Annotated in this window: 59 protein-coding genes and 2 pseudogenes (1 of these 61 running past the window's edge); 34 read left to right on the top strand and 27 right to left on the bottom strand. The window is 41.6% G+C overall.

What is annotated here, in order from left to right:
- From DWW81_RS10145 to DWW81_RS10080, 16 genes and pseudogenes are all read left to right on the top strand, one after another.
- A protein-coding gene (locus tag DWW81_RS10145) for a polymorphic toxin-type HINT domain-containing protein (protein ID WP_117945382.1) crosses the window boundary here: on the top strand, nt 1–339 show its 3' end. 771 nt of this gene lie to the left of the window's left edge; 339 of the gene's 1110 nt are visible here — the last part of the coding sequence; its start codon lies beyond the left edge, outside the window; the stop codon is at nt 337–339.
- An 11-nt stretch (nt 340–350) separates the two neighbouring features.
- Nucleotides 351–695, top strand: a complete 345-nt coding sequence (locus DWW81_RS10140) for a hypothetical protein (protein ID WP_117897632.1) — start codon at nt 351–353, stop codon at nt 693–695.
- Nucleotides 696–815: 120 nt separating this feature from the next.
- A pseudogene (locus DWW81_RS13715) lies at nt 816–1610 on the top strand (polymorphic toxin-type HINT domain-containing protein); the annotation flags it as partial.
- A 20-nt stretch (nt 1611–1630) separates the two neighbouring features.
- The gene (locus DWW81_RS13710) at nt 1631–2014 is read left to right on the top strand and encodes an Imm1 family immunity protein (protein WP_117859650.1); all 384 of its coding nucleotides are present in this window, start codon (nt 1631–1633) and stop codon (nt 2012–2014) included.
- Nucleotides 2015–2070: 56 nt separating this feature from the next.
- Nucleotides 2071–2436: a hypothetical protein gene (locus DWW81_RS13705; protein WP_181982721.1), complete on the top strand. Its 366-nt coding sequence runs from the start codon at nt 2071–2073 to the stop codon at nt 2434–2436.
- Between the two features lie 2 nt (nt 2437–2438).
- Nucleotides 2439–2906 (top strand): hypothetical protein, encoded by a 468-nt coding sequence (locus DWW81_RS10120; RefSeq protein ID WP_117897634.1) that lies wholly within the window; start codon nt 2439–2441, stop codon nt 2904–2906.
- A gap of 70 nt (nt 2907–2976) precedes the next feature.
- Nucleotides 2977–3696 (top strand): annotated as a pseudogene (locus DWW81_RS13770) (polymorphic toxin-type HINT domain-containing protein); the annotation flags it as partial.
- Nucleotides 3697–3706: 10 nt separating this feature from the next.
- Nucleotides 3707–4165, top strand: coding sequence for a hypothetical protein (locus tag DWW81_RS10110; RefSeq protein ID WP_117897635.1), 459 nt, complete (start codon nt 3707–3709; stop codon nt 4163–4165).
- Nucleotides 4166–4234: 69 nt separating this feature from the next.
- Nucleotides 4235–4387, top strand: a complete 153-nt coding sequence (locus DWW81_RS13275; protein ID WP_181982720.1) for a hypothetical protein — start codon at nt 4235–4237, stop codon at nt 4385–4387.
- A 283-nt stretch (nt 4388–4670) separates the two neighbouring features.
- Nucleotides 4671–5144, top strand: coding sequence for a hypothetical protein (locus DWW81_RS10105; protein WP_117897636.1), 474 nt, complete (start codon nt 4671–4673; stop codon nt 5142–5144).
- A 114-nt stretch (nt 5145–5258) separates the two neighbouring features.
- Nucleotides 5259–5729 carry a hypothetical protein gene (locus tag DWW81_RS10100; protein WP_147338985.1) on the top strand — a complete coding sequence of 157 codons (471 nt, stop codon included), beginning with the start codon at nt 5259–5261 and terminating at the stop codon, nt 5727–5729.
- Nucleotides 5730–5879: 150 nt separating this feature from the next.
- The gene (locus tag DWW81_RS10095) at nt 5880–6488 is read left to right on the top strand and encodes a hypothetical protein (RefSeq protein ID WP_117897638.1); all 609 of its coding nucleotides are present in this window, start codon (nt 5880–5882) and stop codon (nt 6486–6488) included.
- A gap of 22 nt (nt 6489–6510) precedes the next feature.
- Complete coding sequence (locus tag DWW81_RS10090; protein ID WP_117897639.1) at nt 6511–7392, top strand: leucine-rich repeat domain-containing protein; 882 nt, start codon at nt 6511–6513, stop codon at nt 7390–7392.
- A 131-nt stretch (nt 7393–7523) separates the two neighbouring features.
- On the top strand, nt 7524–8006 hold the full coding sequence (locus DWW81_RS10085; protein WP_046442056.1) for a hypothetical protein: 483 nt from the start codon (nt 7524–7526) through the stop codon (nt 8004–8006).
- A 229-nt stretch (nt 8007–8235) separates the two neighbouring features.
- A complete protein-coding gene (locus tag DWW81_RS13135) occupies nt 8236–8484 on the top strand; it encodes a hypothetical protein (RefSeq protein WP_147338984.1) in 249 nt (82 codons plus the stop codon).
- A 3-nt stretch (nt 8485–8487) separates the two neighbouring features.
- Nucleotides 8488–8889 (top strand): hypothetical protein, encoded by a 402-nt coding sequence (locus DWW81_RS10080; protein ID WP_117897640.1) that lies wholly within the window; start codon nt 8488–8490, stop codon nt 8887–8889.
- A 505-nt stretch (nt 8890–9394) separates the two neighbouring features.
- Here DWW81_RS10080 and DWW81_RS10075 read toward each other — a convergent pair.
- Nucleotides 9395–9589 (bottom strand): hypothetical protein, encoded by a 195-nt coding sequence (locus DWW81_RS10075; RefSeq protein WP_117897641.1) that lies wholly within the window; start codon nt 9587–9589, stop codon nt 9395–9397.
- 195 nt (nt 9590–9784) lie between these two features.
- On the opposite strand from DWW81_RS10075, the gene DWW81_RS10070 reads away from it, so the two are divergent.
- Nucleotides 9785–10363, top strand: a complete 579-nt coding sequence (locus DWW81_RS10070) for a hypothetical protein (RefSeq protein WP_117897642.1) — start codon at nt 9785–9787, stop codon at nt 10361–10363.
- A gap of 384 nt (nt 10364–10747) precedes the next feature.
- Nucleotides 10748–11167: a hypothetical protein gene (locus tag DWW81_RS10065; RefSeq protein ID WP_117897643.1), complete on the top strand. Its 420-nt coding sequence runs from the start codon at nt 10748–10750 to the stop codon at nt 11165–11167.
- Between the two features lie 232 nt (nt 11168–11399).
- On the opposite strand, the gene DWW81_RS10060 is transcribed toward DWW81_RS10065, so the two are convergent.
- Entirely contained in the window at nt 11400–11720 is a 321-nt protein-coding gene (locus tag DWW81_RS10060; RefSeq protein ID WP_147338983.1) for a hypothetical protein, read from the bottom strand.
- An 89-nt stretch (nt 11721–11809) separates the two neighbouring features.
- On the opposite strand from DWW81_RS10060, the gene DWW81_RS10055 reads away from it, so the two are divergent.
- Entirely contained in the window at nt 11810–12685 is an 876-nt protein-coding gene (locus tag DWW81_RS10055; RefSeq protein WP_117897645.1) for a hypothetical protein, read from the top strand.
- 51 nt (nt 12686–12736) lie between these two features.
- Here DWW81_RS10055 and DWW81_RS10050 read toward each other — a convergent pair whose 3' ends face one another.
- From DWW81_RS10050 to DWW81_RS10025, 6 genes are all read right to left on the bottom strand, one after another.
- Nucleotides 12737–13003 carry a DUF1294 domain-containing protein gene (locus DWW81_RS10050; RefSeq protein WP_242988991.1) on the bottom strand — a complete coding sequence of 89 codons (267 nt, stop codon included), beginning with the start codon at nt 13001–13003 and terminating at the stop codon, nt 12737–12739.
- Nucleotides 13004–13058: 55 nt separating this feature from the next.
- Nucleotides 13059–16772, bottom strand: coding sequence for a phosphoribosylformylglycinamidine synthase (locus DWW81_RS10045; protein ID WP_117897646.1), 3714 nt, complete (start codon nt 16770–16772; stop codon nt 13059–13061).
- Between the two features lie 181 nt (nt 16773–16953).
- Nucleotides 16954–18441 (bottom strand): L-fucose/L-arabinose isomerase family protein, encoded by a 1488-nt coding sequence (locus DWW81_RS10040; protein WP_117897647.1) that lies wholly within the window; start codon nt 18439–18441, stop codon nt 16954–16956.
- Between the two features lie 96 nt (nt 18442–18537).
- Nucleotides 18538–19296, bottom strand: a complete 759-nt coding sequence (locus DWW81_RS10035; protein ID WP_117897648.1) for a YdcF family protein — start codon at nt 19294–19296, stop codon at nt 18538–18540.
- A 109-nt stretch (nt 19297–19405) separates the two neighbouring features.
- Complete coding sequence (locus DWW81_RS10030) at nt 19406–19675, bottom strand: HPr family phosphocarrier protein (protein WP_046440140.1); 270 nt, start codon at nt 19673–19675, stop codon at nt 19406–19408.
- Nucleotides 19676–20158: 483 nt separating this feature from the next.
- Entirely contained in the window at nt 20159–20389 is a 231-nt protein-coding gene (locus DWW81_RS10025; RefSeq protein ID WP_022287796.1) for an HPr family phosphocarrier protein, read from the bottom strand.
- 250 nt (nt 20390–20639) lie between these two features.
- Between DWW81_RS10025 and mtaB the strand changes: the two genes are divergently transcribed.
- Nucleotides 20640–21944 (top strand): tRNA (N(6)-L-threonylcarbamoyladenosine(37)-C(2))-methylthiotransferase MtaB, encoded by a 1305-nt coding sequence (gene mtaB, locus DWW81_RS10020; protein ID WP_117897649.1) that lies wholly within the window; start codon nt 20640–20642, stop codon nt 21942–21944.
- A gap of 58 nt (nt 21945–22002) precedes the next feature.
- Here the strand turns inward: mtaB and gatB are convergent, their stop codons facing one another.
- The 14 genes from gatB to DWW81_RS09955 form a co-directional block, all read right to left on the bottom strand.
- On the bottom strand, nt 22003–23439 hold the full coding sequence (gene gatB, locus DWW81_RS10015) for an Asp-tRNA(Asn)/Glu-tRNA(Gln) amidotransferase subunit GatB (RefSeq protein ID WP_022287798.1): 1437 nt from the start codon (nt 23437–23439) through the stop codon (nt 22003–22005).
- 17 nt (nt 23440–23456) lie between these two features.
- Nucleotides 23457–24908, bottom strand: coding sequence for an Asp-tRNA(Asn)/Glu-tRNA(Gln) amidotransferase subunit GatA (gene gatA, locus DWW81_RS10010; protein ID WP_117897650.1), 1452 nt, complete (start codon nt 24906–24908; stop codon nt 23457–23459).
- A 12-nt stretch (nt 24909–24920) separates the two neighbouring features.
- A complete protein-coding gene (gatC, locus tag DWW81_RS10005; RefSeq protein WP_038671471.1) occupies nt 24921–25190 on the bottom strand; it encodes an Asp-tRNA(Asn)/Glu-tRNA(Gln) amidotransferase subunit GatC in 270 nt (89 codons plus the stop codon).
- A gap of 41 nt (nt 25191–25231) precedes the next feature.
- Nucleotides 25232–27208 carry an NAD-dependent DNA ligase LigA gene (ligA, locus tag DWW81_RS10000; RefSeq protein ID WP_117897651.1) on the bottom strand — a complete coding sequence of 659 codons (1977 nt, stop codon included), beginning with the start codon at nt 27206–27208 and terminating at the stop codon, nt 25232–25234.
- Between the two features lie 283 nt (nt 27209–27491).
- Entirely contained in the window at nt 27492–28121 is a 630-nt protein-coding gene (gene yunB / locus DWW81_RS09995; RefSeq protein WP_171028796.1) for a sporulation protein YunB, read from the bottom strand.
- A 55-nt stretch (nt 28122–28176) separates the two neighbouring features.
- Nucleotides 28177–30573 (bottom strand): endonuclease MutS2, encoded by a 2397-nt coding sequence (locus DWW81_RS09990; RefSeq protein ID WP_117897653.1) that lies wholly within the window; start codon nt 30571–30573, stop codon nt 28177–28179.
- A 44-nt stretch (nt 30574–30617) separates the two neighbouring features.
- Nucleotides 30618–31358, bottom strand: coding sequence for a DNA repair protein RecO (gene recO, locus DWW81_RS09985; RefSeq protein ID WP_243004735.1), 741 nt, complete (start codon nt 31356–31358; stop codon nt 30618–30620).
- On the bottom strand, nt 31333–31500 hold the full coding sequence (locus DWW81_RS13405) for a hypothetical protein (protein ID WP_181982954.1): 168 nt from the start codon (nt 31498–31500) through the stop codon (nt 31333–31335). The genes recO and DWW81_RS13405 overlap by 26 nt, the downstream gene beginning before the upstream one ends.
- Before the next feature lie 24 nt (nt 31501–31524).
- Nucleotides 31525–32439 (bottom strand): GTPase Era, encoded by a 915-nt coding sequence (era, locus tag DWW81_RS09980; RefSeq protein WP_117897655.1) that lies wholly within the window; start codon nt 32437–32439, stop codon nt 31525–31527.
- A complete protein-coding gene (locus tag DWW81_RS09975) occupies nt 32436–32939 on the bottom strand; it encodes a diacylglycerol kinase family protein (protein WP_022287807.1) in 504 nt (167 codons plus the stop codon). Before DWW81_RS09975 ends, era begins: the two co-directional genes overlap by 4 nt.
- On the bottom strand, nt 32926–33435 hold the full coding sequence (ybeY, locus tag DWW81_RS09970; protein ID WP_117864595.1) for an rRNA maturation RNase YbeY: 510 nt from the start codon (nt 33433–33435) through the stop codon (nt 32926–32928). The genes DWW81_RS09975 and ybeY overlap by 14 nt, the downstream gene beginning before the upstream one ends.
- 7 nt (nt 33436–33442) lie before the next feature.
- The gene (locus tag DWW81_RS09965) at nt 33443–34402 is read right to left on the bottom strand and encodes a PhoH family protein (protein ID WP_038671482.1); all 960 of its coding nucleotides are present in this window, start codon (nt 34400–34402) and stop codon (nt 33443–33445) included.
- A 130-nt stretch (nt 34403–34532) separates the two neighbouring features.
- Complete coding sequence (locus tag DWW81_RS09960; protein ID WP_181982719.1) at nt 34533–35720, bottom strand: sporulation protein YqfD; 1188 nt, start codon at nt 35718–35720, stop codon at nt 34533–34535.
- Nucleotides 35720–36001: a YabP/YqfC family sporulation protein gene (locus DWW81_RS09955; RefSeq protein WP_022287811.1), complete on the bottom strand. Its 282-nt coding sequence runs from the start codon at nt 35999–36001 to the stop codon at nt 35720–35722. Before DWW81_RS09955 ends, DWW81_RS09960 begins: the two co-directional genes overlap by 1 nt.
- 91 nt (nt 36002–36092) lie before the next feature.
- On the opposite strand from DWW81_RS09955, the gene DWW81_RS09950 reads away from it, so the two are divergent.
- Together DWW81_RS09950 and DWW81_RS09945 are read left to right on the top strand one after the other, a co-directional pair.
- Nucleotides 36093–37175 carry a nucleoside recognition protein gene (locus DWW81_RS09950; RefSeq protein ID WP_117897657.1) on the top strand — a complete coding sequence of 361 codons (1083 nt, stop codon included), beginning with the start codon at nt 36093–36095 and terminating at the stop codon, nt 37173–37175.
- A 56-nt stretch (nt 37176–37231) separates the two neighbouring features.
- Nucleotides 37232–37444 carry a hypothetical protein gene (locus tag DWW81_RS09945; RefSeq protein WP_022287813.1) on the top strand — a complete coding sequence of 71 codons (213 nt, stop codon included), beginning with the start codon at nt 37232–37234 and terminating at the stop codon, nt 37442–37444.
- Nucleotides 37445–37546: 102 nt separating this feature from the next.
- Here the strand turns inward: DWW81_RS09945 and DWW81_RS09940 are convergent, their stop codons facing one another.
- On the bottom strand, nt 37547–39907 hold the full coding sequence (locus DWW81_RS09940) for a UvrD-helicase domain-containing protein (RefSeq protein ID WP_117858954.1): 2361 nt from the start codon (nt 39905–39907) through the stop codon (nt 37547–37549).
- A 159-nt stretch (nt 39908–40066) separates the two neighbouring features.
- Between DWW81_RS09940 and DWW81_RS09935 the strand changes: the two genes are divergently transcribed.
- The 12 genes from DWW81_RS09935 (at nt 40067) to DWW81_RS09880 (ending at nt 55034) form a co-directional block, all read left to right on the top strand.
- Complete coding sequence (locus DWW81_RS09935; RefSeq protein WP_181982718.1) at nt 40067–42217, top strand: sugar phosphate nucleotidyltransferase; 2151 nt, start codon at nt 40067–40069, stop codon at nt 42215–42217.
- 343 nt (nt 42218–42560) lie between these two features.
- Nucleotides 42561–44465, top strand: coding sequence for a ribonuclease J (locus DWW81_RS09930; RefSeq protein ID WP_242989608.1), 1905 nt, complete (start codon nt 42561–42563; stop codon nt 44463–44465).
- 47 nt (nt 44466–44512) lie between these two features.
- Nucleotides 44513–46489 (top strand): DHH family phosphoesterase, encoded by a 1977-nt coding sequence (locus tag DWW81_RS09925; RefSeq protein WP_117864584.1) that lies wholly within the window; start codon nt 44513–44515, stop codon nt 46487–46489.
- Between the two features lie 24 nt (nt 46490–46513).
- Nucleotides 46514–46960: a 50S ribosomal protein L9 gene (gene rplI, locus DWW81_RS09920; protein WP_022287818.1), complete on the top strand. Its 447-nt coding sequence runs from the start codon at nt 46514–46516 to the stop codon at nt 46958–46960.
- Between the two features lie 2 nt (nt 46961–46962).
- Complete coding sequence (gene dnaB, locus DWW81_RS09915) at nt 46963–48324, top strand: replicative DNA helicase (protein ID WP_022287819.1); 1362 nt, start codon at nt 46963–46965, stop codon at nt 48322–48324.
- Nucleotides 48314–49642: a tRNA lysidine(34) synthetase TilS gene (gene tilS, locus DWW81_RS09910; RefSeq protein ID WP_117897659.1), complete on the top strand. Its 1329-nt coding sequence runs from the start codon at nt 48314–48316 to the stop codon at nt 49640–49642. The genes dnaB and tilS overlap by 11 nt, the downstream gene beginning before the upstream one ends.
- Nucleotides 49643–49741: 99 nt before the next feature.
- Nucleotides 49742–50266 carry a hypoxanthine phosphoribosyltransferase gene (hpt, locus tag DWW81_RS09905; protein WP_117897660.1) on the top strand — a complete coding sequence of 175 codons (525 nt, stop codon included), beginning with the start codon at nt 49742–49744 and terminating at the stop codon, nt 50264–50266.
- A 38-nt stretch (nt 50267–50304) separates the two neighbouring features.
- Nucleotides 50305–52245, top strand: coding sequence for an ATP-dependent zinc metalloprotease FtsH (ftsH, locus tag DWW81_RS09900; RefSeq protein WP_117897661.1), 1941 nt, complete (start codon nt 50305–50307; stop codon nt 52243–52245).
- A 118-nt stretch (nt 52246–52363) separates the two neighbouring features.
- On the top strand, nt 52364–53131 hold the full coding sequence (locus DWW81_RS09895; protein ID WP_046440166.1) for a TIGR00282 family metallophosphoesterase: 768 nt from the start codon (nt 52364–52366) through the stop codon (nt 53129–53131).
- A 107-nt stretch (nt 53132–53238) separates the two neighbouring features.
- Nucleotides 53239–53499: a stage V sporulation protein S gene (locus tag DWW81_RS09890; RefSeq protein ID WP_022287824.1), complete on the top strand. Its 261-nt coding sequence runs from the start codon at nt 53239–53241 to the stop codon at nt 53497–53499.
- A 60-nt stretch (nt 53500–53559) separates the two neighbouring features.
- Nucleotides 53560–54258, top strand: a complete 699-nt coding sequence (locus tag DWW81_RS09885) for an ABC transporter ATP-binding protein (protein ID WP_117897662.1) — start codon at nt 53560–53562, stop codon at nt 54256–54258.
- The gene (locus tag DWW81_RS09880; protein ID WP_117897663.1) at nt 54252–55034 is read left to right on the top strand and encodes a hypothetical protein; all 783 of its coding nucleotides are present in this window, start codon (nt 54252–54254) and stop codon (nt 55032–55034) included. Before DWW81_RS09885 ends, DWW81_RS09880 begins: the two co-directional genes overlap by 7 nt.
- A gap of 43 nt (nt 55035–55077) precedes the next feature.
- Here the strand turns inward: DWW81_RS09880 and DWW81_RS09875 are convergent, their stop codons facing one another.
- From DWW81_RS09875 to DWW81_RS09860, 4 genes are read right to left on the bottom strand one after another with little or no spacing between them, the layout of a single operon-like run.
- The gene (locus DWW81_RS09875; RefSeq protein WP_117897664.1) at nt 55078–56226 is read right to left on the bottom strand and encodes a zinc dependent phospholipase C family protein; all 1149 of its coding nucleotides are present in this window, start codon (nt 56224–56226) and stop codon (nt 55078–55080) included.
- 4 nt (nt 56227–56230) lie between these two features.
- The gene (locus DWW81_RS09870) at nt 56231–56836 is read right to left on the bottom strand and encodes a flavin reductase family protein (RefSeq protein ID WP_038671500.1); all 606 of its coding nucleotides are present in this window, start codon (nt 56834–56836) and stop codon (nt 56231–56233) included.
- Nucleotides 56836–57201: a hypothetical protein gene (locus DWW81_RS09865; RefSeq protein ID WP_117897665.1), complete on the bottom strand. Its 366-nt coding sequence runs from the start codon at nt 57199–57201 to the stop codon at nt 56836–56838. Before DWW81_RS09865 ends, DWW81_RS09870 begins: the two co-directional genes overlap by 1 nt.
- An 8-nt stretch (nt 57202–57209) precedes the next feature.
- Nucleotides 57210–57506 carry a hypothetical protein gene (locus tag DWW81_RS09860; RefSeq protein WP_022287830.1) on the bottom strand — a complete coding sequence of 99 codons (297 nt, stop codon included), beginning with the start codon at nt 57504–57506 and terminating at the stop codon, nt 57210–57212.
- Nucleotides 57507–57671 lie beyond the last annotated feature (165 nt).

Raw genomic sequence — 57671 nt, 5'->3', positions numbered from 1 at the left:
AGTGCAAGGCAAAAAAGAATTCAGTATATTGAAGATGATAGATCAATATGCGATTTAGTTTCTGATATGAAAAATAAAGGATGTTCTACAGAAGAAATAGCACATTCAATTTGTGATTATCGTAATCAAACAAGGTTAAATTCCTATCTCGATTTAGATGGAAATATTATAAATGAAAATGGATATAATGCTGCTTTAGAACGTATGCAAACTAGGTCTTATGATGCGTTAATTTCTAGTGGCAAGACACCAGAACAAATTATCAGTTCATCGATGAGAACAAATCCGGCAATGGATGCATGTGTAGGACTTTATGATGAAAATTTTAATAGTTATTAAGGAGTAATCATATGTACAAAATTGAAAAGAAAGAAAACTATGAGATTTATGCTTTTGACGAAATTGATTTAAGGATAAAGATTGTTGATAATAATTTATTAAAGAATGTATATATTAATTATAAAGGTTATAATCCATTATTTACAATGCTTTTAGGTGAGTTTTCTGCGGATTGCGAAATAGATTCAATACATTTTGATGTTAAAAGTGAGAATAGTAGACAAAATAATACCCTTTACGCAATTGTACAAAAAGAAGTTTTAGAGCTTTTTATTAAAGACATATATTTTTTTATAATAGAAAATAAGATAGAGCAAAAGCTTAATGAAAGAGATAAATCAATTTGGTATTTTTAACTAATTGAATGAAGAAATTTACAATTTGCACAGATTAGCATAGCCGGTGTTGCCGTATTTACAGGCGGAATGAATAAAGGCTTTAACAGTGCGGTAAATAAAGCAGGCGTTAAGCCGTCTTGTTTTGTTGCTGGAACTCTTGTCATGGCTGTAGCAGGAATGGTTGCCATAGAAAAGATAAAGTCAGGAGATAAAGTTATTTCAACAGACCCAGAAACATTTGAAACCGCTGAAAAAAGAGTACTTGAAACCTACATAAGAGAAGATTCTAAGCTTATTCATTTGGTGATCAACGGCGAAGAGATCATTACGACTGAAACGCACCCGTTCTATGTAAAAAATCAAGGCTTTATCAAAGCAGGAGAACTAATAGTTGGTGATGAACTTCTTGATGTAAACGGAAATGTTCTTTTAGTTGAAAATTTTGATGTTGAGTTGACAGACGAACCCACTACGGTGTATAATTTTCAGGTGGAGGATTTCCATACTTATCATGTTGGCAAGTGTAGACTGCTTGTACATAATGCAAATTGTAATCAAGAAAAGCCTGTGCTTCCAAAATATGATGGAAAAACAACAGAGGGCGTTATGGTAACTCCAGATGGAAAGCAAATTTCTTTTAAATCAGGAAATAGTTCGACACCTTCATATCCTCAATATAAAGCACAATCAGCAAGTCATGTTGAAGGAAAAGCTGCTTTATACATGAGAGAAAATGGTATAAATGAAGCAACTGTATTTCATAATAACCCTAATGGAACTTGTGGATTCTGCGATAGACAAGTTCCAGCTCTACTTCCAAAAGGCGCTAAATTAACCGTGGTACCTCCAAGTAATTCGGTTGCAAATAATGTTCGTGCTATCCCAGTTCCAAAGACATACATTGGAAATAGCACTGTTCCGAAAATCAAATAAGAAAGGAATAAGGTAATCAAATGAAAATAAAACATTTTGGAGGAATTGAATATGCAAATAATATTTCTGAATTTTCAGAAATATTACAAAAAAAATATGGTGATGGTGTCAACGAGTTTTGGATTACTAATAATACTCAAGAGAATCCTTGCTTAGTGGTATTAGTAAACAAAGAAATGGCGAATCTCACCTATTTTCCAGACGAGGAGTCACTCGGTTTTCAGTCAGTTGGTTGCCAGACAAATCAGAAAAATGACTATTGTATTTTTTATACTAATACGCCTGAAGAAGAGATTGAAATCAGAAGAGATTCAATTATCTCAGTAGATAAAGCTTTCGAGGCAGCCAAAAAATTTTTTTATAAACGTGAAATGCCAGATAATATTGAATGGACTGAAAATTAAAGGTTTATAATTTTGAGGTAGAAGATTTTCATACATATCACGTTAGTGGTTTTAGCGTGTTGGTACATAATGCAAGTAATGAATATAAAACAAAGACTGTCCGTACCGCCAAGGGAGAAGAAAAAATTCCCATTGTTGATAAACCAGGCTCTCCTTCTTGGAAACAAGCAGTTAAAGAATTAAGATCTGCTAGAAAAAAAGGAAACAATTATATTGCTTCAAATAGACAGCAAGCGGAACAACTTATAAATGAAGCAATGCCTGATTTGCCTAAAGCAGAAACATATGCAACAAATGCACCAAAATCTAATTATCAAATTCACCCTATTGATAATGAATATAACATGCCACATATTTGTTATCATGATTGGGCAAAGGGAAAACATAATGGCTCTGCAGGACATATATTTTGGGAGGAATAGATATGGATATAAAAGAATTTAAATATGCTTGGAGATATACAAGCGAAAATTATGCGCTATTCTCTCCAAAGCAGCTATCAGAAATGAATGTTGTTAATGAAAACAAAGCAGTTAAAATTTGGAATAGTATATGCGATAATGAAATACTTCAAAAAAGTTCATATGTTCAAATGATGATTGATCATAAACTGACTGTTTTCATAGGTGACTGTGGTTGGGGCGATGAATCAATGGAGAGAGTAACTCAACAAAAATTAATGAGTTTATTCGAAAAAAGTATTTCAGACAAAGTAACATTGTTATATGATCATACTTCAGCAATAAGCATTACAGCATCTATTTTTTGTGAAAAATGGTCGGATTTTTGTTATCCTTCAGATGTGCTTCTTATTGTAAATAACAATATTGTTCTATTGTATTATGAAGATACATTATACGGACCTTTAGAACCCTTTGAAAATATAATATAATTACTATTTACAGAACATTTTTATCAACGATTTTGCAGGTACACCGATTTGAACTGTAAGTGTACTTGCTTCAACTGAAACGCACCCTTTTTATGTACAAAGTAGAGGGTTTGTTGAGGCTGGTAAGCTACTTGTTGGTGATGAACTCCTTGATGTAAACGGAAATGTTCTTTTAGTTGAAAATTTTGATGTTGATTTGACAGATGAGCCTGTTACGGTGTATAATTTTCAAGTGGAGGCTTTCCACACTTATTATGTTGGTGAGAATGGAGTTTGGGTTCATAATTCGAATTGTAAGCTGATAAAAAATGATGACGGCGCATATGATGCAGAGCTATCATATAAAGAGGATTGGACACCAGGGCAACGAGCAGAAACTGATGCAAAATGTAGAGCTTTATCTGTAGTTGACCCCGTAAAAACTAACATGAAAAATCTTGATGTAGATTTGGACAAATTCCTTAGTGGCAATATGAACTCAAAGGAAAAGAAGAACTTTGATGAAATTCTAAGAAGTATAAATTTTAAAAATGCTGAAGCTGGATTGCCGAATGGCAAGACTAAATCAGTATTAGAGGAAGAATTAGGATATATGTTAACCATTCATGAAGATATAAGCACAAAAAAATGTTATTTTGTTCCTGCTGAAATTCATGCAAACATAAATCATAATGGAGGAATAGCTAATTATAAATTCAATATACAGGGAATTGCCGATAAATTAGGTGATTTATTTAAAAAATCTGGATTTGGAATGCCAAGATTAGTGTATGATATGTCAAAAGGATAGGTGAGTATATTTGTTTATAAATAAGAGAAAGAAAATTATCAATTCTGTTTTTGGAGAATTGGAGTATAGGAATTTAATGTATCATGGTAAAACCCAGATAACATTATGGGATAAAACATTCGATATTAAAGTTTTTCCTGTCACAAATTCGAAATCAAAAGAAATAACGCCAAAACAAGAGCGTGCTTATGAATATTTTTTGAAAAACACCAAAGACATCCAAAAGAAAATAGAAGGATTTCTAAAAAAAATTTGTGAAACCCAAGATACAAATTTGATATTAACAAGATATGAGCCATATGAGTTGATTTTTGATTTAAATGGAGGATTCGGTTTAGAAATAATTGATAATGTTACTGATGATGAATATGATTCGGATCTTGTTATAATTATACTTCCCGATTTAGGAATAGATACAAGCGATCATTATTTAAGCAATGCTATTTGTGATGATTATATTGGTGATTAGCAATTATGGAATTAATAGAAAGTATAGAAAACTATCTATTCCCATAAATAATTTTGTAGGAGAAATATCATGAATGTAGAAGGAATTATTGCTGATTCACATTTTGCATTCATAAACAGCCAAAACAACGAATCTCTTCATTTAGCAAACGAGGCAATTAGGCTTGCTCCAAAAAATCCTTACGCTTATCAATGTGCAGGAGATGCGTATATGTCTTTGTGACAAAAATTACAATGTAATTGTATGCACATTATAATTATACTATTAGGAGTTGTAGTAAAATACAACTGTATAAACTCTGACTATTATTGAGAGCAATGACGATTTTTACGACGAGTACTACTACATGAAGCCCGAATGTGAAAAAAGCCGTTGGGAGAAATTCAAAGACGGCTGCAAAAAGGTCGGCGAGTGGTGCAAGGAGCATTGGTAAGAGATTCTCATCACAGTAACAATTGTAATAGGAGCAGTATTAGCTATAGTTGCTGTTGTTGCCACTGGCGGAATGGCTCTTGTGCCATTATTAACCACTGTGCTTACAACGTTTGGAGTTTCTGCAGGCCTTGCTACAACAATTGCAACGATAACTAGTCTTTCTGTTGCCTCAATAGCGATACTTTCAACTCTTGGTTCAAGTACATTAAATATAATTGACACATGGTGGAATATTGATAATTCAGTTTTTAATACATTTCAAAATATATTAAATTGGACAAGTACAATATCGAATTGTTTTTATTCCATTGGTTCTATTTATAGTAGTGTAAAAGGAATTTCAAATGCTGATTTAAGAAATTATGGAAAGCAATGGACAACTAATCCTCAATTTCGTTCAGCCATAAGCGGTGCAAGTGAATATAATTTCACACTTAAATCTGATTCGTCAACTTTCTGGTCTGGAATTGGAGATGAGGGTATATGTAACGGAGATCAAATAGCGGCAAATTGTGCGGATAAAATGGGAAGATCTACTTTGTAAACAACTCTTTCATCGAAGGGTATTGAACTTCCAAATTGGGATGTTTCCAATCCTTCTACAATAAGCGCATGGAATAGTGCTTCTTCCTCCTACACAATGCATTCTTCAGGGAATGTGGAAGCGTTACTCGGAAATACTATTCGACCAACCAGTGTATGGAATGTCTTTGAACGTACTATTTTAAGAATAAATCCTAATGTAGGAAATATCACAATATATACGCCTACTGCAGTTAATGTGATTACGCATACTACTCAGGTTGGTTCATTAATAAGGAGTTTGTTTATAGGAACTTCTCAAACGGGAATATTATTAAATGATTGGAATAAAAAAATGAAAGAAATTAAAATTACAGGTACGAAATGGTATGTCGATATTGAGTACAAAGAGAATATCGCAAGATTTGGTGGGGAAATGTGCATAGATGGTTTTTATGCAACAGTAAATAGTATATCTTGGATAAAACATCAAGGATATATCGAGAAGAATGAATTGACTGAACTTATCAAAGCGGTGCGAAAGCAAAATAAGAATAGTTCATTCAAAATTGAGTTTGTAAATGATGATGAAAGCGAATGTAAATAATATTTGCTGGATTTTTACCGGGTAAAGGAGTGGTTTATGAGATACAATAATGAAGTATTTGTAAAATATAGAATAGATAAAAATTCTATTGTTTTTTGGGCTTCGGACATTAATGAAAATATTTCCGATGTTGTGACTATTGACTAAAATGTGGCTGATGCTATTGATTTTGCAATTGCTCTAAATGTGCAACATGGTTCTAATTATGAGAATATTGAATTACATTTTGGATTCTCACGAGAAGAGGGAAATCTTTTTAATGGGGAAAATCCTCCAACTGTTGAAGAGTTTAAAAGGAGAGCAAATGAATTGGGTTCGGAGGTTATGAAAGATTTTGTTCATGAGGCATTACAGTATGTTGAATTTAACGATAATTTAGACATTGTGGATTTTGCTAATGGAAGTACAGATAGAATGATATCCTATAGTGGAGATATTATTTCGACAAGGTATGACGATCAGGATTTTTTATCTGATATTGATCCGAATAATATACAGTATAAATTTGAGAACAGTAACAGTAATTTTCTGAAAGTTCAACAGGAATATAATAAGGCTGTAATGGATGGCAGAATCGATCCTAAATCGGAGTTCATATCAAATAATGGTGGTATTGATCAAATTCGCAATAATATAAATTACGATGTTAAATCTACTTTGGGTGCTTATATTGATGGTGAATTTGTAGGAGAAAAAAAGAAGAGAGCCGATAAATATAAACAGCATATTGATGCCTTTATAACATTTTTGCAAGATTAACGTAATGAGGGATTTGTTTATAATGAAACATAAAACTATATTTTCTACGATGATAATTATTACTTGTATTCTTATAATATTTTTTGCTATTGTAATAGGTTTCGGAATATGGTTCTTAAACAGTGATAATGAAACAGAAGCTGATTTACAGTGGAAACGAAAAACCATTAACGACTGTATTAATCAAACAAGTCAGAATTATGATGAGATACGTGAGTTGGTTTGTGATCCGGGTTCTGATGTTGCACTTTTGGGACACGATTATGATTTGCTCAGCAAATTAACGAATCTTGAAACAATTACTATTGTCGGAATCAGTGACGCTTCAGATGCACAGAATTTTTTTGAAGAGTTAACTAAACTAAAAAAATTAACTTCTGTTAATATTGTAGATTCACCTATTGGTTCAATAAGAAAGCTGGCAGATATCAGAAGTCTATCAAGTTTATGCATTAGATCTAATCCTTATGGGGGTGCTCGTTTTAAAATTGACGATATTGACTTGCTCGGAACAGAGGGAAGCTTCAAGAATTTAAAATCGTTGGAATTATACGATGTTCAAATTGAAACCTTACCGGATTTATCCGAATTAACGGAATTGAAATCACTTTCAATTTCAGGAGCTGATTTTACCAAGCTGGATGATGAAAGTGTTAATTGGGAGAATATTGTATCCCTCAATATAAATTCTACGAATATACACTCAATTGATAAAGAAATTATAAATAAACTTTATAATCTAAAAGCTTTAGATGTTTCTTATTGTAATATTACAGACATAAGCTTTGTGTTAAACTTACCAAAATTAGAAGAGTTCTCATATTTAGGCCATGATACTCATGGAATTGATTTGAAATGCTTAAATGAACATCCAAATTATGATGAAGCTTGGATGAAAGATTAAATTTGATATTTTTAGCAGATATTTCAAAACTCTTCGCAATGGTCTTGTGGGTGGATATATAGAAGGTTTTTTTGAGAATATTGGTCAAGGCGGAATTGATGCAATAAAAGATTAAAGGAGTGAACTGTTGATTGAGAACTAAAAACAATTATTTTGAGATTAGACATAATGGATATGTCTTACTGTTTTTAGTAGCCGTACTTTTTTCTTTTGTAATTATACTTGAAATAATTGATTTTGTTGAACACTCTTTTAAAGCAAATTGGTTTATGTATATAGGATTACTTGTTTTTTGTGTTTTGCTTTCTTTTCCTGTATTATTCACTACTCTGAAAATTAAAGTACGAAAAGATGAAATAATGGTTGTTAAAACCTGCGGTATCCGAATAAAAATAACAACTGATGAGATAAAAAAAGTTACTATTATAAAACCGGATACAGTTGATCAAAAAACCAATATTGTTACACGAATAAAAGTATATGCGGGTATACGAAAGTTTTACGTAGACAGCAAAATGAAAAATTATGATAAATTCTTGTATTTCATAACAGAAAATGTTGATGACCAAATAATAGAATATAAGGTTAATTGGATTACAAAATCTAGATCTTAAAAATTGTAATCAGCGTTTGCAATGTTGACGATGTAATTAGTTCTATAAAAGCGTCTACACAGACTCAGGAAAATAAGATCGACGCTCTTGATAATCTCAAAAAAGATGTAAATGAGTTTGTTTCTGATGTTGTGATTATTGACCAAAATGCGGCTGATGTTATTAATAAGAGCAAGAATGACTTTTAGAAAAATATGAATACTTAAAACCGAACTGTGAAAAAAGCTGGTTGGAAGAGAAATGGGATAGTGCTTGTGAGTGGTGCAAGGAGCATTGGAAAGAGATTCTCATCACAGTAACAATTGTAATAGGAGCAGTATTAGCTATAGCAATGGTAACAAGTGTTTCAAAGCTAGCTAATTTTGGAACTAGCAATCAATTATTAATTAACATTCCAAGAACTTTTGAATTTACATCAGGTTTATCAGGCCTATTTTCATTAAATGGAAGCATCATCAATTGGTTAAAGGAGAAGTGATAATTGAAAATGCATATGGAATTTGTAACAGTAGGCAAAGCAAGTAGCGATAAAATTCATGTAAAATATAATGATAAAATAGCAACATTTCATGGAGAAATAGGAATAGATTATTTTTTGGTGCTTGCTAATAAAATAGAGTGGTATCCAAATAAAAAAGCAACAATTAATGAAAAAATAGAATTGATGACTATAGCAAACAAAACCTTTTTGGGTGAGAAACGGTTATATTTTATAGCAGATGATGCAATATGGTTTGATTGGAAAGGTTCTCCATTAATTGTTATAGAAAATAATATTATAAAATCAATAAAAATATCATGTGTTTGTGAAGTACTAGCTGAAGTTGATGAGTTTAACGATATTTCCGATTTTTGTTATCTAAAAAATATATTGCTGAATTAAAAAAAGCAAAGAAACTTTGTAAAAAACACTCCATTAATAAGTATGATGGTTATGGACATAAAAAATTTTATTATAAGTGTACAAAATGTAGAAGTGTTTGGGCTTTAACAGAACCTGACGGCAATTTTAACGGAAGATTGGAAAAACTATAGGTTTATAGCTTTAGACACGATAAAATATATGATCAATTATATTTCCAATCAAAAGTGTGGAATTGAAAAAATAAGCAGTAAAATAGCGGAATATATTTTACGTTTTGATAGTGCTGATAAGAGTAAGTACGTTTTTTTTACGATAAGTATGAATACTTAAAACCGGATATTGAGGATGGAGAATGGCGAGATCATGTATGAGGCTTTCAGAGATGCGACTGACAGAACTGCAGGGTGGTCATTCTCAGATGAGACTTACATAGCAACATTAGACTGGAAGGAGAAACAATAAATTCAAAAAAAAGTTATCAGTTTTAATAATAAATATGAATATATTTTAGAAAATGAATAGATTAAAGGCAAGGAATTAAATAACAAATGAGCAGCGAAATAATCGGAACCAAATTCAAGTACACGGTATTAACATTGACACCTTTTTCTTCACACCATTTATGCACTGTAAGTCCGCTACTTTTCTGTGCCTGGATTTGGGCTGACCATTCGGTCAGGCGAAATTCGTTCTTTACCGTTGCGATCGTTGTTTTCATTATCTTTATCTCCACATCTAATTTGGTCTAAGCAGCTCTATAGACTTTTTTGGGATTGGGTAATTTACTCTATGGAGTTGCTTGAAGTTTATTATACTTCTTTAGTCATCGGTGGGGTAGATGCGGAGGGTTTGACGGTTACATTCAAATTCACGGCGTCAATGATAGATGATATTTTAGAAGATGTCCCCGTGATTGATACAAATAGATATACTTGATGTAAAAATAGAAAATGTTTATTCGTCGTTTGGTGGGAAAGGAAATGTTATGAAATTAGATAAACAAATTACAAATGAAGAGCTGCTTGAACTTACAAAAAAAGCATTTGAAAATAACGAGGTTGCTGAGTTCCTTTGCGGAGAGAAAGGATATGCTTGTCCTATAAGTCATTTTGTTCCAGCAAATGTACCAACGGATTTTAGTAGAATTATAGATTTTGGAGTATACAAACTTTATGAGGAAACTAAAAATGAAAAAATTGTTGCCAAATTCGAAGAAGCCATATTGTATCTTCTTGATTGCGATCCAGCAAAGAATTGGATAGCGTTTATGGTATGTTGGAATCAAATTAGGAATGAAAAAAGACACGAAGCACCATTTAAATTCATTAATCAAGAGTTAATTGAGAAATTGAAGGAAACGCTATTAAAACACGAAAAGGAGCTTCGTGTTTGTAAGGAATGGCAAGGTTGGAATGAAGAGAATGGGCTTTGGCAGGAAATTACAAGAATTAATAACATTGCAACTAAAAATTATGGGTTGAGTATATTATGAATATAGACGAAATATTTAGTAAAGGTGCATCTTATCTAATATCTGAAAAAGGTTAAGAAGACTATATTTCAGGCAAAGATGGTTACATTGGGACGTCCTGTTGGAGATGATACTGTTGTTTGGGTTGCACCAAGTGCCGAAATTGATGAAGCTATAATTAAAACCAAATCCGGATGTTAACCCTAATATAGGAGAAATTGGCAACACGAATTCAATAAATGAAATCCCAACCAAACAATTAAATAATCTATATAATTCATTAGGAAGAGATTCTGAGTGCTTACGTTTCATTCATTGTATTTACTATACAAGCGCAGCAAGAGCTTTCATATGGGTTCTCTTTAAAATACCCTTAAATACTTTTATTATTGTGAGGTTTAGATTATGGCATTTGTTAATGAAAAGCTGACTCCAACGCAAAGAGAGGAACTGGCTAAGAAAAAGATTAAGAACCCATACGGAAGCTTTAGGGACACGACAGAAGGTATCATGCCCCTGTACTTAACTATTGACAAAAATTCTGAAACATGGTTAGCACATTGCTATAACCATCATGACACGAATAATGATATAGAGGAATTTATCTTTATGTATAAATCAAATCCGATACCTGTTCAAGCAATAAAGAGTATTCATGAACAACAAGTTTGTTGGAAAATAACACGTATTGATTTCCCGAAAGGATTGCTAAAAGATAAAGAACACCTTCAAATTTTGTTAACTGACGCGTTCAAAGCTTACAACATATCCGGATGGCCTGGCGAAGAAAGTGGACAGGCTAAGGTAATATATGGCTATGAGTAAGGATGTGTATTGTAATGTTGACGTTATTGGAAGCATTAGATGAGCTCAATTCAAAATCAGAAAGTGAACTTACGCTTGATTATCTTGAAGAACTTGCTAAAAAAGTATCTATCTAACCTGTGCCTCATTTAACGATTAAAGGCTCTGAGATGACCTAAAATTGGTCTTATCAGAGCCTTTTCACTTTTTACCTTTATATTTTTTAACGAAAGGTTGTTCTAGGGGTGTGCATTTATTCTGGCAGCAGGACGCAGGCACAGAAACCGGGTTCGGGCTGATAGCAATATATGGTGAGGTCTTTCCCAATCTCAGGGCTAAAATCCTTCAGCGTGTGCTTTGTGCCGTTGAGTGCTACATCTGCGTAAGATACCAGCCATTTTCGGTCTCCGTTGCGAAATACTTCATAAAAAGACCGATTCAGCATTTCTTCCACTGTCACACCCTCAACTACCGCCATCTCCTTGTTGCAGTAGCGGAAAATAAAGTCAACACCGTGACCATCTTCATCGAATACAAGTTCGATAACGCAGTAAGCCAGAGGCATTTCGTCCATAATACTGCACTTCTCGTAGAAACCCAACGGCGGGTCGAATTCCTCCTTAGGCGACGGAACGTCTAGCCCAAGCTCCTTACGCAGCCGATGTGGATGGGCTGAATGGCAGCTTTGACAAGACCGAGTTTGATCTTGCTTCTGCAGAGAATACAACAATTGAAAATGCCCCAACAGACACAACTGCTTTTGGCATTTCCGGAGGTGCGATCACAAAAGATCAGAAGATCGGAACTATTACAGTAAAGATCACCTCAGATACCTCAGACACCACTATGGTGAAAAATTTGGAGGATCTGCGCAGCGTGTTTGAAAATGGCGGCAAGGCAAAGCTAAACAACGATCTTAACGGAGCGTACGAGATGCTGACGCTTTCGTCAGGAAAAGATCTGGAGTTTGATCTGAACAGAAAGACGCTGAGCGTCGAATCTATTTCACTCTCAAATGATGGCAACGAAACGCTGACGCTGCGCAACGGTACTATCGGTTGTTATGTGCAGATGAATGGAAGAGCTGAACAACATCTGATCGTTGACAATTGTACTCTGAATGGGTTGGGCGACAATAATAATTACTCAGATGTGACCTTGAGAGATTGTGTCATCACGAAAGATTGCTTTACCAGCTATGGCGGCATCTGGAAATTCGAGGGAGTCAATAATATTACCGGAACAATGAAAGTTACGAAAGATGTCACCATTTCCGGCGACTTTACGTTAGGGACGCTTAAAGTTCCCATGGTTACTACCGGTACGCCGACCTTAAAACTGTCGGGTAATATTCGGATAGGCAAATTCTCCTTTGATAGTGTTTATAGAGAAGAGGCAAAGATCATCTGCGGTGTGGGTACATATAACTTTAAGCCGGATGAATATGAAACAGGCAGATATGGCGGTATTCAACTAGCAGAGGGATGCACCGTCAGCGGACCTGATGAGAACGGCATTTACACCGTTACAGCGGAATAAGGAGGAAAAAAAAAATTAGGCAGCCGTTATCGACTACCTAAAGAACTTATTCTATTCTGCAATGACCTTGTATATGATAAATGCCCATAGTGCAAGAGAAATTATCATCACCATATAAAAATACCAGTGTTTTGTTTTGTGACGGAAAAATTCCATGCCCAGAAATCCTCCCGCAAAGCCGCCAAGCAGGCTCAGACCCAGGAGCGTTTTCTCAGGTATCCGCCATTTGTGTGCTTTTGCCTTGTGCTTATCTGCACCAAAAAGTATGAACGTCAAAAGGCTCATTGCGGAAAGATATATTATAATGTATTTCAGCATATCTTTGTCCTCATATAAACAAAGGGCGGAAAAGCTCCGCCCTCGTATTTGTTTTTTACTTGAAGTAAGCTACGCCGCTTTCAAATATCTTCTGATCCTTTTCACCAGGAACGTTCTTTGATACGCAGCAGCCCTTACGCTCTGAGTGACCCATTTTACCAAGAACACGTCCGTCAGGTGAGGTGATACCCTCGATAGCCTGGAATGATGTGTTAGGGTTGCAATGAATGTCAAATGTAGGTTCTCCGTCAAAGTCAACATACTGTGTGGCGATCTGTCCGTTTGCAGCAAGCTGTGCGATTTCCTCTGCTGTTGCAACGAAACGTCCCTCACCGTGTGAGATAGCCACGCTGTGGATATCGCCTACCTCACAACCTGCAAGCCATGGTGACTTGTTGGAAGCGATCCTTGTGTTTACCATTTTAGACTGGTGTCTTGCAATGGTGTTGAATGTCAGTGTAGGGGAGTCGTCTCTCATATCTCTTATCTCACCATATGGTACAAGACCAAGCTTGATAAGTGCCTGGAAGCCGTTGCAGATACCAAGCATAAGACCGTCACGATTTTTCAGCAGGTCATGGATAGCGTCTGTAAGTCTTGGGTTTCTCAGGAATGATACGATGAACTTGCCTGAGCCGTCAGGCTCGTCGCCACCGCTGAATCCGCCTGGGAGCATTACTATCTGTGACTCTTTTATCTTCTTCTCCATTGCGTCAACAGACTCCTTGATAGCCTGTTCTGTGAGGTTTCTTACAACGAAGATGTCAGCCTCAGCTCCTGCCTTTTCAAAGGCTCTTGCTGTATCGTATTCGCAGTTTGTGCCAGGGAATACAGGGATAAGAACCTTTGGCTTTGCCACCTTGATAGCAGGTGCAACTCTCTTGTCTGCCTTGTAGCTATACTTTTCAGGCTTTTCAGTAGGCTCTTTCACATGAACAGGATATACAGGCTCAAGCTTGCCCTCCCAAAGTGTCTGGAGCTTGTCAAGGCTTATTGTGTAATTGTCTGACTTTATCTCGTAGCTTTCTGTTGTTTCACCGATAACTCTCTCGTCAGTGTCAACGCCCTCTGCAAGCTCGATAACAAATGCGCCATAGCAAGCTCTGTAAAGTTCTTCTGCTGTGAGCTTGTCTGTGAACTTAAAGCCTATCTTGTTACCAAATGCCATTTTTGCAACAGCCTCAGATACACCGCCGTAGGATACAGCCCAGCATGAAAGCACCTTGCCCTCAGCGATAAGCTTTTCTACCTTTTCAAATACTGCCTTAAGTGAATCGAAGTTCACAAGCTTGTTGTCATCATACTCAGGCTTGATAAGAATTACCTTAGAGCCGGCCTTCTTGAATTCCTGTGAAACTACCTTGTCTGCGTCTGTTACTGATACAGCGAATGAAACAAGTGTAGGTGGAACGTCTATTTCCTCGAATGTACCGGACATTGAGTCCTTACCGCCGATAGAACCGCATCCCAGCTCTATCTGTGCCTTGTATGCACCGAGGAGAGCAGACATAGGCTTGCCCCAACGCTCAGGATCATTCTGTGTTCTCTCGAAATACTCCTGGAATGTGAGCCAGCACTTCTCATATGTACCGCCTGTTGCGATGACCTTTGCGATAGACTCAACTACTGCACTCATTGCACCATGGTATGGGCTTACAGATGAGAGATATGGGTCATAGCCCCAGCCCATAATGGACGTTGTCTTTGTATTGCCGTGAAGAACAGGGAGCTTTGCAGCCATTGCCTGTGTAGGTGTGTTCTGATATTTACCGCCGAATGGCATAAGAACTGTGTTTGCACCGATTGTTGAGTCAAATCTCTCAATAAGACCCTTCTGTGAGCAGATGTTGAGGTTTGATATCATAGACTCCCAGCGGTCAGCAGTGTCAGCGTCGTTGCTCTCTGCTGCGAAAACAGGAGCAGGGATAGAAATATCTGTGTGCTTTTCTGCACCGTTTGAGTTAAGGAACTCTCTTGTAAGGTCAACGATAGTGTTGCCGCACCAGTTCATTTTAAGTCTTGGCTCAGCAGTTACTCTTGCCACCATTGTTGCTTCAAGGTTTTCCTTTGCAGCCTCAGCCATGAACTTTTCAAGGTCGCTCTTTGCGATAACAACAGCCATTCTCTCCTGTGACTCAGAGATAGCAAGCTCAGTGCCGTCAAGACCGTCATACTTCTTTGTAACAGCGTCAAGGTTGATAGAAAGTCCGTCAGCAAGCTCGCCGATAGCAACGGAAACTCCGCCTGCGCCGAAGTCGTTGCAGCGTTTTATCATTGAAGTAACTTCAGGGTTTCTGAACAAACGCTGAAGCTTTCTTTCCTCAGGTGCGTTACCCTTCTGTACCTCAGCTCCGCAGCTTTCCAGTGAGTGGAGGTTGTGTGATTTTGAAGAGCCTGTTGCTCCGCCGCAGCCGTCACGTCCTGTTCTTCCGCCAAGGAGGATAACGATATCCTCAGGCTCAGGTCTTTCACGTCTTACGTTCTCAGCAGGAGCAGCACCTACTACGGCACCTATCTCCATTCTCTTCGCAACATAGCCCGGGTGATATATCTCGTGAACGTGACCGGTAGCAAGACCTATCTGGTTGCCATATGAAGAATAACCGTTTGCCGCACCTACAACTATCTTTCTCTGTGGAAGCTTACCTGTGATAGTGTCCTCAACAGGAACCAGCGGATTGCCTGCGCCTGTTACTCTCATTGCCTGATATACATATGAACGTCCTGACAGAGGGTCTCTGATAGCGCCACCAAGACAAGTTGCCGCACCGCCGAAAGGCTCGATCTCTGTAGGGTGGTTGTGTGTTTCGTTTTTGAACATGAGCAGCCAGTCCTCAGGATTGCCGTCAACGTCAACAGTTATCTTAACAGAGCAAGCGTTTATCTCCTCACTCTCGTCAAGGTCTTTGAGCAGACCAGCCTTTTTAAGCTGCTTTGCGCCGATACAAGCAAGATCCATAAGTGTAACAGGCTTGTCAGTTCTGCCTGCATAAAGGTCTTTTCTTGTGTTGATATAGTCTGCAAAGGTAGCAGCTATGTAGTCTGAGTCGATAGAAACGTTATCGACGATAGTGGAGAATGTAGTATGACGGCAGTGGTCAGACCAATATGTGTCTATCATTCTTATCTCAGTGATAGTAGGATTTCTCTTTTCAACGTTCTTGAAATAATCCTGACAGAACTTGATATCGTCAAAGTCCATTGCAAGACCCAAGTCTGTGAGCATGAATCTCAGGTCATCGTCTGTTGAATAGATAAAGCCCTCAACAGTCTTGACAGTGGTCGGGATAGTATACTTGATATCGAGTGTATCGAAGCAATCAAGGGAAGCTTCTCTTGACTCAACAGGGTTTATCATATAGTGCTTGATCTGGTCAAGCTCTGCTTCTGTGAGTTTGCCAGAAACGATATAAATTCTCGCTGACTTGATAGTAGGTCTTTTTCCTCCAGTGAGAAGTGAGATACACTGTGCGCAGGAATCAGCTCTCTGATCAAACTGACCTGGCAGATACTCAACTGCAAAAACAAACTCGTCAGCTTTTACAGCAGGCAGGTGATCGTAAGTAACGTCAACAGCAGGCTCAGAGAAAACGACTGGTGCTGCAAGGTCGAAATCCTCTCTTGAAAGACCCTCTGCGTCATAGCGGTTTATAACTCTCAGACCTGTAAGGTTATCAAGTCCCAGAGCTGACTTTATTCCGCCGATAAGTGAATTTGCTTCAACTGCAAATTCAGGCTTTTTTTCTACATAAATACGGTAAACAGACATGGCTACATCTCCTTATAATAGTTACCTCTATTATACTACATTTTTCGCATATTTGTCAATAAAATTCTTATTATTCGGCATGGCATATAATTATGTGTGAATAAGCGTTGGCTCACTTGTTGATTTTTTAGTTCATAAAAGCAGAAATACCGCACCATTACAGTGCGGTATCCCTAAAATATTAATCTGCAAACGGATTTTCTGTTGGATAAAGCATACCCTTTGGCTGATTGAAGCCTATGTCTGTCATGCCAAGATATGTCATAACGCTGTGGAGTGCCTTTCCATAGTGACCAAAAGCAACAGCACCGTGGTGAGGATAGTTCTTCTGAACGAGAACATGGCGGTAAAATCTGCCCATTTCGTTTATAGCGAAAATACCAATAGAGCCGAATGAACGTGTTGCCACAGGAAGAACTTCGCCCTCTGCAATATATCCTTTGAGCTGTGCGTCAGCCGTTGACTGGAAGCGGAAGAATGTTATATTTCCGTCAACGATATCGCCCTCGAGAGTACCTCTTGAAATATTAGGCTCGCTGTCTGGCTCAAGATTTCTCTTCATGATACGCTGGAACTTCATCTCAGGCTCTTTTACAAGGCATGAAGCTGTGTTTCCGCAGTGGAAGCCCATGAATGTATCCTTATGTGTGTAAGGGAACTTTCCTGCAATATCATCATTGTATATGTCCGCAGGAACAGTGTTGTTGATGTCAAGGAGCGTAACAGGCTTCTGTGATACACAAACGCCTATGTATTCGCTGACAGCACCGTAGATATCTACTTCGCAGGCAACAGGAATGCCTATCTTTGTAAGTCTTGAATTAACATAGCAAGGAACGAAGCCAAACTGCGTCTGGAATGCAGGCCAGCACTTGTTTGCAAATACAACATATTTCCTTGAGCCTTTGTGAGCTTCTGCCCAGTCAAGAAGGGTAAGCTCATACTGCGCAAGTCTTGGAAGAATGCCTGCCATTTTATTGCCCTTGCCAAGCTCTGCTTCCATGTCAGCCACAACAGCAGATATTCTCTCATCGCCGGCATGGGCGTTGAATGACTCGAAAAGGTCAAGCTCTGAGTTTTCTTCTATCTCGATACCCATGTTGTAGAGCTGTCTGATAGGTGCGTTGCAGGCAAGAAAGTCCTGCGGACGTGGTCCGAATGAGATTATCTTCAGATCCTTAAGACCGAGGATAGCCCTTGCAACTGGAACGAATTCGCTTATCATCTTTGCGCACTCGTCAGGTGTACCAACAGGGTACTCAGGGATATAAGCCTTGATGTTTCTCAGTGCAAGGTTATAGCTTGCGTTGAGCATTCCGCAGTAAGCGTCGCCTCTGTTGTCGATAAGTGCATCACCGCATGGTTCTTCAGCGGCCGCAACGAACATAACAGGACCGCCAAACTTCTTTGCTAGAAGTGTTTCTGAGGACTCAGGTCCGAAGTTTCCGAGATATACAACAAGTGCGTTACAGCCTGCTGCATTCACCTCGTCAAGGGCTTTGAGCATATCATTCTCGTTCTCCACAACTGTAGGACATTCGTAGATATCTCCGTAAGCCTTTTTGTACTCCTGACAGACCTTGATACGTCTTGATTCTGAAAGCGACATAGGGAAGCAATCTCTTGAAACTGCAACGATGCCAAGTTTTACTTCTGGTATATTTTTCATGTTTTAACCTCCGATTTTCATTTATTTATGACTTTATTCTAGCATACCTTTGTGCTGTTTTCAATAGCTTTTTGTGCAAATTTTCGTGAAATTTAGTTAGCTGCCCAGCATGAAAAAGTGCGTTAGCCCAAGCCACTCTCTCACCCAATATGTGAACAGGTATCGTGGCTCGGTGTAGGCTGAATAAGCGGTGACATTCTCCACACCCTGAGCCTTTGCTATAAGGCTTGCACGGTATTGATGAAAGCCGTCTGTGACGATAGTCATATCATGGCTCATGCCGAGTTCATCGAGTATCTTGAGAGAGTTTTGGATATTTTCGTAAGTTGAAGTGGACTTGTCCTCCATTATTATCCTGTCGCTGTCCATGCCTTTTTCTAGCAGGTAATTTTTCATTGCCAAGGCTTCGCTTATTTTCTCATCATCACCCTTGCCACCTGAAACTATACAAAGCGTATCGGGATTGTCGTTCATAGCCGTAATTGCAGCGTCAAGTCGTCTGCGTAACATTCGTGAGGGGCGTTCGCCTTTTACCTGACAGCCAAGCACAACTATAACATTGGCTTTTTCGGGACGGTTTTCCTGCGCTTTGTACATAAGTATGGAAAGAATAGCCACATATATTATCCCAGCAAGTATCAATGTGCTTACAAAGATAAGCCCGAATTTACCTGCGCCATGTCCCCATATTTTTAATATAATACCGCAGAATTTTGTCCAGTTTGCTGTTATGAGCATTAGCATCACCGAAACGATAATGCCAAGCAGGTTGCCCGAACATATAACAGGAAATGGTACAAGAAACAGAAACAACAGCAAAGTTTCCAGTGCAAGCAATATTATTTTTACGCTCATTAGTTATCTCCTTGTCTTTTTTGTACTATTATAACATATAGCTCTTGTGATTACAAGGGCAAAAGAGAAAAGCGCTCCGCAGCAGCAGAACGCTTTTATAAGGAATGATCTAAGTTGAGATCAGATCACCGAATTTTTCGAGAAAATCACGCTTGTCGTCATATTTAGCTACCAGCGATACAGTTTTCTTTGTGCCAAGACCGAAAATACCCATAAGTGATTTTGGATTGAGTATTTTTGTTCCTGACTGCACCACCAGATCGTATTTGCAGCTTAAAGCCGCTTCATGCAAAGTCTTGATGTCATTAAGATCGTTTATCCTGATATAAGCTTTGATCATGTTCGTGATTATGCCCTTTGGCATATCCTCCTTTCGCAATAATAACCTCTGAAAAAGTAAAAAGAACCGAAAATTTCTGAGATTTTCGTTTCTTTTTACATTGGCAACAGCAGTTCTATACTTATATGTCACATATCTTAATCTATATATAATTATATGTCAGTGTGAACAAATAGTAAACAGATATTGTGTAAAATATTATATACGAAGATATTAATATGAATTTTACTTATTTCATGTTAATTTGTTATATAAAATTTGGATAATTAATCATGTTAAAACGTTTTAGTTAATGTGGAACTTATATAAAAGCTATAACAAATTAGCTAAAAGTTTTCTTATTACGAAAATCTCAAACGTTTTATATGCGTTTTGAATGAAAATACAACAAAAGTAGAAAGTATATATTCGTAAATATATTAAACTATATGATGAGATTTTGCAAAAATGCGAAATCGTTTAAATTTTGCAACAAAAAAAGCACTGAGCTTTTAAAACTCAGTGCTTTCGTGATATCAAAGTTTAGTCAACAATAAATTCTTTGATCTCGTCAAGGAATTTAGTAGCGTCGTCTGTGTGTGCTACGAGCTGGATAGGATTTGAAAGGTCAAGGCTGAAAATACCCATAATTGACTTAGCGTCAACTGCATATCTTCCTGACGCAAGATCCACATCAAAGTCGTACATAGAAACTACGCTTACAAACTTCTTTACCGCTGCAATGGAATCGAGCATGATTTTTACCTTTGTCATAAATATTCCTCCTTCAGAATGATCGGTATATCCGATCTTGATTCCCACATAAATTCTGTAGATCTTTTCTCTACAATTTATATTATAAACGATTTTTCTGATTTGTCAATGGATATTTGCAAAAAAAAATAAAATATGGTACAATAGTCAAGAGTGATAAAAATCAAAGTTTAGATTTATGCAATATGCACATATATTACTGTGATTTATTGTGCATTATAAACATTTGGCTACTGAAAGGAAATCAAATATGAAAGCCTTTTTCTATACATTCGGCTGCAAGGTAAATCAATATGAAACAGAAAATATAAAGGAAGCAATGCTGTCCGAGGGGTATGAGGTCACTGAGGATTATGCTGATGCAGAGGTCTGTGTTGTAAATACCTGCACTGTTACCGCTCAGTCGGACTCAAAATGCCGACAGCTTATCCACAAGATAAAAAAAGCTAATCCTGAGTGTCTGATAGTTTTGGCAGGCTGTTTTCCGCAGGCTTTTGAAAAGGAAGCTTCTGCTCTTGACGAGTGCGGTATCATAGTTGGCACAGGTGCAAAAAAGGAAATACCTGCCCTTATAAAAAGGTATATCACAAGTGGCGAGCGTATTATCAGGATAGTTCCTCGTGAGAGGGGAGAGGCTTTTGAGAAAATGACAAACTCAGGTGCTGACCAAAAAACTCGTGCGTATATCAAAATTCAAGACGGCTGTGATCAGTATTGCACCTACTGTATTATCCCCACTGCGAGAGGACACATCTGCTCAAAACCTTTGGTGGATATCGCTCCCGAAGTTCAGCAGCTCGTTGACTCAGGTCACAAGGAGATAATCCTCACGGGCATAAATCTTTGCTGTTACGGCAGAGACTTCAAAAACGGCACACGGCTCATTGACGCTGTTGAAGCCGCCTGCGGCTGTGATGGCGATTACAGAGTGCGTATCGGCTCTGTTGAGCCTGAGCTTATTTCAGATGAAGATATCCTGCGAATGTCAAAGCTTGAAAAACTCTGTCCGCATTTTCATCTTTCCCTGCAAAGCGGTTGTGATGAAACGCTTAAACGTATGAACCGCCACTATGATACGGCGGAGTATGCTGAGCTTTGTGAGAAGCTTCGCAGGTATTTTCCAAACTGCGCTATAACCACCGACATAATGGTGGGCTTTCCACAGGAAACTGACGAGGAATTTGAAAAGTCGCTGGCATTTGCAAAGAAGATATCTTTTGCAGAAACGCATATTTTCCCGTATTCACGCAGGCCTACCACTGTTGCCGACAAAATGAAAGGTCAGCTCGACCGCAAGACCAAGCACAGTCGTGCGGCTCAAATGGCAGATGTATGCAACGAAACAAAGGCTTTGTATCTCAAAAGCCTTGTTGGCACAGTGCAGGAGGTTTTGTTTGAAAAGGAAACAAGCTCTCAGTGGCACCAAGGTCATGCGCCAAATTATGTTACCGTGAAGATTCCAAGGGACAGCGAGGACGTTTCTTTACGTCGACAGCTTTTAAAGATAGAGATAACCTCGTCAGATGGCGAGTTTTGTTACGGAAAACTTATATGAGTACAAAAAAGAGGACCGCAAATGCGATCCTCTTTCGTTATATCAGATTTTTCTGTGCTCAGCCAAGCTTTGCAAGAATTATCTCTTTCATTTTTCCAGGGTTAGCCTTGCCCTTTGAAGCCTTCATGCACTGACCAACAAGATAGCCAAGTGCATTTGTCTTTCCGCCCTTGTAGTCATTTACAGACTTTTCGTTTGCGGCAAGAACTTCGTCAGCGATCTTTTCAAGTGCGCTGTCATCAGAGACCTGTGCAAGACCCTGCTCCTCGATAATGTCGCTTACCTTTTTGTCTTCCTCGAGAAGAACTGCAAAAACTTTCTTTCCGCCAGCGTTTGAGATAGTCTTTGCCTCGATAGCAGCGGCAAGGTCAGTAAGATTGTCAGCAGTGAGCTTTGTATCTTCGAGAGTCTTGCCTGTTGCGTTCATGTACTTAACAAGGTCGCCAAGTATCCATGTTGTATAGCACTTTGCTGGGAACTTGTCCTTTGCCATGCAATCGTCAAAAAGCTTTGCAAGGGAAACTGACTCAGCGATAAACGTTGCGTCCTTTATGTTAAGACCGAACTTCTTTACATATCTGAGTATCTTTACGTTTGGAAGCTCTGGGATACTCTTTTTAAGCTCGTCAACACGCTCCTGCTCAACAACGATAGTGAGCAGGTCCGGCTCAGGGAAGTAACGATAATCCTGTGCGTCTTCTTTTGAACGCATTGGAATGCTCATTCCCTTTTCGTCGTCCCAACGGCGAGTTTCCTGCTCGACCTTTCCGCCTGCTTCAAGAACAGCTATCTGTCTTTCTACCTCGTAGTCGATACCTCTTACAGCGGCAGAGAAGCTGTTTACGTTCTTCATCTCAGAACGTGTGCCGAATGGCTCGCCAGGCTTGTGAACAGATACGTTTACATCACATCTGATAGAGCCTTCCTGCATCTTACAGTCGCATATGCCAAGATACTGTAGGATAGATTTAAGCGTTTCAAGATAAACCTTTGCTTCCTGTGAGGAACGCATATCAGGCTCAGAAACTATCTCGATAAGCGGAACACCGCAGCGGTTAAGGTCAACAAGTGATACACCATGGAACTTGTCAGAGTGGAGCAGCTTACCTGCGTCCTCCTCGATGTGTATTCTTGTGATACCTATTCTTCTTTCCTCGCCGTCAACAAGGATATCAACATAACCCTTGCCGCAGAGAGGAACTTCTGCCTGTGATATCTGATAAGCCTTTGGCAAGTCAGGGTAGAAATAGTTCTTTCTGTCCTGCTTGCAGACACGGTTTATCTCGCAGTTGAGTGCGTGACCCATTCTTATTGCATAATCAACTACCTTTTCGTTAAGAGTAGGCAGTGTGCCAGGCATACCCATGCAGATAGGGCAAACCTGTGAATTGACTTCAAGACCGAACTGGTTCTTGCAGTCGCAGTATATTTTAGACTCGGTATTAAGCTCAGCATGAGTTTCAAGACCGATTACAACTTCGTAGCCTTTTACCATTTTTGTGACCCCTTTCCTTAAAGCTCAGGCATTTTGAATCCGCCAACAAGCTGCTCATAAGCATAAGCTGTGTTAAGCAGACGCTGCTCTGTAAACTTTCCGCCGATAAGCTGCATACCAACAGGCAGACCCTTGTCGTCATATGCACAAGGAATGCTTATTGCAGGCAGACCTGCAATGTTCACTGTAACAGTGCAGATATCGTTTGCGTACATTTTAAGGGGATCGTCAGTGTTTTCACCGATCTTGAAAGCTGTTGACGGAACTGTAGGAGTAGCGATAACGTCAACGTCAGCGAACTGAGATGCGAACTCCTGCATTATTCTCTTCTGAACGAGCTTTGCTTTCTTATAGTAAGCGTCATAGAAACCTGATGAAAGCACGAATGTGCCGAGCATTATTCTTCTCTTTACTTCGTCGCCGAAGCCCTCTGAACGTGTTCTTTCGTACATATCAACAAGTCCGTCATATTCTTCAGCTCTAAAGCCGTATCTTACACCATCAAATCTTGCAAGGTTTGATGAAGCTTCTGCAGAAGAAATGATGTAGTATGATGAAAGTGCATAATCTGTAGACGGCAGAGAAATCTCCTTTACAGTTGCGCCCTGCTTTTCAAGCTCTTTCACAGCGTTCATTACAGACTGCTTAACGAATGGGTCGATACCCTCACCGAAATACTCTTTTGGTATACCGATCCTCAGACCCTTTACGTCAGCTTTAAGGTCAGCCGCAAAATCAGGATACTCTCTATAGGAAGAAGTAGCGTCATACTTGTCATGACCAACGATAGCAGACTGTACCATAGCAACGTCCTTTACGCACTTGCCAAGAGGTCCGATCTGATCCAGTGATGAAGCGAAAGCAACAAGACCATATCTTGAAACGCTGCCGTATGTAGGCTTCAGACCTACAACGCCGCAGTATGAAGCAGGCTGTCTGATAGATCCGCCAGTGTCAGAGCCAAGAGTAACGATAGCTTCCTTTGCAGCAACAGCGGCAGCAGATCCGCCTGATGAACCGCCAGGTATCCTCTCTGTATCAAATGGGTTTTTAGTAGGCTTAAAATGTGAGTTCTCGGTTGATGAACCCATAGCGAACTCGTCCATGTTGAGCTTGCCTGTTACAACGATATCGTCAAGCTTGTTCATTACAGTTGCATTGAAAGGCGGAACATAGTTTCCAAGCATTTTTGATGCACAAGTTGTTCTCAGACCCTTTGTTGAGATATTATCCTTGATACCAACAGGTATACCAGCCAAAGGTGAAAGCTCTTCGCCCTTTGCAAGCTTTTCATCTATCTCAGCGGCTTTTTTCATAGCGTTTTCTTCGTCAAGTGTCAGATAAGCGTCTACCTTGCCCTCAACTGCTTTTATTCTGTCAAAAACAGACTTTGTAAGCTCTGCGGAGCTTATTTCCTTGTTCTTTATCATTTCTGACAAGTCGCAGGCATTTCTTTCAAAAAGTTCCAATTATAACACTCCTTACTCTACTGTTTTAGGCACGACAAGACAGCCTGCCTTTACCTGAGGAGCGTTCTGCATAAGCTCCTGTCTTGTGAATTTATCCTGAACAGCCACGTCTTTTCTGAGTATCATCGGGTTGTCAGGGTCAAGGGTCATTTCGTCCTGAATGTCGGGGAGCTTTTCAACCATTCCCACGATGTTCTGCATTTCTGACTCAAACTTATCAAGCTGATCGTCTTCGATGCGAAGTCTTGCCAGCTTGGCAATGTGTTTAATGTCAATGTTCATTTTACATTCCTCCTGTTTTATTTATATAAAAAGATATTATCTTATTTTATCATATCCTTGAACTGTTCTTCTGTGATTATTTCGATACCGAGCTGCTGAGCTTTATCAAGCTTGCTTCCTGCTTCCTCACCTGCAAGAACATAGTCCGTTTTTTTGGACACCGAGCCGCTTGCCTTGCCACCGTATTTCTCAATGAGTGCTTTTGCTTCGCTTCTTTTCAGTGTCGGCAAAGTGCCTGTGAGTACAAATGTCTTTCCTGCAAAGCGGTCGTCTATCTGTATCTTCTCATACTTTGTGTTTATCCCACATTCTTTGAGCCTTTGGATAAGCTCTATCATATGCTCTTCATGGAAAGCGTTGTAAACGCTTTGCGCCATTACGCCGCCAAAGCCGTCTATCTCGGATATCTGCTCAGCGGAAGCGTTCATGATGTTGTCTAGGTCGCCGAACTTGTCGCACAGAAGCTTCGCAGAAGCCTGTCCGATATTTCTTATGCCCAGGCCAAACACCAATCTGTCCAAAGAATTGGACTTTGACTTTTCTATAGCACTAAGCAGATTGTTCACTGATTTTTCCTTGAAGTTGTCAAGCTGTAAAAGCTTGTTTTCGCTCAGAGTGTAAAGGTCAGCCACAGAGGTGATAAGCTTATTGTCAAGAAGGGTGTGAACTATCTGCGGACCAAGACCGTCAATGTTCATTGCACCCTTTGAAGCAAAGTGAACAATGCTTCTGAATATCTGGGCAGGGCAGTCAACGTTCGGACACCTTACCGCCGCTTCTTCCTCGGACTTCACAAGCTTTGTTCCGCATACAGGACAGCACTCAGGGAGCGTGAAAACTCCGTCGCCATGCTTTTCCACAGAGCCAAGCACCTCTGGAATGATATCTCCTGCCTTGCGCACCTTGATGATATCCCCCACGGAAATGTTTTTCTCTCTTATAAAATCCTGATTGTGTAGGGTCGCCCTTGAAACGCTCGTTCCTGCAAGAAAAACAGGCTCAAACACAGCCACAGGTGTTATAGCACCTGTTCTGCCCACGTTAAGCTCGATATCAAGGAGCTTTGAGGTCTTTTCCTCGGGCGGAAACTTGTAAGCCACAGCCCACTTTGGCACTTTTGCAGTTGCACCAAGTATCTCACGCTGCCTGAAATCATCGACCTTTATAACAACGCCGTCAATATCGAACGGCAGGTCAAAACGCTTTTCTCCGATAGCCTTTATGCAGCCTATGACCTCATCAGCGGTAGACACACGCTTGTAATCAGGGATAGTCTTGAATCCCAGTGTTTTCAGATAGTCAAGAGACTCCTTGTGGGAAGTAAGCTCCTTGCCCTCTATTTGCTGAACATTGAACACAAAGATATCAAGCTTTCTTTTTGCCGCTATCTTAGGGTCTTTCTGTCTAAGAGAACCTGCGGCGGCGTTTCTAGGGTTTTTGAAAGGCTGCTCGTCATTATCCTCCTGCTCTTTAACAAGCTTCAAAAAAACATTTCTCGGCATATATGTTTCACCTCTGACTTCTATCAAAGGCAGTTCCTCGTTTATTTTTATAGGAATGGACTTTACAGTTTTAAGATTAGAAGTAACGTCCTCGCCCACAAAGCCGTCACCACGGGTAGAACCTATGGCAAGCTCACCGTTATGATATTCAAGGGATACCGAAAGTCCGTCTATTTTAGGCTCAACAACGAATTGCGGTTTATCCACAGTCTGCTGAACTGTCTCAATAAAGCTTCTCACCTGTTCAAATGAAAAAACGTCCTGCAAAGAACCCATTTGCACACGGTGTGTGACTTTCTCAAATATTGATATCGCCTTGCCGCCTACACGCTGAGTAGGGGAGTCGCTTCTGATAAACTGCGGAAACTGCTCCTCAAGACCCTTTAGTTCCTGCTGGAGCATATCGTATTCATAGTCTGTGATCTCGTTCCTGTCCTCAACATAGTAAAGCTGAGAGTGATAATTCAAAAGCTTCACAAGCTCGTCTATACGTTTTTTAGCTTCCTGTTCGTTCAAAATAACACAACTCCATTTCTGCCAACTTTTTACGGCATATCATACGCAGGGCAATACCACATAAGGATTGTACGCAAGATGCGTAGCCGGATTTTTCGTTAGCTTGTATAGAAACGATGTAGGAATACTTTCGTATTTCAAGGAGTTTCTGTGCGAGATAACGGAAAATCTGCAAGCAGATTGCGTGCAAAGCCGTTAGGCGTGCCTTATGCGGTATTGCCCTTTATATTATACCATAATTGCTGGTGAAATACAAGCCTTTTTTCTGTAAACGGCGAAAAAATCAGCCTTTTCCCTTGTCTAAGTACATATCAGGTATCTCCCCTACGATAACAGTTTCGCTTACGGGATAGTCGTAGCTCACCACGATATCCGTAGAGTGTGCAGGAAGAATGGCTGTCATTTCTATGGTCACAGTGAGATAGAGGCTGTATTTTGTCTGATTTATCCCTGCTTCCGTTAAATCGCTTTTAAGCTCTGTTTTTGCCGCACCTATCTGATGAAGCCGCAGTGGTATGTCAAAACCTCTGCCTGTGAGGATATTTATTCCTGAAAGTGTGCCGATGGGTACGCTGAGTTTTGTACCCTCAAGCTGTGAAAGGCTTTCGTTCACAGCTTTTGAAACACTGCTTTGAAGCCTGTTCACAGCGTTCGTGTCGCTGTTTATGGAGGTTATCCTGCCGTCAGTTTCAGATATCTTTATATAACTGCTCTGGGGCAGTTTTTCAAGCTCTCTGTTTATGGCCGCATTTATCACGTCAAGTGCCGCCTGCTTGCTTTCAAACTCACTTATTTCGCTGATGTGCCTTGAAAGCTGTGCAAAAAACACCGTCGTGAGCAGTGCAAGAATAATAACGACAGCAAGAATTATGTATGAAATTCTGTTCTTGAAAGAACGCTTGTGAACGCTCAAAAAAATCACCGCCTTTGGCTTATTATATACCAAAATGCGGTGATATGTGATTATTTTACTTTAATTCAACGATAGTTACTCCGTCCTCGCCCTCTCCGTAAACGCCTTTTCTGAATGATTTTACAGAAGGGTGGTGTTTAAGCGCACGCCTTATGGCATCACGGAGAATACCAGTGCCTCTGCCGTGGATTATGGTAAGCATCGTCACCCCTGACATGATAGCGTCAGAAATAAACTGCTCCATTTCGTGAACGCCCTCGTCAGCGGCATAGCCCCTGATATCAAGCTCGGTGGATACCTTTCGTGTCATACGGCTCTCAATGCCGTTTTTGGATACTCCGCCTTTTTTTACAGACTTCTTTGTCTGCTTTTGCGGCTGTTGTTTTTCAATAAGCTGAAGCTTCTTTACATCTATCTTGGTTTTCATTATGCCTGCCTGAATGAAGCACATTCCGCTGTTGTCAGGGGGCGTTATAATGATACCCTTTCTGTTTGTGTCAACGATAAGCACATTGTCGCCCTTTTTCAGTGGCCTTGGCAGCACATATCCCTCGTTCCTGCTTTCAGAAACAGGGTTAGCCTCGCTGTAAAGCTTGTTCATTGTGGACTTCTGCTTGTGCCTTGCGTCAATGGCTTTCTGAGTGAAGTTCGGATTTTCTTTCTCTTTTCTCAGTTTGTCAAGCTCGTCAACAAGCGCCTGCGACTCACGCTGAACACGATTTACGATCTGCTGAGCCTCACGTCTTGCCTTTTCAAGCTCGGCTTCTTTCTGATCGTAGAATTTTTCTTTCTGCTCTGCAAGCTCTTTTCTGAGAGCCTCGCTTTCCACACGGTATTTCTCCGCAAGCCTGTTGTTTTCTTCAAGCTGTATTCTTGTGCGTTCAAGATTGTCTATGATAGTTTCGAACTTTCTGTTATCCTCAGAAATAAGCGATTCAGCGTACTTGATTATATCCTTGTCGATACCAAGACTTTCAGAGATAGCAAAAGCGTTGGACTTACCGGGTGAGCCTATGATAAGCCTGTATGTCGGGTGCAAAGTCTGCACGTTAAACTCGCATGAAGCGTTCTCAACGTCAGGAGTGTCGATAGCGTACATTTTAAGCTCCTGATAGTGAGTAGTTGTAACAAGGGTCGCACCGAATATCCTTATGCGTTCGATTATAGCTACCGCCAACGCAGCACCCTCCACAGGGTCAGTGCCTGAACCAAGCTCGTCAAGAAGCACAAGGCTTTCGCTGTCTGCTTCGTCAAGTATGGTTTTTACTCTGCTTATGTGAGAAGAGAAGGTAGACAGATTGTTTTCTATAGACTGCTGGTCGCCGATATCAACGAGCACGTTTTTATATACTGATATTCTGCTTCCGTCTGACGCAGGGATAAGCAGACCGCACATTGTCATAAGCGTGAGCAGACCCACAGTTTTAAGCACAACTGTTTTACCGCCCGTGTTAGGACCTGTTATTATCAGGGAGTGATAGTCAGTGCCAATAGAAAAGTTTATAGGCACGACCTTTTTGGGGTCGATAAGAGGGTGACGTGCCTTGTTCAGCACGATAACACCGTCATTGGATATCTCAGGGAGCATTGCTCTCATTTTTGCACCGAGGTTTGCCTTTGCAAAATAAAGGTTAAGCTCTGTTACCGCATTGTAGTTTGAAATGAGCTGGTCTTTCATTTCGGCACATTCCATAGAAAATTCAGCGATTATCCTGTGTATCTCGTCCTGCTCCTGACCCTGCAAAATTCTGATATCATTGTTTGCCTCCACAACTGACATAGGCTCGATAAAAAGCGTTGAGCCTGTTGCGGAGGTGTCATGAACAAGACCGCTGACATTGCCCTTGAACTCAGTCTTTACCGGAAGAACGAAACGTCCGTCACGCATTGTGACGATGCTCTCCTGCAAATATTTCTGAGTGCTCGGGGATTTTATCATCTTGTCAAGGGTCTCTCTTATCTTAAGCCCTGAACGTGTTATCTTCTGTCTTATGCTTCTCAGCTCCGCACTTGCGTCGTCAGAAAGCTTTGTGTCATCTATGATAGCCGTTTCAAGTCGCTGCTGCAAAAACTTGTTTGGATAGAGCATTTCAAAGAGATATGAAAGGGAAGTGTCCTTGTTCTCACACTGCTCATACCAGTGGTGAAGCTCATAGGTCTGCGCAAGCAAGCGTCTTATCTGGATAAGCTCTCCAAGAGAAAGCACACCGCCTGCTTCGGCTCTTTTGATGTAAGTTGATACGTCATTTATGTTGTAGAAATTCGGCGTGCCGTATCTCACGCTGAGTTCAAGTGCTTCGGCGGTCTTGCCTGTTTCTTTCTTGACCGTGTAAAGATCAGAACAAGGCTTTATCCCCAAAGCCATTTTTTTCGTTTTCTCGTTGGAGCATTCTTTTGAAAGCATTTCAAGAATTTTGTTCAGCTCCAGCGAATCGTAAAATCTTTCGTCCATTATATATACCTCAAAATATGACAATAGGCAAAGCTACGCAATGCCTACAAAAGTCTGTAAAAATCAAGCGACGGAAACTTGCCTTTCAGATTATATCTAACAAACCGCTCTGTAAAAGCCGTCAGCTTTTTCTGATATCTTTCGCTTATCTTGAAAGCAAAAAGCCGCTCATATTCCGTCAGTGCAATAAATCGGACTATGTATAGCATAGTCCTGTCTAATTCAATATCGTAAATGCTGTCAGGATTATAACAGCACTTGTCACACTCCAAGACACCTGTTGACAGATTGAAGTGCATAATGTCAGCTTCATACGCCATGCAAACCGAACAGCCAAGAAGCGCAGGTCTTAATCCTGCTTCGCACAGCAGACGAAACTCAAATATAGATTTGAGAAGTTCGTTATCCCTGTCGCCTTTATCGAGAAAATAAAGTGTGTTCAGCGTCAGCCGCATTATCTCGTCACAGCCGCTTTCCTCTGTTCGTATATACATGAGAAGCTCAGAAAAGTAAGAGGCAAGAGCCGTTTTTTTAGGGTCGAGCCTGATGTTGTAAAAAAGCTTCTCTGATTCACTGCTGTTGAGAAAAAACATTGATTGGTCTTTAGAGTTCTTCTTTTCCTCAACGCACAGCTTAGAGTATGCAAAAAGCTGCGTTGATGACGCATTTTTCGTGCTTTTCCTGCCTCCACGAACAAATATATCTATGACTCCACGCTCTGCTGTGAGAACAGTGACGGATTTGCTTGTTTCGCCCCTGTCATTTTCTCTCAGTATCAGTCCCATAAAGGTCAGCATTGTCAGTATCCTCTTTTCTGTGTGCGGCATATGTGAGATAATCCTCTATCCTGCCGCTTTCAAAGAACTTGTCCCATAAAGTCATGATATTCACCGCCTTACTGATATTATCAGCTTTTTTGGCGGTCATTATAAGCGGAAAAATATGTTGCCTTTATTCCAAACCGAAATTCTTTATCATGCCCTCACGGTTTCTCCAGCCCTCTTTTACCTTGACCCAGCACTGGAGATTTACTTTTATCTGGAAGAAATCTTCAAGGTCAGCTCTTGCTTCCTGACCTATCTTTCTAAGCATAGAGCCGCCTTTTCCAATAAGGATACCCTTGTGTGACTCTCTCTCGCAGTAAATAGTAGCGGTAACGTCAAGTATAGCTTCACCGTTTCTATTTTCACGCTCGTTAAGATGTTCGATAGTCACAGCTATGCCGTGAGGAACTTCGTCATTAAGGTTATTGAGTGCCTTTTCTCTTATTATCTCAGCCATTATGACCTTTTCTGGCTGGTCTGTGAATTTATCATCAGGGAAGTAGTGCGGACCCTCCACAGCATTCTTTTCAAGATCTTCCATAATAATATCAAGGCCGTCCTTTTCAAGAACGCTCACCGGTACGATATCTATAAAATCAAAAAGCTTTGAATACTCTGCTATCACTGCGATAAGATCCTCTTTGTTTTCAAGAAGATCTATCTTGTTCAGCACAAGTATCACCTTAGTCTTGCCTGTCTTGAAGCCCTTTACAAGCTCACGCTCGTTTTCGGATATTTTCTTTGTGCAGTCAGCCATAAGGATAATAAGGTCAACCCCTGCAACAGACTCGTTCACAGCGTTGAGCATATGCTCTGAAAGCTTATTTTTAGCCTTGTGCATACCAGGTGTGTCCATGAAAACGAACTGTGTTTCTCCCTTTGTGAGAACACCTGTTATCTTTGTTCTTGTTGTCTGCGGCTTGTCGCTCACTGCGGCTATCTTTTCGCCCACAAGTGCGTTTAGCAATGAGGATTTGCCTGCGTTCGCACGTCCAACAATGGTGACGAACGCATTTTTTGAATTTGCATTTTTCTTGTTCATATATATTTTTCCTTATCTTTTTTATCTTTGTCAGCAGGTGTTTTGAACACCCATACGAGCCACAGTATCACACCTGCGGCTAAAGCTATCCCTAGCCATATGTTTCTTGCAAAATAAGAGGCTATCGCCATAAAAGCATAATAGTCCCAGAATATCCTTATTCCCACAGCCACAGAAGCTACCGCCGCAATGAGTACAGCCCCTGCCGCACAGTCTTTAGCCTTTTTAGCAAGAGGGTTTTTATCTTTACACGCCATATCCACAGCGGCTTCAACAGCCGTGTTCACAAGCTCTAGTGAAATAACAAGCCCTATGCAGATATAAACTGCGGCAGTTTCGGCGGCGCTAAGCCCGTAAAATCGCATTAGCAGTATCACAAGCACTGCAACACCAATGTGAAAACGCATATTGCGCTCTGTTTTTATACAGCTCACAACGCCCTCAAAGGCATAAACAAAGCCCTTGAAGAAACGTCCTATCCCTGTTTTACCTGTGTTCATGCTCGCCTAAGAAAGTGGCGTCACGGGATATGCCCAGATTGCCAAGTATAGCTTCTTCCTTTTCACGCATTATCCTCTCCTGAAGATTGCTTTCTTCATGGTCATAGCCAAGGAGATGAAGCATTGAATGTACTGTCAAAAAGCCTATCTCTCTTTCAAGAGAGTGACCATATATCTCAGCCTGACGGTAAGCCGTTTCAAGGCTTATGACTATATCTCCCAGCAGGTAAGCGCCTGTTTCGTGGTTCATGTCAAAATCACCGTTCTCGCCAAGAGGAAAGCTCAGCACGTCTGTTGAGCGGTCTATGTTTCTATGCTCCTTGTTAAGCTCATGTATCTGCTCGTCATTCACAAAAGATACAGAAACTTCAAAATCATCATTGTGACCCTCATATTCCAACACAGCATGGCAACAGCGTCTTACAAGAAGCCTTATGCCAACAGGTATCTTTACCTCTGTCTGGTTGTTGGTTATCATTACTTTTACCTTGCCCATTACTTTTTCACATTCCTTTTTTGTTATATTTTTCATAAGCAAGGATTATGTCCTGCACAAGCTTGTGACGGACAACGTCCTTGTCGGTAAATCTGTTTATTGATATATCGTCAATGCCTTTGAGTACGTTCATTGCCTGAATAAGTCCTGACTTTCTCTGGTCAGGCAGGTCTATCTGCGTTATATCGCCTGTTATGACTATCTTTGAGTTGAATCCAAGACGTGTAAGGAACATCTTCATCTGCTCGTGAGTGGTGTTCTGCGCTTCATCAAGGATAATGAAAGAATCGTCAAGAGTACGTCCTCTCATGTATGCCAGCGGAGCGACTTCGATACAGCCACGCTCCTGCTGTTTAGCGAAAGTGTCAGGACCGAGCATTTCAAAAAGTGCGTCATAAAGCGGTCTGAGATATGGGTCTACCTTACATTGCAGGTCGCCCGGAAGAAAGCCCAGCTTTTCTCCTGCTTCAACCGCAGGACGTGTGAGGATTATCTTCTCCACCTCGTGCGCCTTGAAAGCTTTTACCGCCATTGCCACCGCAAGATAAGTCTTGCCCGTTCCCGCAGGACCAATGCCCATGACGATAGTCTTTTTCCTTATTGCTTCAACATATCTTTTCTGACCGAGAGTTTTCGGCTTGACGAGCTTTCCGCTCACCGTTACGCACACTCCGTCATCAGACATATGCTTTATCTCATACTGCTTGCCCTCACGCACAAGTGTGAAAACATATCTTATAGTCTGCTCAGTGATAGCCTCGCCCTTGTTGATAAGAGCAATAAGGCTATTTATAGCTTCCGAGGCGTTAAATACGTTCTCCTCATCGCCTGTTATCTTGATATCGTCACCTCTGCCGAGAATCACAACATTATACTCTTTTTGGATAAGATTAACATTCTCGTCATAATTGCCGAAAAGGCTGAGTACAGTTTCCATTCTGTCCACGCTGATAAGTTTTTCCGCCATTAGCACAACTTCCTCTTTTTTTGTTCTGATATACCTATTATACAAAGTTATTATATCACATTTTTCCTCTGATTGCAACAATCTCAGTAAGATTTAACACTTTTTTTATGCACCTTTTCACACTTTTTGATCATTTCTTAATAAAAAATTCCACCTCTCTGCAAAGCTCGCCATATAGGGTGTATGTTACAGTAGCGGTTACTCCGTTTTCTGTCACATTATCCTCCACTTGCCGGTCTTTAATCTCATAGTCTGAGAGAAAATTTTCCTCATATAAATACGCCTTTTCATGAACGGCGTCAAGTGCCTGCTGTTCTGTCAGGGTGTCTTGTGAAAATTTATATTCTTCAAGTTCGCAGGTGGTTATGCCAAAAGGCATTTCAAGTCCGAAAAGCGACAGAGGAGAATATCTCTGCTCATTTTTCCAGTAACCCTCAGGCTTTGAGAAAAAAAGAGGGATATCAGCGTCAAACACAGTGAAAAAACGCTTTGTATCTCTCTTGCCTGTCGTCTTTTCTGCCTTGTCCTCAAAGGGCTGTGTGAATGTGACAGTGCGCTCAAAAGTGCCTAGTATCTTACCCTTTGAGCGTGCATAGCTTGTCTTTGTTTCAACGTTTTCCTTGCCGTCTATCCAGCTTGATTTTGATGTGATGATCTCACCGCCTACAACGATATCGCCCTTTGTCACACCGCTTCCCACAGGTATCTTTAGCTGTCCGTCATAAACCTCGACTTTTTCGATAACTCCGTTTTCGCAGGCAACAAGATTTGAGGGATAGCGGTTTGACTCACGCTTTGTGTCACCCTCAGTTTCGATAACGTCGATTATCAGCGTGTCACCCTTGCGTGTTATGCCTGCCCATGATATGCCCTCCACTTTTTGCTTTAACGCACGTTCTGTGACTATGAGATCAATACTTGGGATATAAGTGCCGGTTTCAACGCCCTCCTCTTTAAGCACCGACATAACGCCTTTTCTGATATTTTCATCATCACTGAGTATGTCAAACCTCACCACCACGTTTGATAGATAGAAGCACGAAAGCATGACAGCCGCAGTGCCTATGACAAGTCCTCCTCTTCCGAAAAAACGTTTTGCAAGAACAAAGCTTCCGTGACGTTTTGTGGCGGTGTATTCAAGCCCAAGTTCATTGCATAGTCTTTCAAGTGCCTTACAGTGTTCCGCAGGCATACGCAAAGTGAGCTTTCCGTTCTTTTCACACATTTTGCTAACGGGAAGCTTTTTTGACATTATCCTGCGGAAAAACTTGGTGAAGCTGTCCCCTGTGATAACATAATCTATATAACCGAAAATCATTATCCTCTCTCCCTGATACTTCTTGACACAAGCTTGACCGACTCTATTTTTCCTCTTATCTCCACGCTGTCGGAGCAGAAATTTGACATTGTTAGTCCGCTGCCCCATATCTCTATCTCAAAAGAGCCTGTCAGCACCTTTGCCATTATCTCACTGCATTCCACTATCTGCTTGCAGTTTTCGATAACGGCGGCTCTGTCATCAGTTATGCTTATGTATGAGCTTAGTGCGGTCAATTCTTTTGTCATGCCGAAAAAGCTTAAAAATGGTATCTTCTTCATTTTTGCGTCCTCCGTTCATTGTCTTATGCTTAATTATATTATTAGACAGACTGACATATACTTAAAAAGTAAAAGTAGGGAGGTAATAAAAATGTTGAAAAGACTTGCAAAGGAGCTTTGCGTATATATACTTGCGGGGGTGGTCATATGGTTCTGCATTATCACCATATCAGGGGGCGAGGGCGTAAAGCTTGGTATCTCCGAAGCCGTTGACCGCTGTATGAATATCATAATCCCGTCGCTGTTTGTTTTTATGGCGCTGTCGCAGATACTTGTTTCAAGTGGGCTTTACTACTGCGTTTCAATGCCTTTTTATCCTATATCGAGATTTATAATGGGCATACCGCCTCAGCTTTTCTTTGTATTTCTTCTTGGCAATACCGCAGGCTATCCTGTGGGAGTAAAGCTTCTTTCGGATCTGTGTCAGAGAAAGATAATATCCCAGCGTACTGCAAAGATAATGTCCTGCTTTTGCTGCTGTGGAGGGCCTGCTTTCTATTCTGGTACAGTGGGTCTTGCAGTGTTTGGTTGTACAGGAGCAGGCATTGCAGTGTTCGTATCCATACTAGCGGCAAATTTTCTCACTGCACTTGTTCTCGGCAGAGCTATAAATGAGGATAAGAAAACATCAAAGTCGACTTTCAGACTTGACGGCAGAATGTTCACCGACAGCGTTATCTCAGCAGGAAAGTCACTTTTTGTTATCTGCGTTATGATAGTCTTTTTCGGAGCGTTTATGTCCTCTCTTGAATACTGCGGAGCGTTCAGCTTTTTGAAAAATACGTTCTCGATGTCAGATAACGGATTGGTGCTTGTTAAAAGCTGTCTTGAAATAACTTCTCTCTCTGAGCTTTCGGGAAGTCCATTTTATCTTCTGCCATTTATAGCCGCTGTATGCTCCTTCGGTGGTCTGTGTGTGATTATACAGATAGCCGCACTTGGCGTGGATTTCTCCCTTGTGCCGTTTTTTATCTCACGTTTGACATCAGCCTTTTTGTCTGCTGTCATATGTCGTTTTATCTATCCTTTCTTTATTCCTGATTCAGTTTTGACTTCTGTTACAAATAATGTTAAATTCGTCAAAGTGAACAATTTTGTTCCCTCGTTTTGCTTGATTATGATGATTTTATTACTAACTTTGAAGAAAAGACTAGCATTTTCTAAAACAGTATGATATAATTAATAACAAATGAAAAAAGATTAACTTATCTTAAAGGAGTTGTATAAATCATGGCAAAGAAGAGCTATTTTGGTAACAGAATTTCACCGTCATGTTCTTACTGCCTTTTCGGCAACAGATCAAGAGAAGGAAATAAGGTCCTTTGTGAGAAGCAGGGTCTGGTAGACGCTGATTATAGCTGTAAGAAGTGGGTCTATGATCCTATCAAGCGTGTTCCAAAGAAACAGCTTAACATTCCTAATCAGGAAGACGATGTTATCTGATACATAAAATATGCCGTACATTTTTTGGTGTACGGCTTTTATATTGCAAAAAGATCCGCAGAGCGTTTTGTTTCGCCCTGTGGATCATTCTATCTTATATCCTTATATCTTTTTTATCTTCGTGTAATTTGCCATTATCTTCTTTGTGCCACGATTATCAAATGCTATCTCAACAAGAGTATCGTTAGCCATAGGTTTTGAGCTTAAAACAGTGCCTTCACCGAATATCTTGTGCAAAACTCTGTCGCCTGGTGCGAAAGTTTCAGTATTAACAGAAAAATTGCTCTTATCAGCCTTTCGCTGAGCCAGCTGTTGCTGCAGGCTCATGCTGTGGGGCTTTTCGTAGCCGTTGAGATAAGGTGAAGCCTTTGTTTCCTCTGCTTGCTTTTCTATGCAATCGGCAGGAAGCTCTTTTATAAAGCGTGATATTCTGTTTCTGTCAGTGCGACCATAAAGCATACGTTCCTCTGCGTGGGTAAGATAAAGCTTTTCCTTTGCTCGTGTCACCGCAACATATGCAAGTCTGCGTTCCTCTTCCGTGTCAGCCTCCGATTCAAGACTTCTTGATGACGGGAAGATGTTGTCCTCCATGCCTACCACGAAAACTATGGGGAACTCAAGACCCTTTGCAGAGTGCATTGTCATAAGCACAACATAGTCAGCGTCAGAGTCGAGATTGTCAACGTCAGTGTAAAGTGATATTTCCTCCAAAAATCCCGACAGCGACGGCTCGTCAGCATTTTCTTCGTAGCTTGACATGGTGGATTTAAGCTCGTTGATGTTTTCAAGACGTGTAAGACCCTCGTCTCCCTGCATTTCAAGATGACGTTTGTAGCCTGTCATATCAAGAAGCTTGTCCAAAAGCTCCGCAAGTGGCAGAGTGTCAGAAAGCTCAGTAAGCTCTGAGAGCATATCGCCCACAGGCATAAGCTGTTTTGAACGCTTCACAAGGGGTGCAAGCATATCGGCTTCCTGCATGATGTGGATAGGTGAATCCCCAAGGTCTGAGGTTATCTGTTCAAGTGCGTTTACAGTGGCTTCGCCGATACCACGTTTCGGTTCGTTGATTATTCTTCTCAGACGGAGAAAGTCAAAATGGTTGTTTATTACAGAGAGATAAGCGAGGATATCCTTTATTTCCTTTCTGTCATAGAATTTCAGACCGCCTATTATTTTATATGGTATTCCACTTTGTATGAACGTCTGCTCCAAAGCGTTCGATTGTGCGTTCATTCGGTAGAGTATAGCATGGTCGTTGTATTTTCTGCCCTTGTTTATGTCCTCTAAAATAGTGTCAGCCACGAATTTTGCTTCACTGCGCTCGCTTGAAGCCTTGTATACTGTGACCTTTTCACCGTCACCCGAAGCTGTCCACAGATTTTTACCCTTTCTGCCCTGATTGTTACTTATAAGCTGATTTGCGCAGTTAAGAATGTTCTGGGTCGAGCGGTAATTCTGTTCAAGCTTTATAACATCAGTGTCAGCATTGCAGTCGAACTGCTCCTCGAAGTTGAGGATGTTCTCGATAGTCGCACCACGGAACTTGTAGATACTCTGGTCGTCATCACCTACAACGCATAGATTGTGGAATTTCTGGGACAGCAGCGATACCAGTCTGAACTGAGCCTTGTTGGTGTCCTGATACTCGTCTACCATTATATATTTATACAAGTTCTGATAGTGGTCGAGCACGTCAGGAAACTGCTCAAAAAGCTTGACTGTGTGGCAGATCATGTCGTCGAAGTCCATAGCGTTTGCGGCTTTGAGCTTCTTCTGATAGTGCTTGTATACCTTGCCTATGGTCAGATTACGATAATCTCCTGCGGCTGAGGCAATGTATTCATCAGGCTCTTGGAGCAGGTCTTTAGCGTGGGATATCTCGCTGAGTATCGTTCTCGGTGGAAACATCTTCTCGGATATGCCAAGTTCTCTCAATATGCTTTTTACAGTTCTCTGAGAATCGTCAGAATCATAAATGGTGAAACTGCTTGAAAATCCAAGCTTGTCACATTCACGCCTGAGTATCCTTGCGCAGGCGGAGTGGAAAGTCGCCGCTGTTATGCCTTGACCTGCCTCTCCCAACATTCCTGCAAGACGTTCTTTAAGCTCGCCTGCCGCCTTGTTTGTGAACGTGATAGCAAGTATGCTCCACGGCTTTATGCAATCGTATGCCACAATGTCTGCAAGGGTAGAAGCGTCATTTGTCTTGCCGTCAATGTAGTCTTTGAGAAACTGTATGTCCTGTTCTGAGGGCGTGCCGTAGGTCTGCTCTGTGTTGTATGCGTTGCCGAAATATATCATGTTTGCGATGCGGTTTACCAAAACAGTGGTCTTGCCGCTTCCTGCTCCTGCCAGTATAAGGAGCGGACCTTTTATTTTGAACACAGCCTTGCGCTGTTGGTCGTTCATTCGTGAAAAATATTTTTCAAGTGCTTTTCTTTTAAGAGCCGTAAACTGCTCCATTATATACACCTCCGTAAAATTTCTTTTATGCCGTATCCTACATTATAGCATATTTTTTCTATCTTGAAAAGGGCGGCGGCAAATTTTTTTCACATGAATAACAGTGGGTATGTTTTCCAATAATACATTAAATCAAATATTATGAACGGAGGAACATATATGAAAGCTGTTGTTTTATGCGGAGGACGTGGAGAAAGATTGATGCCCATGACAGACAGGCGACCTGCGGCTCTTCTGAGATTATGCGGAAAAGAAATTCTGCTTTTTACTCTTGAAATGCTGGAGGAAGCAGGCTTTGAAGAAGCTGTCCTTGCGGTGGGCTATGGCTCTGAACAGGTAGAAAGGCTTCTTGATGAAAAATACTCAGGTAAGATAAAGCTCCATATGATAAACACCGAAGGCAAAAGCACTTTGCAGGCTGTTAAAACAGCAATGTGCGATGAAACAGAAATTCTTGCCGTGGAATGTAACTGTATATGCACTCACCCTCTTGATGAGATTATAAAAGTTCATTTGAGCCACGATACCTTTTGTACGGCTCTGACTTATGATACTGAAAACAAACCTGCTGGCATATATATAGTGAAAAGAGAGCTTTTTGATAGTCTTAATCCTGAAAAGCCTATGGATATGACGGAGGATATAATCCCCGAGGCTGTGAAAAGTGGCGAAGCTGTCCTGCTTGACGGAAAAGGCTATTATAAAAGGATAACCACGCCTGAGGCTTTTCTCGATTGTCAAAGGCATATGCTTTACAACGAAAATATGTCACAAAGGCTGACGGAAAGTAATTTCAGCGGTGCGGCAATAGGTGAGCCTGTTTATATAGGTGAGAACGTTTCTGTCATGTCAGGGTCGGTCATAGAAAGCGGAAGCGTCATAGACAATAACGCTGTTGTAAAGGGCGGCAAGGTGAACGGATATGTTGGCATAGGCTCGGTGGTGTCTGAACGCTGTGATATAAACAGTGCAGTGGTATGCCGTGGGGCTGTCCTTGACAGCGGTGTGAAGTGCGGTGAATATTCCGTCATAGGCGAAAAGGCTCATATCGCAAGTGAAGCCGTCATTGAAAAAGGCGTGGGCATATGGTCCGGAAAAACTGTTGAAAAGGGCGCAAGACTTTATGAAAACGTGAAAAGATCATCTGACAGCCGACTTGTCATAGACGAAAACGGCGAGTGCAGTTTGTGGGGCGGTGAAGCCACAGTGCAAAAGGCTATGCTTTTTGGACTTTGTGCCGCAAGCGCTGCAAAAAAAGGGGGAAGTATAGTGACAGCCTATGGCTCTGACGATAGCTTTTTACTCAAACAAGCCCTTGACTGCGGCATATGTCAGGCTGGAGTGAACGTGTACAGTATAGGCAGAGCAGGCATTTCAGAGCTTTCTTATGCTGTGAACAGATTTGGCGGAGAGTTCGGCATACTCATAGGCGCAAACATTTCAGGTCATGCAAGGCTTATTTCGGCAGGGGGAATGTTGCCTGATGAAAAGCTTCTTGACCGCATTGGAAGCATAGCTGACGACAGAGCTTATCGCAGTGTGGGGCTTTCTCAGACGGGTTGTGTGACAGATTTTTCAGCGGTGAGGGAGATATACGTCGCAGAGCTTGAAAAAATACTCCCTGACCGATTTAAAGGCGTAAATGTGGATATCCGCACATATGATGTTAAAAAGGCGACCCTTGCCGACAGACTCTTTCACGGCAGGAACGATATAGACGGTGAGCGTATAATATTTAATCTTTCCGCAGACGGCACAAAAGTATCAGCTTACAGTGAGAAAACAGGCTATGTCATGTGGGAAAAGCTGGTGGCAATGTATGCAGGGGTGTGCTTTGAAAAGGGGCTTGCGGTGGCATTGCCTGAGAATTTCCCCTCTAGTGCCGATGCCGCTGCTGAAGACCACTGTGGCAGGCTTTACCGATACGAAAACAACGCTGACATAGCAAAGGACGTTGCAGTTTCGACCCATAATATGTTTGCCTATGACGGACTTTACCTTGCGTCAGCGGTGACGTCTTATCTGTCAGAGCAGGGGATAACGCTGCAAAAAGCTCTCTGTGATGTGCCTGACGCATACACCTCAAGCCGATTTGTGGGCATAACAATGAGCCGTGAAAACAAGGAAAAGATATTTTCAGAGCTTGGCTGTTCGGCAGAGGGTGAGATAACAATGGGCAAGACACACGCAGTTATCAGACCGCTGAGGGATAAAAAAGGTATAACAGTGTTTGCAGAAAGCGTGAGCTGCGAGCAGGCGGCTGCCTTTTGCGAGGATATAACAAGCAGGATAAAGGGCATATTCAGATAAATGTAATAAATTGCTATTGACATTGAGACGAAAATGGAGTACAATATAATCAGATATTTTTGTTCGGACAAAGGCGGCTCATGCCGCTGTATTTAAACTGCGTTCATCACACCATTTTGTCTTTCTTTGAGGCTTTAAGCGTTTTTTGACAGCACATGATAATAAAGCCCAAACGCAGCGGTATATTGAATCTAAACGGAAAAATCGAATATTATTTGAGCATGATAAAATGCAGCAGGAAGGAGATAATTGCTCCTGCCGTATGTTTGTGCTGCTTTTTTGCGGCATTTTGTGCCTTTAAAGGCTTAAAAGCGGAGTACAGCAGGGCAAAGTACATTATTTTATGAACGGAAAGAACAACACAGTAAAAAATCCTACACCAAAACGTTTTTTCAGAAAAAAACAGAATAAGAGCGAGATACCTCTGGCTCAGGCTTCAAAAGAGCTTGACCGTGTAAAAAGTCAGAGAGCTTCGGGCAGTGTGAAAAAAACGCTTCAGCCGAGAAATGAAACTCCACAGAGAAAACCGCAGAATAATCAGCAAAGACGTCCAAGACCTGCGGCGAACAGAGTGAAAGAGCCTGTAAGAAGAACGCCTGTGAAGATAATCCCTCTTGGCGGTCTTAACGAGATAGGCAAGAATTTCACTGTTATCGAGTGTTCAAACGATATGTTCGTTATCGACTGCGGATTGGCTTTTCCTGACAGTGAAATGCCTGGCGTTGATATCGTTATCCCTGATTTCTCATACGTCGAGAAAAATCAGGAAAAACTCAGGGGCGTTGTGCTTACACATGGTCATGAGGATCATATAGGCGGTCTGCCGTATTTTCTGAAAAAATTCAACGTGCCTGTTTACGGCACAAGGCTTACCCTTGGTCTTGTCGAGGGCAAGCTGAAAGAGCATGGGCTTTTAGGAACTGTAAAACTCAACGTTGTAACGCCAAGACAGACAGTTAAGCTTGGCTGTATGGCGGTGGAGTTTATAAGAGTAAACCACTCTATCCCTGATGCCGTGGGAATGGCTATCCATACCCCTGCTGGTGTGCTTATCCATACTGGCGACTTCAAGGTAGACTATACACCTATCGAGGGCGGTATAATCGACCTGCCTAGATTTGCAGAACTTGGAAACAAGGGTGTTCTGGCTCTTATGGCTGACTCTACAAACGCTGAAAGACCCGGCTATACCATGAGCGAGCGCAAGGTTGGCGAAAGCTTTGTGAAGCTTTTCAACAAGGCTGAGGGCAAGAGGATAATCATTGCCACTTTCGCTTCAAACGTTCACAGAGTTCAGCAGATAATAAATAACGCTGTCACACACGGCAGAAAAGTGGCAGTGTCAGGCAGAAGTATGGTGAATGTTATCTCAAAGGGCATCGAGCTTGGCTATCTTAAAGTGCCTGACGGTGTGCTTGTGGATATCGACACTATATCGAGATATGCACCTGAAAAAATGGTCATCGTCACAACGGGAAGTCAGGGCGAGCCTATGTCGGCGCTTACAAGAATGTCGGCAAACGAGCATAGGAACGTTACTATCACTCCTATGGACTTTATCATAATCTCGGCTAATCCTATCCCCGGCAATGAAAAGTATGTCACAAAGGTAGTAAACGACCTTATGAGATTGGGTGCAGAGGTAATATATGAGTCAATGTACGAGGTGCACGTTTCAGGACACGCTTGTCAGGAAGAGCAGAAATTGTTGCTTTCTATCACAAAGCCAAAATTCTTTATCCCTGTACACGGCGAGTATAAACATCTTATGAAGCACAGAGATACGGCGCTTTCTGTGGGAATCCCTGAGAGCAATATAATCATTGCTGATATAGGCAACGTTATCGAAACAGACGGCGTTGACATGAAGATAACAGGACAAGTGCCTGCTGGAAAGGTGCTTGTGGACGGTCTTGGCGTCGGCGACGTTGGCGCAATAGTTCTCCGTGACAGAAAACATCTTGCTCAGGACGGACTTATTATTGCCGTGGCAACTATCGACAGGGCTTCGGGAGATATCCTTGCAGGGCCTGACGTGGTTTCAAGAGGCTTTGTGTATGTAAGAGAGAGCGAGGAGCTTATGACCGAAGCTCAGAAGCTTCTTACCGAAACACTTCAGGATTGTCTTGACAGAAATATGAAGGATTGGAATACCATAAAGGGCAGAATGAAGGACAATCTTTCGGACTTTATCTTCACAAAGACAAAGAGAAGTCCTATGATTTTGCCGATAATAATGGAATTATGACCGCCTGACAACAGTGCGGCTGTTTATAGAAATGCAGGAGCTTTAAAATGAAAAGTAACAACGGATTACAGATCATAATAAGAATAACAGTGTGCGTTACCATGCTTTCGTCACTTATAGGCGCTTTTATGCTGCATTCTACCCCGTCTCACAGAGAGTCGGGCAGTGTGCTTATTCTAGTGTCTGTGGCGGCGGCTGTATTGTGGGTGCTTGAAGAAGTGGTTTTCCACAATCACACTCGCAAGTATGTGGCAAAGCTTTCCACGATGATCTCAAAGACGGAGAGAGATTCTCTCCTGAATTTTCCTGCTCCTGCTATAATAATCGACAGCGAAAACGTCATCGTGTGGTATAACAGACTTTTTGGCAGACAGGTCTACTCTGAGGAGGAAGCCTACGGAATCGACCTCACAGAGCTTATGAATATCGATATGGATAAGATATACACCTCTGACGGTGACCTTGTTTGCACAAATTCTCATTTCTATAAGGCAAAGGCTATACATACCGATACAAACGGTGAGCTTTCAATGGTCTATTTCAATGACGTTACCGATTATGTGGAGCTTGAATATGAGTTCAGAATGTCCCACAAAGCGGTAATAATCATAACTATCGACAACTTTGACGAGCTTATGTCAAATATCAGAGAGAGCGAAAAGGCTCACGTTGTTGTTGAGATAGAAAAGCTCATAGAGGAATTTTTGGAGAATACTACTGCGGTGTCAAAGAAAGTAGCAAGCGACAAGTTCTATGTTTATATGGAGGAACGCCACCTTGCACCTATAATCGAGCAGAGATTTAAGATACTCGAGCAGGCAAGAAAAATTGCTGTTGGCGAGCGTTCTAACCTTACATTGTCCATAGGTGTGGGCAGAGATGGTGCAAACCTTGCGGAGAGCGAGAAGTTTGCAAAGCAGGCTCTCGAAATGTGCCTTGGACGTGGCGGAGATCAGGCGGCTGTCAAGGAGGACGGTGAATTCAAGTTCTTCGGCGGCATTTCTTCTGCACCTGACAAGAACAATAAGACCCGTATCCGTATGGTGGCAAAGGCTATGCTGGAGCTTATCTGCAATCACGATAAGGTGCTTATAATGGGTCACCGATTTGGCGATCTTGACAGCGTAGGTTCAGCAACAGGCTTCTGCTGTGCTATCAGAAACATGGTAAAAGAAGCTTACGTTGTGGTAGACCCTGAGCAGAATTTGTCGAAAACGCTTATAAATTACATAAACGAAAACGAGTCGGAGCATTATTACATAACCCCTCAGGAGGGTCTTGAAAGACTTGACGATAACACGCTTCTTGTGGTAACTGATACCCATAACCCTGCACTGGTGGAGTCAAAGGAAATACTTGCAAGGGCGAAAAATGTGGTAGTTATCGACCACCACAGAAGAATGGTGAACGGTATCGAGCCGACTATAATGTCGTTCTTAGAGCCGAATGCGTCATCGGCCTGCGAGCTTGTGACGGCTCTTATCGAGTATTTCGGCGAGGATTCCAATATCACGGTCCATGCGGCGGAAGCTCTGCTTGCGGGAATAATGCTGGATACAAAGAATTTCATTATGAAAACAGGCGTAAGCACTTTTGAGGCGGCAGCGTTTTTGAAGAAAAAGGGCGCTGATACTATAGCTGTCAAAAAGCTTTTTGCAAACTCTATCGAGACTTATCATCAGAAATCGTCGCTTATAAACAGTGCACACCTTTATAAAGAGTGCGCAGTGGCTTATACAGAGGAAAGCTTCTCTGAAATAAGGATAGCGGCTTCACAGGCGGCAGACGAGCTGCTTGGTATAACAGGCGTAAAAGCTTCGTTCGTTATCTATGAAACGAACGGTGTGATAAATATCTCTGCACGAAGCATGGGTGCTTGTAATGTGCAGATCGTCATGGAGTCTTTGGGTGGCGGCGGTCATCTTACTATGGCGGCAACTCAGCTCAACTGTTCAATGAATGAGGCGAGAAAACGCCTTGCAGACGCCATTGACGAATACTGGGAAAATAATTCGCAGGAATAAAAAAAGAAAGGCAGAGTGAATAATATGAAAGTTATTTTGTTAAAAGATGTAAAGGGTTCAGGCAAGCAGGGAGATATCATCAACGTTGCAGACGGATATGCAAGAAATTTTCTTATCGGAAAGGGTCTTGCACTTGAAGCTACAGCTAAAAACCTTAATGACCTTGCAGGCAAAAAGGCTTCCGCTCAGCATAAGATAGATGTTGAAACAGCCGACAATAAAGCTATCGCAGAGAAAATAAAGGATAAGGAAGTTCTGGTAAAGGCTAAGGCAGGTCAGGGCGGAAAGCTCTTTGGCGCAGTTACAGCAAACGTTATTTCAGATTGCCTCAAGGCTCAGTATGGCGTTGTTATCGAGAAGAAGAAGATAAATCTTACAGCCGAGATAAAGGCTTTCGGTGACTATACTGCACAGATAAAGCTTACTCATGGCGTATCATGCAGCATTAAAGTAAAGGTCGTTGAGGAGTAATCATGGCTGATAATTTCCGTGGGCTTACCACAGGAGCGACCCTTGGCAGGGAGCTGCCTTTTTCTCAGGAGGCTGAGGAAGCCGTTCTGGGAGGAGTTCTTCGTGATCCTTCGGTGCTTCCGAAGGTCATTGAGATACTAAAGCCTGAAAGCTTTTATCGTCCACAGCACCAGCAGCTTTTCACCATAATAGTGAGAATGTTCACCACAGGCAGCAAAGAGGACCTTATCACGGTAATTAATGAAGCCGTCACAATGGGTGTTTTTGAAACGTCTGCAATGGCTAAGAATTATCTTCTTGGTATTATGGAAATGGTGCCGTCAACGGATAATATTGAGAGCTATTGCAAGATAATCGAGGAAAAAGCAAGGGTAAGGTCGCTTATAAATGCCGCTAATCAGATTCTTGAAAAGGCGTATGACGGCGGTGAGGATTCTCAGACGCAGCTTGACGCTGCTGAGCAGTCTATATTTGAGATAAGACAGGGCAGAGATGTTCAGGGCCTTACACGAATAAGCGACGTTATCGTTGATACATTCGAGCATTTGCAGGAGATATCAGGTCCTGACGCAGGCGAACATCTTGGTGCAAAAACAGGCTTTGGCCAGCTTGACGCAATCACAACAGGTCTTAACAGAACTGACCTTATCATTATCGCTGCACGTCCTGCAATGGGAAAATCTGCATTTGCACTTAATATTGCGGTGAATACCTGCAAGGCGACAAAGCGTGACGTTGTTATATTCTCTCTCGAAATGGGTAAGGAACAGCTCGTGTCCCGTATGCTCGCTTCAGAGGCGCTTGTTAATAATACCCTGCTTAGGTCGGGCAATCTTGAGCCTTCTGATTGGGAGAAGATAGCAGGTGCGGCAGATACGCTGTCACAGCTTCCTATATATTTTGATGACGGTGCAGGCTGTACAGTGCCGCAGATGAAAGCAAAGCTCAGAAGGATGAGAAATCTTGGACTTGTGGTCATCGACTACATACAGCTCATGCAATCAGCAAATAAAAACGCCAGCCGAGTTGAGGCGGTGTCTGAGATAACACGTTCCTTGAAGCTTATGGCTAAGGAGCTTAATGTGCCTGTTATCGCACTTTCACAGCTTTCACGTAGCTCAGAGAAGCGTGACGATAAAAGACCTATCCTTTCAGACCTGCGAGAATCAGGTTCTATCGAGCAGGACGCTGATATCATTATGTTCCTCTATCGTGACGCTTACTACAGCGATGAGGGCGACAAGTCGGTGGCTGAGTGTATAGTTGCGAAAAACCGTCACGGACAGACAGATAAGGTGCAGCTTGGCTGGATAGGCGAATATACCCTGTTCAGAGGTCTTGATTTCAGGAGAGATGATGAATAATTTTCTTGTAAAGGTAGCTTCTACCATAGAGAAATTTAATATGGCAAATAAGAGCGAACGCTTGCTCGTTTGCCTCTCAGGAGGCGCCGACAGCGTTACGCTCCTTTTGTGTTTATATGAGCTGGGCTATGATGTATGCGCTTGTCATGTCAATCACCACCTCCGTGGTGAGGAAAGCGACAGAGATCAGCATTTTTGTGAAAAGCTTTGCGAGAAGCTTGGGGTCGAGCTGAAAGTGTTTCATGCTGACGTCGTGGGCTACTGCAAGGAACATTCCGTGTCCACCGAAGAGGGAGCAAGGAAGCTCAGATACGACTTTTTCGATAGTATCGGTGCAGACAAGATATGCACAGCACACAGTCTTTCGGATTGCCTTGAAACTGCCATATTCAACCTCGCAAGAGGTACAGGTCTGAAAGGTATTTGCGGAATACCGCCTGTGAGGGGAAATATCATAAGACCGCTTATAAATTGTACTCGTCAGGAAATAGAGTGCTTTCTCAAAGAGAGAGGACAGGACTTTGTTACCGATTCCACAAATCTTACTGACGATTATACCAGAAATAAGATTCGCCACCTTGTTGTGCCAAGGCTTGCGGAGCTTAACAGTTCGCTTTTTGGCTCATATTCCATGACAGCTGACAGGCTTAGAACAGACAGCGACTATCTTGAAAGTCAGGGGCTTGAAGCCTTTGAGAAAGCGGTATTGCCAAAGGGCTATGACGCATTGTGTCTAAGACAGCTCCACGAAAGTGTACGCCGTCGTGCAATAATGCACATTCTTGAGAAAGAGGGGCTTACTGTGAGCCATGACAGTATCGAGGATATCGACAGGCTGATACTTGACGTGGGTAAGGCAAACGTCAAGGGCGGAGTCTTTGCGGTCTGCTCAAAAGGTGTGCTCAGCTTTGCAAAGGGCGAGATGCTTGAAAACAGCACTCTCAGGAGCGTTAAGGTAAGCGACGAGGGCGTTTATCAGTTCGGCAATAAGGAGATAGAGTTCAAATTCTATCCTTTTGACGGAAAAATCGCAAATGTTCATAAAAAGTTTGCAAATTGTTGTCTGGATTATGATAAAATAAAGGGTGAGATTGTTGTCGAAAATCGCAGAGAGGGCGAGAAGATACGCCTTGTGAACAGAGATTTTGACAGCGATGTGCGAAAGCTGGTGAACAAGTCCTTCAGACTTGAGGACAGGAGCAGTGCCGTTATCCTAAAAGATAGTCAGGGCGTTGTTTTCGTTGAAGGAAGCGGTGCGGCTGAAAGGGTGAAGATAGACTCTGAAACCGTTAAAATATTGGCTTTTACCATAAAGTGAGATGAATATCACCCTAAGCTGAAAAGTTTTTTGTGTGAATTTGTATTTTTTCACTTTTCTGTCACATTGATAATATATAATCAGAGAGGTTGTTAGTTAATGAACAATATATCGGTTCTTTATTCTGAAGAAGAGCTTGCATTGTCTGTGAAAAAGCTTGGAGCAGAGATAACTGAAGAGTATAAAGGAAAAAAGCTTCTTGTTGTGTGCGTTCTTAAGGGAGCGTTCGTGTTTACTGCTGATCTTGTAAGAAGTATCGACAACGATATGCAGATCGCTTTTATTACTGCAAAGAGTTATGCTGGCACAAGCTCAACAGGAAATGTTTCAATTTCAGGAGATCATGATTTTATGGGTCTTGACCTGAGAGAGTGGGACGTTTTATTGGTTGAGGATATTCTCGACACAGGAAGAACGCTTTGCGAGTTAAAAAAGAAGTTTGCGTCAATGGGTGCGCCAAGTGTTAAGATAGCTGTTATGCTTGATAAGCCGTCAAGACGTGTTGCAGACATAACACCTGATTTCAAATGCTATGAGATCGAGGACAGATTCGTTGTTGGCTGTGGTCTTGATTATGATGAGAGATATAGAAATCTTCCTTTTATCGGTATAGTTTCCGAATAAGGAGCCAAATATAATACAGAACAAAAGGTTGTGATCGATTGAAAAACAATAATAATGGAAAGACCCTGTTGATCTATCTGCTGGTATCGGTTGCCATAATCTGCGGATTGGTCTATATGCTAACAAGCATGAGCACAAAATCTTCCGACAAAAAATATTCGGAGATAATGGAACAGTTTGACAGCCTGAACGTGTCACAGTTTGAGCTTGACCTTGGCTCCGGACAGCTTAAGTATAAGCTCAAGGGCGAGGATAGGGTATATAGTTATACAGTTCCAAATGTTTCACTGTTTGCAAATGAAGTCCTTGGCGGTGAGGACGCTGAGAACTATCGTAAGAAATATAATACTGAAAATCCGGACGATCCTTTGCAGTATAATCTTATACCGATATCGGATAACAGCTTCTGGCTCAATCTGATACCGACGCTGCTTATGCTGGGCGTTATGATATTCTTCTTTGTTTTCATGATGAAGAATGCAGGCGGCGGAAAGATGTCATCTTTCGGAAAAACAAATGCCAAAATGGCGCCAAGCAGCAAGAAAGCTACCTTTGATGATGTTGCGGGTGCAGACGAGGAAAAGGAAGAACTTAAGGAGATCGTTGATTTTCTCCGTGATAATAAGAAGTATACCGAGATCGGTGCGAGAATACCTAAGGGCGTTCTTCTCCTCGGCCCTCCGGGTACAGGTAAAACGCTTCTCGCAAGAGCCGTTGCAGGCGAAGCAAAAGTTCCATTCTTCTCGATCTCAGGTTCTGACTTCGTTGAGATGTTCGTGGGCGTCGGTGCTTCAAGAGTAAGAGATCTTTTTGAGCAGGCTAAGAAAAACGCTCCTGCTATCATCTTTATAGACGAGATCGACGCAGTGGGCAGACAGAGAGGCGCAGGCCTTGGCGGCGGTCATGACGAGCGTGAGCAGACCCTTAACCAGCTTCTTGTTGAAATGGACGGCTTTGAGGATAACGATTCTGTTATTGTTATGGCTGCAACAAACAGACGTGATATACTTGACCCTGCACTTCTTCGTCCGGGCAGATTTGACCGACAGATACTTGTGGGCTATCCTGACGTTAAGGGCAGAGAAGCTATACTGAAAGTTCACACAAGAAACAAGCCGCTCGCTCCTGACGTTGACCTTGAAACTATTGCAAAATCAACTGTAGGCTTTACAGGTGCAGACCTTGAAAACCTTGTGAACGAGGCTTCGCTCCTTGCGGCAAGAAAGAATAAAAAGGCTATCACCAAAGATGAGCTTGAGGAAGCTTCTATAAAGGTTGTGGCAGGTCCTGAGAAAAAGTCTAAGGTCATCACAGAGGACGAAAAGAAGCTTACCGCTTATCACGAGGGCGGTCATGCACTCTGCACATACTACAGCAAATCACAGGATAAAGTTCATCAGGTATCTATCATACCGAGAGGTCAGGCTGGCGGTTTCACAATGAGCCTGCCTGTCAAGGATAAATCTTATGTTAGCAAGAACGAGATGTACGAAAATATCGTGGTTCTTCTTGGCGGACGTGTTGCTGAAAAGCTGATCCTTGACGATATCTCAACGGGCGCTTCAAATGACCTTGAGAGAGCTACTTCCACAGCTAGAAACATGGTAACACGCTACGGCTTCAGTGACAATCTTGGTCCTGTTGTATACGGTCAGGGCGATCATGAAGTATTTCTTGGCAGGGATTACACTAATACGCCAAGCTATTCCGATAACGTTGCGGCTGAGATCGATAATGAGATAAGAACTCTTATTGAAAGTGCATTTACTGACGCTGAAAAGATACTCAACGAGCATATGGATAAGCTTCATGTTGTGGCTAAGTATCTTATGAAGTATGAAAAGGTTGACGGTGCAACATTTGAGAAGCTTATGAATGGCGAGCTTACAGAGAGCGAGTTTATGGGCGAAGCTGATAAAACACCAGAAATCCAGGATACTCCTGAGATAGTTGATGATATTTCAGTTGACGATAATTGATATGAAAGATCAGACGTGTAAAAGCGTCTGATTTTTTTGTGATGTCTGCTTGATTTTGCAGTAAGGATAGTGTATAATAAGGGTAACTGTAAAATGCAGTATAGAACGGAGATAGCAAATGAACTTACTTTTTATCGGAGATGTTGTGGGACAAAGCGGCTGCGATTTTCTTGAAAGCAGAATGTATAAGCTGAAGCGTGAATATGATATAGATGTGACCGTGGTGAACGGTGAAAATTCTGCTCAGGGCAATGGTATCACACCGCAGTCTTACAGACAGCTTCTCAACATGGGGGCTGACGTTGTAACGACAGGAAATCATTCTTTCAGACGACGTGAGGCTGAGGAGCTTTATGACACAAACGAGCAACTTTTAAGACCTGCCAATTACCCTGAGGGCGTTATGGGTCATGGAGTGACTTATATCGATATGTGTCCTTATAAGATAGCCGTGGTAAATCTTATGGGAACGATGTATATGGAAGCAGTGGAAAATCCTTTCAACTATGTTGACAAGCTTCTTGAAAGCATTGATACGCCTAATATAATCGTTGATTTTCATGCGGAGGCAACTTCTGAGAAAAAGGCTATGGGCTTTTATCTGCAAAAACGATGCACTGCTGTGCTTGGCACTCATACCCATGTTCAGACGGCTGATGAAACGATCTTAGGCGGACATACCGCCTATATTACCGATGTTGGAATGACAGGCCCTGAGCTTTCCGTACTTGGTGTGGACAGTGATATAGTCATAAATAAGTTCAAATATCGCACCCCTGTGAGGTTTTCAGAAAGCACCAACGATTGCTTTATAAACGGAGTTGTGGTAAAATTTGATGAAAAATCGGGAAAAGCAACAAATATACAGCGTGTTATTAAGCGATAATAACGAAAAGTATTAATAAAGCTTGAAATTTTATTATGTATGTAGTATAATATAGTGTGTATAATAAGTGGGGTAAATTCTTTGAATTTACTTATGGAGGTATTCAAGTGGAAATTCTAAAGGTTTCTTCAAGGTCTGTCCCTAATTCGGTGGCAGGAGCAGTTTCGGGCGTTATCCGTGACAGCGGTGCAGTTGAGGTACAGGCAGTGGGCGCAGGCGCAGCCAATCAGGCGATCAAGGCTATAGCGATCGCAAGGGGCTATCTTGCACCATTGGGCATTGATCTTATTTGTATCCCTGCATTTGCAAGCGTTTTGATCGACGGTGAGGAAAGAACTGCGATCAAGCTTATTTGTGAAGAAAGATAATAATGCGGCAGCAAGGCGTGTTAAAGTCTTGCTGCTTTTTGCTACAAAGGAGGGGACAGCATGGAAACTGTTTTGCAGACTTATGGGCTTACAAAGCAGTATGGAAGCTTTACAGCGCTGAGCAATCTTGACCTTGCGCTGGAGAGGGGTAAAATTATCGGTCTGCTAGGGCCGAACGGAAGCGGAAAAACAACATTTATCAAGCTTTGCTGTGGACTTATAAAACCTACGGCAGGGGATATACTCATATGCGGAATGCCTATTGGCGTGGAAACTAAAAAAGTGGTTTCCTATCTGCCTGACAGAAATTTCATACCTGACGATATGAAAGTAAATGAGATGCTCAGGTTTTTTCAGGATTTTTACAGCAATTTCAATGTAGCAAAGGCTCAGGATATGATGAACAGGCTGGGGATAAACCCTGCGGCAAAGTTCAAGACAATGTCAAAGGGTACAAAAGAAAAGGTGCAGCTTTGTCTTGTTATGAGCCGTGAGGCTGACGTTTATCTACTTGATGAGCCAATTGCAGGCGTAGACCCTGCGGCAAGAGATTATATCCTCAACACCATAATCTCAAATTACAACGAGCGGGCGGCTGTGGTAATTTCTACTCACCTTATCTCAGATATCGAGCCTGTTCTTGACGATGTGGTGATGATACAAAATGGTATGCTAAGGCTGCATAAATCTGTTGACGCTATCCATAACGAAACCGGCAAGTCTGTGGATCAGCTTTTCAGGGAGGTGTACAGATGTTAGGCAAGCTTTTGAAATATGAGCTTAAACACTCGGCAAGAAAGTTTTTCCCTCTTGTGTTGGGATATATGATAGTTGCACTGATATTTTCTCTGATGCTTCGTTATGGCGAGAGCGTTAAAAGCCCTAATTTTCTGGTGATATTCATTGTTGTGTGCATTGCCTATGGTATTGCCGTGGGGGCGTTGTTCACTGTGGGCTTTACCATATCGCTGACGAATTTTCACAAGACCCTTTTCACTGACGAGGGCTATCTTATGCTGACAATACCTGTCAAGCCATATTATCACATTTTCACAAAGTTCATCTCTTCTGTTATATGGTCGGCGGCAAGCATGATCGTTTTTGTGCTTTCGCTGTTGCTTATTGATCCAACAGAATATCTTGACTCTGTGGGAGATTTTATAAACGCTTTGGGCAACGGCTTTGCTGAAGAACCGCTCACTTCGTTTCTGATATGCCTGTATACTCTGACGCTGTTTGCAGGCTTGCAGATTTTCTTATATTTTGTTATCTCTCTTTCAAACTGTTTCAAGCATAAAGTTCTAGTAGGCTTTGCCATAATCTTCGCTTGCAATATGTTATCCTCGATGATAAGCAATCTGGCAGGCGACCTTTCTCTGTGGAATATGCTCTTTATGCCAACGTCACGATTGCCCGATACAGAAGTGGCATTCAACCTAAGACTTGTGTTTATGACAATGTATCAGTTCGCATATATCTTGGCATATTTTCTGTTGACAAACTTCATAATAACACGCAAACATAATTTACAGTAAAAAAAAGGCAGACGATGAGTCTGCCTTTTTTGTGTTGTGATCTTTAGTTAAGTATCCAGATCTGAGCTGAGTTTTCAGGCTCAAGGTCAGCAAAGGAGAGCTTTCCGCCCTTTGAGTTTGCAAGCACCTTTACATAGTCTGTGGACTCAGTGGATATTCTGAAACGTCTTTTTCCCAGCGCAGTGACCCTGAACTGAACAGGCTTGCCGTCTATTTTCAGATAGTCATAGCCCTTGCATGAAGCGTTTACATATCCGCCGTCGCCTATCTTTAAACCGAATGTGCCGTCCTCTGTAAGACAGACCGTCAGCTTCTGTTCAAGCTCCTTGTCAGGCTTTTCAAGCTGCAATCCCTTTGGGGTAACAGTGAGTACAAGTCCCGATATCTCGTTTTTGAATGTGTAAGCCTTGCCGTCAAGTATGTAATTGCCTGCGTCAGAGGTGCAATCGTCATAGAATTTCAGAAGAAGCGCTGTGACATTCTGCTGTGTAACAGGCAGAGTGTTCTTTGCAACGTCATCAAAAGCTCTTGGGTCAAGGTGAGAAATGGTGTCAACGAACTTGCCTGCGTATTTTACAAGCTTGTTTGCAGCCTCGCCAAAGTTATCCTTGCCGTAGTATTTCAGCAGACGCTTGTCGAAGCTGTCGGCTGTGTGTCTTGTGCAGGTGGTGGAAACGTGCTTCTCAAAAGCGTAATGCACGTTGTTTGCCTTGTCCTGATATTTCATGTTAGCAACGTGAACAGTGCAGCCCATGTCTGAAATAAAATGTGCGGCTCTGCCGAGAACACGCATGGCGTTTTTTATGTCACCGCTTTTGTAAAGAGATACTGCGGCGGTGTAGTTTTCTTCGAGGCAAGTTCTTGCGCTCACTGCAAGGTCACCAAAGCGGTTGCGGTAATAGCCGTTAGTTTCAGGAAGCTCCTTGCCCTTTGGATTAACGCAGGAGTAATAATGCTTGCCATGACCCTTGTCCATATCGTTCTCCTCGTCAGGCTGTGTGCAGCCCTTGAGTATCTCGCTGTGATAGTCTTTATAGAATGTCACCTGCTTCTGCTTTTTCTCCTTTTCCAGAAGTGCAAGTGATTTCTTCACAATGTCCTCGTGAGTAGTGCCGCTCCATGCGTACGCTTTGATAGGTCTGAGCCTATAGCATACAGCCAGCGCAACTGCGGCTGTGAGAATTTTTTTCATAACTCTATTTTCCTTTTCTGATATTTTTGTTGTTTTTCTTTTTCCTTACTGAGTAGCCGAACGTGCCAAGCTTTTTGCCAAGACCGTAATACTCTCCGTGAGCGTAGGCAAGAAGTCCCGCTTTATCAAGACAAAGCTTTCCTTTTTCGTCAAGCAATTCTTTTGCAACGTCAAGCCCCACAATGTCAGCAATGAACATATCATGTGTACCAAGGCTCACGACCTCTCTTACTTTACACTCGATATTCACAGGAGACTGGGCCAGCAAAGGTGCCGATACCTTTGCGGACGGTTCTGCGGTAAGGTGCATTTCCTTGAACTTATCCACTTTTCTGCCGGTTTTCACACCGCACCAATCCACAGCTTTCACAAGCTCTCTGGTCGGCAGATTTATGACGAACTCACCGCTTTGAGTGATAAGCTCGTGGGAATATCTCTCAGGTCTGACGGAGATGTAGGTGACAGGCGGCTGAGTGCAGAGAATGCCTGTCCACGCAACTGTGAACACATTGGGTTTATCCATACTGCCGCAGGTAACGAGAGTAGGCGGCAGGGGAGAGGTTATGACGCTGCCTTTCCACTGCTCCTTGGTGTATTTTGTGTACTCCATTATTTCACGCCTTTCTCGTTGTCGAGTCCAAAATTATGTACTCGTCTGTATATTTTGTCATAGTCCTTATAAAGAAGCTGAGTCTGATTTTCAAGAAAATAGTAGTGCTTTATATAAGGCACAAGCAGTACGAGAAGCGCAATAGCAAGGGGTATGAGTATCATGACCTGCCAAACTGCAATGGCAATGAACGTCATGACAGTACAAAGTGCAAAAAGCACCGTCACGATAAGATGTATCAGCCGTTCGTGCTGAAAAAAAGCGATATGTTCTTTGTGATAATCAAGGAGCTTTGCAAAGTCGCAGTCTTTATCCTCAAGACAGCTTGCAACAAAACTGCGGTAACGCTTGAAATATTCCGTCATGATATCACCTACAGTTCAATAAACTCAGCGTCTTGTATCTCAAGGTCACGGAGCTTGGTCTTGTATGAATTTTTCTTTTTAAGAGCCGCACGTTCCTGCTCTTTTTTCTTGACGTCCTTTGCAACTGTCATAAGCATTATATTGTCGATAGTTTTATAGTGCTTTGAAACACGCTGAGCAAAGCTTTTGCGCTTTGCAGGCTTTTTCTTTTTGCCGTCAAAAATAATGGCAAGAACAACGGATATCGTCATTGCGATAATAGTTTTCTCCGCATTTGAGTTCACAGAGATAACTCCTTTTTTCATACTATCACCATTCCTTCTGCCTGAGTTTTCCTATCAGGATAACAACATATAAGGCTATTATACTATATTATCCCGAAGATTTCAAGTATTATCTATTAATAAAAAAGTAACGGTTGTAGTGCTACAATAGATATTGGACAAAATTAAGAAAAAAGAAAAGAGAGA

It is taken from the genome of Ruminococcus sp. AF17-1AC, assembly GCF_003461385.1.
GTDB lineage: Bacteria > Bacillota > Clostridia > Oscillospirales > Ruminococcaceae > Hominimerdicola > Hominimerdicola aceti.
This window is presented reverse-complemented; position numbering and strand designations above follow the sequence as displayed.

Bases quoted from the DNA above. Each gene is read 5' to 3' on its own strand.
- dnaB (WP_022287819.1), top strand. From the start codon at position 46,963: ATGGCTGATAATTTCCGTGGGCTTACCACAGGAGCGACCCTTGGCAGG.
- DWW81_RS10060 (WP_147338983.1), bottom strand. From the start codon at position 11,720: ATGGACGAAATGCCTCTGGCTTACTGCGTTATCGAACTTGTATTCGAT.
- DWW81_RS10090 (WP_117897639.1), top strand. From the start codon at position 6,511: ATGAAACATAAAACTATATTTTCTACGATGATAATTATTACTTGTATT.
- DWW81_RS09870 (WP_038671500.1), bottom strand. From the start codon at position 56,836: ATGGAGTACACAAAATACACCAAGGAGCAGTGGAAAGGCAGCGTCATA.
- era (WP_117897655.1), bottom strand. From the start codon at position 32,439: ATGAACAAGAAAAATGCAAATTCAAAAAATGCGTTCGTCACCATTGTT.
- DWW81_RS10120 (WP_117897634.1), top strand. From the start codon at position 2,439: ATGGATATAAAAGAATTTAAATATGCTTGGAGATATACAAGCGAAAAT.
- DWW81_RS10105 (WP_117897636.1), top strand. From the start codon at position 4,671: ATGGCTCTTGTGCCATTATTAACCACTGTGCTTACAACGTTTGGAGTT.
- mtaB (WP_117897649.1), top strand. From the start codon at position 20,640: ATGAAAGCCTTTTTCTATACATTCGGCTGCAAGGTAAATCAATATGAA.
- DWW81_RS09990 (WP_117897653.1), bottom strand. From the start codon at position 30,573: ATGGACGAAAGATTTTACGATTCGCTGGAGCTGAACAAAATTCTTGAA.
- rplI (WP_022287818.1), top strand. From the start codon at position 46,514: ATGAAAGTTATTTTGTTAAAAGATGTAAAGGGTTCAGGCAAGCAGGGA.
- DWW81_RS10140 (WP_117897632.1), top strand. From the start codon at position 351: ATGTACAAAATTGAAAAGAAAGAAAACTATGAGATTTATGCTTTTGAC.
- hpt (WP_117897660.1), top strand. From the start codon at position 49,742: ATGAACAATATATCGGTTCTTTATTCTGAAGAAGAGCTTGCATTGTCT.
- DWW81_RS13710 (WP_117859650.1), top strand. From the start codon at position 1,631: ATGAAAATAAAACATTTTGGAGGAATTGAATATGCAAATAATATTTCT.
- DWW81_RS09860 (WP_022287830.1), bottom strand. From the start codon at position 57,506: ATGAAAAAAGGAGTTATCTCTGTGAACTCAAATGCGGAGAAAACTATT.
- DWW81_RS10040 (WP_117897647.1), bottom strand. From the start codon at position 18,441: ATGAAAAATATACCAGAAGTAAAACTTGGCATCGTTGCAGTTTCAAGA.
- gatB (WP_022287798.1), bottom strand. From the start codon at position 23,439: ATGGTAAAAGGCTACGAAGTTGTAATCGGTCTTGAAACTCATGCTGAG.
- DWW81_RS09950 (WP_117897657.1), top strand. From the start codon at position 36,093: ATGTTGAAAAGACTTGCAAAGGAGCTTTGCGTATATATACTTGCGGGG.
- DWW81_RS10045 (WP_117897646.1), bottom strand. From the start codon at position 16,772: ATGTCTGTTTACCGTATTTATGTAGAAAAAAAGCCTGAATTTGCAGTT.
- DWW81_RS09865 (WP_117897665.1), bottom strand. From the start codon at position 57,201: ATGACGGAATATTTCAAGCGTTACCGCAGTTTTGTTGCAAGCTGTCTT.
- DWW81_RS09875 (WP_117897664.1), bottom strand. From the start codon at position 56,226: ATGAAAAAAATTCTCACAGCCGCAGTTGCGCTGGCTGTATGCTATAGG.
- DWW81_RS10050 (WP_242988991.1), bottom strand. From the start codon at position 13,003: ATGCTGAAATACATTATAATATATCTTTCCGCAATGAGCCTTTTGACG.
- DWW81_RS10035 (WP_117897648.1), bottom strand. From the start codon at position 19,296: ATGAGCGTAAAAATAATATTGCTTGCACTGGAAACTTTGCTGTTGTTT.
- DWW81_RS09925 (WP_117864584.1), top strand. From the start codon at position 44,513: ATGAAAAGTAACAACGGATTACAGATCATAATAAGAATAACAGTGTGC.
- DWW81_RS09960 (WP_181982719.1), bottom strand. From the start codon at position 35,720: ATGATTTTCGGTTATATAGATTATGTTATCACAGGGGACAGCTTCACC.
- DWW81_RS10025 (WP_022287796.1), bottom strand. From the start codon at position 20,389: ATGACAAAGGTAAAAATCATGCTCGATTCCATTGCAGCGGTAAAGAAG.
- DWW81_RS09945 (WP_022287813.1), top strand. From the start codon at position 37,232: ATGGCAAAGAAGAGCTATTTTGGTAACAGAATTTCACCGTCATGTTCT.
- gatC (WP_038671471.1), bottom strand. From the start codon at position 25,190: ATGAACATTGACATTAAACACATTGCCAAGCTGGCAAGACTTCGCATC.
- DWW81_RS09880 (WP_117897663.1), top strand. From the start codon at position 54,252: ATGTTAGGCAAGCTTTTGAAATATGAGCTTAAACACTCGGCAAGAAAG.
- DWW81_RS09965 (WP_038671482.1), bottom strand. From the start codon at position 34,402: ATGGCGGAAAAACTTATCAGCGTGGACAGAATGGAAACTGTACTCAGC.
- DWW81_RS09930 (WP_242989608.1), top strand. From the start codon at position 42,561: ATGAACGGAAAGAACAACACAGTAAAAAATCCTACACCAAAACGTTTT.
- recO (WP_243004735.1), bottom strand. From the start codon at position 31,358: ATGGGACTGATACTGAGAGAAAATGACAGGGGCGAAACAAGCAAATCC.
- DWW81_RS09935 (WP_181982718.1), top strand. From the start codon at position 40,067: ATGAAAGCTGTTGTTTTATGCGGAGGACGTGGAGAAAGATTGATGCCC.
- DWW81_RS09895 (WP_046440166.1), top strand. From the start codon at position 52,364: ATGAACTTACTTTTTATCGGAGATGTTGTGGGACAAAGCGGCTGCGAT.
- DWW81_RS10065 (WP_117897643.1), top strand. From the start codon at position 10,748: ATGGCATTTGTTAATGAAAAGCTGACTCCAACGCAAAGAGAGGAACTG.
- DWW81_RS09885 (WP_117897662.1), top strand. From the start codon at position 53,560: ATGGAAACTGTTTTGCAGACTTATGGGCTTACAAAGCAGTATGGAAGC.
- DWW81_RS13405 (WP_181982954.1), bottom strand. From the start codon at position 31,500: ATGACCGCCAAAAAAGCTGATAATATCAGTAAGGCGGTGAATATCATG.
- DWW81_RS09975 (WP_022287807.1), bottom strand. From the start codon at position 32,939: ATGAACACAGGTAAAACAGGGATAGGACGTTTCTTCAAGGGCTTTGTT.
- DWW81_RS10075 (WP_117897641.1), bottom strand. From the start codon at position 9,589: ATGAAAACAACGATCGCAACGGTAAAGAACGAATTTCGCCTGACCGAA.
- ybeY (WP_117864595.1), bottom strand. From the start codon at position 33,435: ATGGGCAAGGTAAAAGTAATGATAACCAACAACCAGACAGAGGTAAAG.
- tilS (WP_117897659.1), top strand. From the start codon at position 48,314: ATGATGAATAATTTTCTTGTAAAGGTAGCTTCTACCATAGAGAAATTT.
- DWW81_RS13275 (WP_181982720.1), top strand. From the start codon at position 4,235: ATGAATGTAGAAGGAATTATTGCTGATTCACATTTTGCATTCATAAAC.
- DWW81_RS09940 (WP_117858954.1), bottom strand. From the start codon at position 39,907: ATGGAGCAGTTTACGGCTCTTAAAAGAAAAGCACTTGAAAAATATTTT.
- DWW81_RS09955 (WP_022287811.1), bottom strand. From the start codon at position 36,001: ATGAAGAAGATACCATTTTTAAGCTTTTTCGGCATGACAAAAGAATTG.